Source organism: Streptomyces sp. NPDC052107, from assembly GCF_040680215.1.
Lineage (GTDB): Bacteria > Actinomycetota > Actinomycetes > Streptomycetales > Streptomycetaceae > Streptomyces.
The window spans coordinates 1-57671 of record NZ_JBFAWG010000018.1 but is presented as its reverse complement, the minus strand read 5'-3'; the positions used below and the strand labels follow the sequence as shown (position 1 = coordinate 57671).

Below are 57671 nucleotides of genomic sequence, written 5' to 3'. Positions count from 1 at the left end.
TGCCCGCCACCGCCGTCCTGGAACCGGCCAGCCTCTGGGCGCTCAGCGAGGAGGCCGCCGAGGAACGCCTGCTCAGCCGGCTCGGCCTTGACCGCCGGCGCACCCCGCGCACCCTGCCCGGCGGCAGGGTCCGCTACCCGGAGACCCGCTGCGAGATCTGGGGCGAGATCCCGCGCCGCAACCCCCGCTTCACCGGTCGCGACGACCTGCTGAACGAGATCCACCAGCGGCTGTCCGACGCCGAGCGCGGCGCCTCCGCCTGCACCCTGCTGGGCATGTCCGGCATCGGCAAGACCCAGCTGGCCGCCGAGTTCGCGCACCGCTTCAGCACCGACTACGACATGGTCTGGTGGGTCAACTCCGACGACCGCAACATCCAGCGCGACCGCTTCGGCGAACTCGCCGTGGAACTCGGCCTGCCCATCGGCGGCGAGCCCGGCGAACGCATCCGCGCCGTCCGGGAGGCGCTGCGCCGGGGCGAGCCGTACGCCAACTGGCTGATCGTCTTCGACGGCTGGGACGACCCCGAGGGCATCAACGCGCTCCTCCCGCAGGGCCCCGGCCACGTCCTCGTCACCTCCCGCAACCGGGCCTGGTCCGAGCACACCGACGTGCTGGAGGTGCCGGGCTTCCTGCGGCCCGAGTCCACCGGCTATCTGATGCGCCGCGCCCCGCACATCACCGCGGCCGAGGCGGACGAGGTCGCCGCCGAGTTCGGCGACGTACCGCTGCCGCTGGTGCAGGCCGCCTCCTGGCTCGGCGAGTCCGGCATGGAGGTGCCCGAGTACCTGCGGATGGTGCGCGAGCGCCGGCTGTCCACCGTCGACGAGCCCGCCACCGGCGAGGGCTTCCCACAGTCCTCCATGACCTCCTGGTCGATACTGCTCAACCGGCTGCGCCGCTCCCAGCCCCAGACCATCGACGTCCTCGGCCTGTGCACGTCCTTCGCGCCGGGCCGCATCCCGCTCGGCCTGATCCGCGCCTACCCGCAGACGGACCTGCCCGAGGAACTGCGCTGGATGGCCACCGACCTGCCCGCCTGGACCCGGGCCCTGGACACCCTGGTCAACTACTCGGTCCTCACCCGGGAGTCCCGAGGCCCCCTCGGCGCGGACATGGGCCCGCACCAGGAGTCCGTCCACATGCACCGGCTGGTCCACGACATCGTTTCCAAGCTGACCAGCGAGGAGAACCGGGCCACCCACCGCCGGGCCGTGCGCACCCTGCTCGCCGAGGCCGACCCCGGCAACCCCGTGGACAGCCGCAACTGGCCCCGCTACGCCGAACTGCTGCCGCACCTGGAGCCCTCCGGCGCGCTGAGCAGCGGCCAGCCCCGGGTCCGGGCCACCGTCCTGAACTGCCTGGAGTACTGCCTGCGCAGCGGCGAGTACAACAGCGGTATCGAACTGGCCCGGAAGATCCGCGACCGGTGGTCGACGACCATGGAGCCGCTGGACTCGCACATCTTCGACCTGACCCGGCAGGAGAGCTTCATCCTGCGGGCCAGCGGACGCTTCCGCGAGGCCTACGACCTGGACCGCCGCTTCCTGGAGCAGGTGCGGTCCACCCCCGGGCGCGACGAACTCGTGGAGCTGATCACCCAGGGCTCCGTCGCCGGCGACCTGCGCTTCCTCGGCCGGTACGAGGAGGCGTACGAGCTCCAGCGGGAGGTCCTGGCAGGCCACGAGCGGCTCCTCGGACCCGACGAGGCCGCCACGCTGGTCGCCCGGCACAACACGGGCGTCGGCCTGCGGCTGCTCGGCCGGTACGCCGAGGCCTACGAACTCGACCTGGAGACCCGGGCCCGGCGCGAGAACGTGCTGCGCGCCCGGCACATCAGCACCCTCAACTCCGGCAGCGCGGTCGCCCACGACCTCAGACTGCTCGGCCGCTACCGGGACGCGCTGGCCCGCCAGGAGCCGCTGGTCCGGCTGCATGTGCAGGTGCTCGGCCCGCAGCACCCGCAGACCCTGGAGGCCCGCGTCCAGCTGGCCCTGTGCCGGCGCCGCGAGGGCGGTCACAGCCAGGACATGACCACCTCGATGGCCGCCCTCCTCGACCAGCTCGCCCAGCTGCACGGCCGGGAGCATTACCGCACCCTGTCGTTCATCACCAACTACGGCAACTACCTGCGCGAACACGGCGATCTCAGCCAGGCCCGGGAGCTGATCGACGAGGCCGAGGCCGGTTACCGGGCGCTGCTCGGTCCCGCCCACCCGGTGGCCACGGGCATGCTCTCCAACACGGCGCTCGTCATGCAGGTGGCCGGCGACCGCGCCGACGCGCTGGCGATGTCGGAGGCCGCGCTGGCCGGGCTCACCTCCACGCTCACCGCCGACCACCCCTGGGTCCTGGGCTGCGCGTTGAACACGGCCGCCGCACGCAACTTCAACGGCCGCATCACCGAGGCCGTCGAGCTGAGCCGCGACACCCTCCGCCGCGCCCGGCACACCCTCGGCCACGAGCACCCGCTCACCCTGTCCTGCCAGGTGGCCCTGGCCGCGGATCTCCGGGCGGCGCGCGAGCAGGAGGAGGCCGGAAAGCTGGAGGATGACGCCCTCCTCACCCTCACCCGCACCCAGGGCGCCCAGCACCCGCACACCATCTCGGCCCGCCAACGAGTGCGTCCGTACTGGGACTTCGAGGCGTACCTGGGCTGAAGCGCCCGGCGCGGCGGACTGCGCGAGCAGCCAGCCTGCACAGGCGAAGGGCCCGGTACCGAGTGAGAACTCGACACCGGGCCCTTGTTTCCGAGGCCTACGCCTCAAAAACCTCTCGCACCAGCTGCTCCTGCTCGGCCTGGTGACGCTTGGCGGAGCCGACGGCCGGGGACGAGGAGTGCGGACGCGAGATGCGCCGCAGCCGCTCGCCGTGCGGGACGTCCGCGCCGACCGCGAGGTCCAGGTGGTCGATCAGGTTGAGGGCGATGAACGGCCAGGCACCCTGGTTCGCCGGCTCCTCCTGCGCCCACAGGTACTTCTCGGCGTTCGGGTACTTCTTGATCTCCGCCTGGAGCTCGGCACCCGGCAGCGGGTACAGCCGCTCGATGCGGATGATCGCGGTGTCCGTGACGCCGCGCTTGACCCGCTCGGCCTCCAGGTCGTAGTACAGCTTGCCGGCCACGAAGACGACCTTGCGGACCGCGGCCGGGTCTACCGTCGCGTCGCCGATGACGGGTCGGAACTGACCCGACGTGAACTCCTCCGTCTTCGACGCGGCGGCCTTCAGGCGCAGCATCGACTTCGGGGTGAACACCACCAGCGGCTTGTGGTGCGGGTTGTGCACCTGCCACCGCAGGAGGTGGAAGTAGTTCGACGGGAGGGTCGGCATGGCGACCGTCATGTTGTTCTGGGCGCAGAGCTGGAGGAAGCGCTCGACGCGGGCCGAGGAGTGGTCCGGGCCCTGGCCCTCGTAGCCGTGGGGGAGCAGGAGCGTCACGCCGCTCATCTGGCCCCACTTCTGCTCGGCCGCCGAGATGTACTCGTCGACCACCGTCTGCGCGCCGTTGACGAAGTCGCCGAACTGCGCCTCCCACATCACGAGCGCGTCGGGGCGGGCCAGCGAGTAGCCGTACTCGAAGCCCATGACCGCGTACTCGGACAGCAGGGAGTTGTAGACGTTGTAGCGAGCCTGGTCCTCGGAGAGGTACTGGAGGGGGGTGCGCTCCTCGCCCGTCTCACGGTCGATCAGCACCGCGTGGCGCTGGCCGAAGGTCCCCCGCTGGGAGTCCTGCCCGGACAGGCGGACCGGGGTGCCCTCCAGCAGGAGGGAGCCGACCGCGAGGGTCTCGCCCATGCCCCAGTCGATCGTGCCGTCCTCGACCATCGCCGCCCGGCGCTGCAACTGCGGCAGCAGACGCGGGTGCACGTGGAAGGAGTCGGGGATGTTGACCTGGGACTCGGCGATCCGCTTGACGACCTCCGTGGAGATCGCGGTCGGGACCGCGACCGGGAAGCCGTCCTGCGGCGCCTGGGCGGCGACGACGGCCGGCTGGGACGTAGCCTCGCGGACCTCCGTGAAGACCTTCTCCAGCTGGCCCTGGTAGTCCTGCAGGGCCTGCTCGGCCTCTTCCAGCGTGATGTCGCCGCGACCGATCAGGGACTCGGTGTAGAGCTTGCGCACCGAGCGCTTCTTGTCGATCAGGTCGTACATCAGCGGCTGGGTGAAGGCCGGGTTGTCCGACTCGTTGTGACCGCGGCGGCGGTAGCAGATGAGGTCGATCACCACGTCCTTGTTGAACGCCTGGCGGAACTCGAAGGCCAGACGGGCGACGCGGACGACCGCCTCGGGGTCGTCGCCGTTCACGTGGAAGATCGGGGCCTCGATCATGCGGGCCACGTCCGTCGCGTACATGGAGGAACGCGAGGACTCGGGGGCCGCGGTGAAGCCGACCTGGTTGTTGATGACGATGTGGACCGTGCCGCCGGTGCGGTAGCCGCGCAGCTGCGACATGTTCAGGGTCTCGGCCACCACGCCCTGGCCCGCGAAGGCCGCGTCGCCGTGGATCGCCACCGGCAGGACCGTGAAGTCCGTACCGCCCTTGTTGATGATGTCCTGCTTGGCGCGGGTGATGCCCTCGATGACCGGGTCGACCGTCTCCAGGTGGGACGGGTTCGCGGCCAGCGAGACCTTGATCTGCTCGCCGTCCAGGCCGGTGAAGGTGCCCTGGGCGCCCAGGTGGTACTTCACGTCGCCGGAGCCGTGCATCGACTTCGGGTCGAGGTTGCCCTCGAACTCGCGGAAGATCTGCGCGTACGACTTGCCGACGATGTTCGCCAGGACGTTCAGGCGGCCGCGGTGGGCCATGCCGATGACGACCTCGTCCAGGCGGGACTCGGCGGCGGAGTCGATCACCGCGTCGAGCAGCGGGATGACGGACTCGCCGCCCTCCAGCGAGAAGCGCTTCTGGCCGACGTACTTCGTCTGCAGGAAGGTCTCGAAGGCCTCCGCCGCGTTCAGGCGGCGCAGGATGCGCAGCTGCTCCTCGCGCTCCGGCTTGGAGTGGCCGCGCTCGACCCGGTCCTGGATCCACTTGCGCTGCTTGGGGTCCTGGATGTGCATGAACTCGATGCCGGTGGTGCGGCAGTACGAGTCGCGCAGCACGCCGAGGATGTCGCGCAGCTTCATCATCGACTTGCCGGCGAAGCCGCCGACGGCGAACTCGCGCTCCAGGTCCCACAGGGTGAGGCCGTGCTCGACGATGTCCAGGTCGGGGTGCTTGCGCTGGCGGTACTCCAGCGGGTCGGTGTCGGCCATGACGTGGCCGCGGACCCGGTAGGAGTGGATCAGCTCGAAGACGCGGGCGGCCTTGGTGACGTCGTCGTCGTGCGAGGCGTCGATGTCGCGCAGCCAGCGGACCGGCTCGTACGGGATCCGCAGCGACTCGAAGATGTCGTCGTAGAAGCCGTTCTCGCCGAGCAGCAGGTTCGCGACCTGGCGCAGGAACTCGCCGGAGGCGGCGCCCTGGATCACCCGGTGGTCGTAGGTCGACGTGAGCGTCATGACCTTCGAGACGCCGAGCCTGTTCAGGGTGTCCTGGGAGGTGCCCTGGAACTCCGCCGGGTAGTCCATGGAGCCGACGCCCATGATCACGGACTGGCCGGGCATCAGGCGCGGCACGGAGTGCACGGTGCCGAGGCCGCCGGGGTTGGTCAGGGAGACCGTGACGCCGGTGAAGTCGTCCATCGTCAGCTTGCCGTCACGGGCGCGGCGGACGATGTCCTCGTAGGCCTGCCAGAACTCGAAGAAGTTCAGCGTCTCGGCCTTCTTGATGGCGGCCACGACGAGCTGGCGGTCGCCGTTGGGCTTCACCAGGTCGATGGCCAGGCCGAGGTTGACGTGCGCCGGCTTGACGAGGGTCGGCTTGCCGTCCTTCTCGCCGAAGGACCAGTTCATCGACGGCATGGCCTTGATGGCCTGCACCATCGCGTACCCGATGAGGTGCGTGAAGGAGATCTTCCCGCCGCGGGCGCGCTTGAGGTGGTTGTTGATGACGATCCGGTTGTCGAACAGCAGCTTCACCGGGACCGCGCGCACCGACGTGGCGGTCGGCAGCTCCAGCGAGGCGTTCATGTTCTTCGCGACCGCGGCGGCCGGGCCGCGCAGCGTGATCAGCTCCGGGCCCTCGGGGGCCTCGGCGGCGGGAGCGGCCGTGGGCTTCGGCTGAGCGGGCGCCTGTGCGGGCTGCGCCGGCTTGGCCGGGGCCGGGGCCGCGGCCTTCGCCGCGGGGGCTGCGGGAGCCGGTGCCGGAGCGGCGGCGGGCTTCGGGGCCGCCGGGGCTGCGGGAGCCGGCGCGGGCGCGGCCTGGGCCTGAGGGGCCGTGGTGGTCCCTGCGGCCCCCGCGGCCGCAGTACCCGCCGCAGCCGGGGTGGCAGGAGCACCCGGCTTGTAATCGGCGAAGAAGTCCCACCAGGCTCGGTCTACCGAGTTCGGGTCCTGGAGGTACTGCTGATAGATCTCGTCGACGAGCCACTCGTTCGGACCGAACGCGGCAGCGGGGTTCTTCCCGGCTTGGTCGTCGGTCGAGACGCTCGGGTTACTGGGGGACTGTGGCGACACGGCGGCAACCGCCCTCTTCCGCTTCACAAGGTGATGGACAGCGGAAATAAAGGCTACGCCCCCGCGGCCGGGAAGGTCAGGTCGAGCAAGGTCATCGTCGCGTAAGTCACATCAGAAATCTTGTTTCAGGGCTTGATATGGCGGGAAACAAGCGTGGTTCCGCATGTGAGAGGGTGCACCGGCACCGGCCCTGCGCGGCTTCGTTCGACCTCTCGCGCGGGCCCGCTCCTGATCACACGTGTCCAGCTGCGCGGCAAGGGCGCGGACGCTCGTGGATCTTGTGCCTCCGGTTCGAACTTTACGTCAATTTGAGACGGAAGACGGTCCCGGAAGGGTGACGATGATCCGGCAGCCCCGCTCGGATTCGGCCACACCGATCCGGCCGCCGTGCAGATCCACCGCCCAGCGGGCGATCGCCAGACCGAGCCCGGTGCCGCCGTCGCTGCCCGGTCCGTGCGGCCGGGTGACCGCACCCCGGTTGAACCGCTCGAACACCCGGTGCCACTCCGACCGGGGGATTCCGGGGCCCTCGTCCAGGACCTCCAGCTCCAGCGACTCCGGCTGCGGCCCGCGCCGCGCCTTCACCGTCACCCGGCCGTGCGGCGGGCTGTGCTTGACCGCGTTGTCGATCAGGTTGGCCATGACCTGGTGGATGCGCTCGGGATCCGCGTGCGCGGTCAGCTCCGGCGGGGAGACGTCCAGGTGCAGATGGACGTCGGTGCGGGTGTGGCTGCCGGAGCCGGAGGCGATGCCCGCGCGCGCCGAGGCCACCATGTTGGCCTCCTTCAGCACGCCCGAGAGATACGGCCACACCTCGAAGCGCCGCTTCTTCAGCGGTACGACGCCGTTGTCGAGCCGGGACAGGTCCAGCAGGGTCTCCACGAGCCGGCCGAGCCGCTCGGTCTGCTTCAGGGCCGTCCGCATGGTCTCGGGGTCGGCCTCGGTGACCCCGTCCACGATGTTCTCCAGCACCGCGCGCAGACCCGCGATGGGGGTGCGCAGCTCGTGGGAGACATTCGCGACCAGTTCTTTGCGCTGGCGGTCCTGGGCCTCCAGCTCGTCCGCCATGACGTTGATCGTCTGGGCCAGGTCGCCCAGCTCGTCCCGGCGGCCGTCGCTCACCCGGCGGGTGTAGTCACCCTCGGAGATCGACCGCGCCACCGCGTTCATCTCGTCCAGCGGCATGGTGAGCGAATGCGCCACGAACTGCGTGATGAGCAGTGTGGCGATCATCGAGAAGACCGTGATGAAGCGCAGCTCGGTCTTGGTGTGCACCGCGATCACCGACAGTCCGGTGGTGATCAGCACCGAGATGACGACGAGCGCGCCCAGCTTGGTCTTGATCGAGAACGGGCGTACGCCGCCCCAGGGATCCTCCCCGGGGCTCCTCCGCGCGGCCTGCCGCCCGTCGACGGTCATGGGGTGGGCGTCTCCAGCGCGTACCCGACGCCGTGCACCGTACGGATCCGCTCGGCGCCGATCTTCCGGCGCAGCGCCTTGATGTGGCTGTCGACCGTACGGGTGCCGGAGGCGTCCGCCCAGTCCCAGACCTCGGCCAGCAGCTGCTCCCGGGAGAGCACCGCGCGCGGGGTGTTCGCCAGGCACACCAGCAGGTCGAACTCGGTGGGCGTGAGGTGGACGTCCTCGGACTTCACCCGCACCCGGCGCTGTGCGTGGTCGATCTCCAGCTCACCGAGCCGCAGGATGCCGGAGCGCGGGGTGGCGGCTGCGATTGCCGCCCGCTCCACCCGGCGCAGCAGCACATGCACCCGCGCGGCCAGCTCCCGCATCGAGAACGGCTTGGTCATGTAGTCGTCCGCGCCGACCCCGAGACCGACCAGCATGTCCGTCTCGTCGTCCCGCGCGGTCAGCATCAGCACCGGCACCGGGCGCTGCGCCTGCACCCGCCGGCAGACCTCCAGGCCGTCGAAGCCCGGCAGCATGATGTCGAGGATCAGCAGGTCGGGCTGCCAGGCCTCGGCCGTGTCGACGGCGGCCGGGCCGTCCGACGCGGTCTGTACGAGAAATCCCTCGGCGCGGAGCCGGGCCGCGATGGCGTCGACGATCGTGGGATCGTCCTCGACGACCAGCACCCGGCGCTGTGCGCCCTGGGTGGTCGTCGCCGCGCCGCTCTGGGAGGTGTGTGTCTGCTCCATCGCCCGCCCCTGCTTGTTGCTTTCCGGAACCCGTGGGGTGATCCCATGACTGCGATTGACGCTTGAATGATCCGCGTCAGGGCAGCACATTACGGGGATCCACCATGCTGTCGCTATCCAGGGCGGAGGGCGAGGTGCACGGCGTCCGGAACGCCCCGGGCAACGGGCACCTCTTCGGTACGCACCTGCTGGAACCCGGCATTCCGCAAACTTCCTTCAAATTCCGGAGAGGGTTCGGCGGACCATACCGCGAGCACCCCGCCGGGGCTCAACACCCTTGAGCAGGCGGCCAGTCCGGCCGGTGAGTAGAGAGTGTGGTTGTCGTCCGTGACGGTCCAGCCCGGGCCGTTGTCGATGTCCAGACAGAGCGCGTCGAACGTGTCGGATGTCTCATTGACGAACGCCACGAGATCGTCCTGCACGATCTCGGTGCGCGGATCGCCGAGCGCTCCGGCGGACACTTCCGCCAGCGGCCCGCCCCGGTGCCAGTCGATGACGGCGGGCTCCCGCTCGACGACGGTGATCCGCCCCCACCGGGGATCCGCCGCGGCATGTGCGAGTGAGAATCCCACGCCCAGCCCGCCGATCAGCACCTTCGGCCCCGGCCGCCCGTCCAGCGCCCGGTGCGCGGCGTCGACCAGCAGCCGCTCCGAGCGCCCGTCGGAGGTGTCCATCAGAAAGCAGCCGTTGGCGATGATCTGCAACAGCTCTCCGTGCCGGCGCAGCACCACCTCGCCGTACGGGCCGTCGCGCCGGTCGAGGACCACGGGGGAGTCGTACACGGCAGTCATGACCCCATCCTGCTTGAACGGGCCTTGACCTGCACGGGAATTAGGGATGTCGCACGGATGTGCGGCCCGTCCGGGCCGGACGCGGACGCGAGCGAAACGTAGGAGGTTGCTGTGAATCGGGTCTCGCGTGGCGTCGGTCATAGACAGCGGCCCCCGAAACACGAAGGGTTGGGCAGGACGGAAGGAGTGCCGCATCGTGGAACGGACCGCGACGGGCCCTGCGGCGGCCGCGTCCCCGCCCCTGTCGGGCGCGCCCCTCCCGGACGGCACCGCCGTCGTCCCGGTCCCCGCGATCGCGGACCTGCTGGACGGCATGCCGCGTCAGCGGCACGCCACGGCCCCCGCTCCGGCTCCCGAATCCGCCTTGGCCGGCCCCCGCCCGACCGCACCAGTCCCGTTCCTCCCGTTTCCGCTCCCGCGGCTGTGGCGCCTGCTGCCCACTCCCGCCGGCACCCCGTTCACCTTCTCCTACGCGGCCGTCCTGGCCGTCACCTCCGTGTTCGCGGCCCTGGCCGACCCGGCCCTGGTGCACACCCTCTACCAGGACTCCAGCACGGACGTGGCCCACCTGGTGCGCACGCCTGGGGTGGTGCTGCTCGCGAGCGCGCTGTGGATCGCGGGCGGTCTCCTCTCGCCGTACGCGCTGGCGTTCGTGCTGGTGCTCACCGCGCTGGAGCGGCGGATCGGCGGCGCGCGTGCGGCCTGCGTCTTCCTCGCCGGGCACGTCCTGGCCACGCTCGCCACCGAGGTCCCCGTGGGCCTGGCCGTCCTCTTCGGTCACCTCCCGGCCACCTCACTGCACCGCCTCGACTACGGCATCAGCTTCGGCGTCGCCGCCGGCATCGGTTCTCTGGCAGGGCTCCTGCGCCCCTGGCTCCGCTGGCCCCTCCTGACCCTGACGGCCGGCACCCTCCTCGACGACCTGATCGCCTTTCAGGACCCGATGACGAACTGGGGCCACCTGATCGCGCTGACGATAGGTGTGACGAGCTGGCCTCTGGTGCGCCGGTGGGTGCAACCCGCCTAGGGGCGCGGAGAACTGCGAACTGATCGCTCACAGCGAACAGGTGAAGGGAACACCAGCCCATCCCCGGCGGTTGAGTCGGCATAGCTCAACTTGACTGCCGAAGGGGAGATCATGGCTACTGAGTCACCGGCGTTCACGCTCGTCCTACCCGTGCTGCCGCTCGACGACGAGGTCGTGCTGCCCGGCATGGTGGTCCCGCTGGACCTGAGCGACGCCGAGGTACGGGCCGCGGTGGAGGCCGCGCAGGCCGCCGCCCGGTCGGAACCTGGCAAGCCCAGGGTGCTGCTGGTGCCCCGCATCGACGGCACGTACGCGAAGACCGGTGTGCTGGGCACCGTCGAGCAGGTCGGCCGGCTGGCCGACGGCGACCCGGGGGCTCTGATCCGCGGCCGGAGCCGCGTGCGCATCGGCGCCGGCACCACCGGCCCCGGCGCGGCCCTGTGGGTCGAGGGCGCCCGCATCGACGAGAGCGTGCCCGACCCGCTGCCGGGCCAGGTCGCCGACCTCGTCAAGGAGTACAAGGCGCTTGCCACCACCTGGCTGAAGAAGCGCGGTGCCTGGCAGGTGGTGGACCGCGTCCAGGCCATCGACGACGTCTCCGCGCTCGCCGACAACTCCGGCTACTCGCCGTTCCTCACCATCGAACAGAAGGTCGAACTGCTGGAGACCGCCGACCCGGTGGCCCGGCTCAAGCTCGCCACGCAGACGCTCCGCGACCACCTCGCCGAGCAGGACGTGGCCGAGACCATCGCCAAGGACGTCCAGGAGGGCGTCGACAAGCAGCAGCGCGAGTTCCTGCTGCGCCGTCAGCTGGAGGCCGTCCGCAAGGAACTGCGCGAGCTGAACGGCGAGCAGGACGGCGAGGAGTCCGACGACTACCGCGCCCGCGTCGAGGCCGCCGACCTGCCGGAGAAGGTCCGCGAGGCCGCGCTCCAGGAGGTCGACAAGCTGGAGCGGTCCAGCGACCAGTCCCCGGAGGGCTCCTGGATCCGCACCTGGCTGGACACCGTCCTGGAGATGCCCTGGAACGAGCGAACCGATGACAGTGCTTCCGCGTACGACATCCAGGGCGCCAAGGCGATCCTGGACGCCGAGCACGCCGGTCTGGAGGACGTGAAGGAACGCATCACCGAGTACCTCGCGGTGCGCAAGCGCCGCAACGACCGCGGGCTGGGTGTCATCGGCGGCCGGCGCGGCGGTGCCGTACTGGCCCTGGTGGGCCCGCCCGGCGTCGGCAAGACCAGCCTCGGCGAGTCGGTCGCGCACGCCATGGGGCGGAAGTTCGTCCGCGTCGCCCTCGGCGGCGTCCGCGACGAGGCCGAGATCCGCGGCCACCGCCGTACCTACGTCGGCGCGCTGCCCGGCCGGATCGTCCGGGCGATCAAGGAGGCCGGGTCGATGAACCCGGTGGTGCTGCTGGACGAGATCGACAAGGTGGGCTCCGACTTCCGCGGCGACCCGGCCGCGGCCCTGCTCGAAGTCCTGGACCCGGCGCAGAACCACACCTTCCGGGACCACTACCTGGAGGTCGAACTCGACCTGTCGGACGTGGTCTTCCTGGCCACGGCCAACGTCCTGGAGGCCATCCCGGAGGCGCTCGCCGACCGGATGGAGATCGTCCGCCTGGACGGCTACACCGAGGACGAGAAGGTCGTCATCGCCCGCGACCACCTGCTCCCGCGTCAGCTGGAGCGGGCCGGACTGGGCAAGGACGAGGTCGCTCTGGAGGAGGGTGCCCTGCGCAAGCTGGCCGGCGAGTACACCCGCGAGGCGGGCGTGCGCACCCTGGAGCGCTCGATCGCCCGTCTGCTCCGCAAGGTCGCGGCGCAGCACGAACTCGGCGAGCGGGAGCTGCCGTTCACCGTCCGCGAGGAGGACCTGCGCGGTCTGATCGGGCGTCCGCACCACGTGCCCGAGTCGGCCCAGGACCCGGCCGAGCGCCGTACGTCCGTCCCCGGCGTGGCGACCGGTCTCGCGGTCACCGGCGCCGGTGGTGACGTGCTCTTCGTGGAGGCGTCCCTGGCCGACCCGGAGACGGGCGCGGCGGGCCTGACCCTGACCGGTCAGCTCGGTGACGTGATGAAGGAGTCGGCGCAGATCGCGCTGAGCTTCCTGCGCAGCCGCGGCGCCGAACTGGAGCTGCCGGTGGCCGACTTGAAGGACCGGGGCGTGCACATCCACTTCCCGGCGGGCGCGGTCCCGAAGGACGGCCCGAGCGCGGGCGTCACGATGACCACGGCGCTCGCCTCACTGCTCTCCGGCCGTCTGGTCCGCACGGACGTCGCCATGACCGGCGAGGTCTCGCTGACCGGCCGGGTGCTGCCCATCGGCGGCGTCAAGCAGAAGCTGCTCGCCGCCCACCGCGCCGGCGTGACCACCGTGATCATCCCCAAGCGCAACGAGGCCGACCTGGACGACGTCCCGGCCGAGGTGCTGGACAAGCTCGACGTCCACACCGTGACCGACGTCCGCCAGGTCCTGGAACTGGCGCTCGCGCCCGCGACGAGCGGCGCGACGCCGGAGGTTCCCGTGGCGGCGTGACGGACGCCGTGGGAAAGGCGAGGCCCGGGTCCCGTGAAGGAGGCCCGGGCCTTCGCCATGAGCTCGTAGAGGGATCACAGGGGGCGAAGGGGGAGGCTCCGCACCGTGCCCATACCGGGATGGGTCGATAGAATTCAGGCGTGAGTTGGCCCCCCAAGACCCCCTCCGGTCTGATCGGGGCCGAGATCGCGGGCTACAAGGTCGAGCGCGAACTCGGTCGCGGTGGGATGGCCGTCGTCTACCGCGCCAGGGACCTGCGCCTCGGCCGGACGGTCGCCCTCAAGCTGCTCGCCCCCGAGTACACCAGGAACGACGCCTTCCGCCGCCGCTTCGCCCAGGAGTCGCGGGTGGCCGCCGCCATCGACCATCCCAACATCGTCCCCGTCTTCGAGGCCGGCGAGTTCGACGGGGTCCTGTACATCGCCATGTGCTACGTCTCCGGGCAGGACCTGCGCGCCCTGATCGACGGGGAGGGCCCCCTGGCGGTGCCGGTCGCGCTGCGCATCGCGGCCCAGCTGGCCTCCGCCCTGGACGCGGCCCACGCGCGCGACCTGGTGCACCGGGACGTCAAACCCGGCAACGTCCTGATCGCCAAGGTCCTCGACAGCGACCACCCCGAGCACGTCTACCTCACCGACTTCGGCCTGGCGAAGAAGTCGCTGTCGCTCACCGGGTTCACCACAGCGGGCGAGTTCGTCGGCACCCTCGACTACGTCGCGCCCGAGCGCATCGCCGGGCGCCCGGTGGACGGCCGGGCCGACCTGTACAGCCTGGCCTGTGTGGTCCACGAGATGCTCGCGGGCGCCCCGCCCTTCCAGCGGGAGGACCACCTGGAACTGCTGTGGGCCCACCAGTACGACCCGCTGCCCGTGCTCAGCAAGGAGCGGCCGGACATCCCGGTCGCCGCCGACGACGTGCTGAAGAAGGCCCTGGCGAAGGCCCCGGACGACCGTTACGACACCTGTCTGGAGTTCGTCGCGGACCTGCGGGCGGCCGTCGCCGACCGCGTGCCCCGCCGTCGTACGCCGACCCTGGTGGACCGCGTTTCGCCGCCGGAGCCACCTGCCTGGGCCCGGCCGTTCCTCATCTGATCGGTGCCGCTTACGCGGGCTTTACCCGGCGCCTGTGAGTGCGTCAAGTCCCGAGTCCTCGGAACATGACCCCGATATCCCGTTCGGGCCTACTTGAAGCACGGCCTCACCGGAACGGAAATGAGGCGGTCCGAGGGAAACGGAAATCCCCCGGTAATCCCCCCTCGGGAAATCCGCACAGTAATTGGGAGAATGCACATGACTCGTAACGTTCACACCCACGCCGACGCCCGTCCGAAGCGCCGCGGTCTTCGTTTTGCGACCCTCGCCGCCTCCGCCGCGCTGGTCACCGGAGGTGTTCTCCTCCCCGTGTCCAGCGCGATGGCGGCCCCGATGCCCACGTCGACCGTGGCCTTCGTCCAGGGCGGTGGCGCCGGTGGCGCCGGTGGCGACGGCGGTGGCGGCCTGGTCGGCGGCGGAGGCGGCGCCGGTGGATCCGGGGGCGGCAGCGTCCTGGGCACCGGCGGTGACGGCGGCAAGGGCGGCAAGGGCGGCGACGGCGTCCTGGCCGGTGGCGGTGGCGGTGGCGGCGGTGGCGGCGGCGAAGGCGTCATCGGCGGTAAGGGCGGCGACGGCGGCGAGGGCGGCTTCGGCATCCTCTCCGGCGGTGGCGGCGGCAGCGCCGGCGGCGGTGGCGACGGCACCCTCATCGGCGGCAAGGGCGGTAACGGCGGCAAGGGCGGCGACAGCGTCTTCCAGGGCGGTAACGGCGGGAAGGGCGGCAAGGGCGGCCTGGGCGGCCTCTTCGGCGGCGCCGGTGGGACCGGCGGGGCCGGTGGCGCCAGCCTCTTCTGACCGTCTCCAGTCACCGTCAACGGGGTGGAGGCCGTCCGGGCCTCCACCCCGTTCCGGGCCACAGCGCCCGTACATGAAACGCCTCACCACACCCCTGATCGAAAAAGGAGACCCCTGATGTCCATGAACTCCTGGCGGCGTCCCTTCACCCTCGCGGCGGCCTCCGTGGCTCTCGCCGCCGCCACCGCGTGCGCCGCCCAAGCGGCCACTCACACGGCCCCGGTACCCAGCGGCTACGCGGCTGCGCCGGCTCTTCGGTCCTCGCACTGCGGAGAGGGCGGCGAAGGCGGCAAGGGCGGCTCCCCCGGCAAGCCGGGGGAGCCGGGCAAGCCGGGCAAGCCGGGCTGCTCCGCGTTCGACCTCCACGACCTGCCCGACAAGCCGAAGTCGGATCTCTCGCAGCTGGACAAGGCGCGCATCGCGCTGGCCGTGCTGACCGGCCGGGTGACCCAGGCCGACGCGGCCAAGAAGTACAAGATCTCGGAGCAAGAAATCAGCAACTGGGAGCGGCAGCTCCTGAACGGCGACTGGCTCGCATTTCTGCAGTCGGACTGAAGCTCAGAGAAAGGGAAATCCCATGCGTAGCCACTCCTGGAAATTCGGTATCGGCCTCGCGGTCTCGACCGTGGTGATCACCGGGGGAGCGATGGCCCCGGCCGCGATGGCCGACACCGGCCCCGTCGGCGGCGGATCCGGCAGCAGCTCTCCCAGCCTGAGCAGCGTCCATGTGGGCAACGGCAGCGTCCGCATCGGCGACTCGATCTGCGCGGGAAACTGCAACGGCACCGTCAACGGCACCAACGGCGGCAACGGCGGCATCTGCGCAGGGCTCTGCAGCGGCAGCGCCAACGGCGGCGCCGGCATCGACGGCGCACCGGGCCGCAACGGCGGCAAGGGCGGAAACGGCGGGATCTGCGTCGGCGTCTGCTCGGGCAGCGTCAACGGCGGCAACGGCGGGAACGGTGGCGACGCGGTGGGCGCGGGCGACGGCGGGAGCGGCGGGCGGGGCGGGAACGGCGGGATCTGCCTCGGCGTCGGCTGCGAGACCAGCGGTCAGGGCGGCCGTGGCGGCGACGGCGGCGACGGCTGACTCAGCCGGCGGCCTCGGAGACCGACTGCTCCGCCCACACCGTCTTGCCGACCCGGTCGTGCCGGGTGCCCCAGCGTTCGGCGAGCTGGGCGACCAGCAGCAGGCCACGGCCGCCCTCGTCGAAGATGCGGGCGCGCCGCATGTGCGGGGTGGTGCCGCTGGAGTCGTACACCTCGCAGATCAGGGTCGAGTCCTGGTGGATGAGCCGGAGCTGGATGGGCGGGCGGCCGTAGCGGATGGCGTTGGTGACCAGCTCGCTGACCATCAGCTCGGTGGGGAAGCAGACCTCGTCCAGGCCCCAGGCGGACAGCTGGTCGCAGGCGAGACGGCGGGCGCGGGCGACGTCCTCGGGGTCGCTCTCCAGCTCCCAGGCCACGACCCGGTCCTCGTGCAGGACCCGGGTGCGGGCGATGAGCAGGGCGATGTCGTCGTCGGGGCGATGCGTCAGCAGCGCGGTGAGCACGTGGTCGCAGACCGAGTCCAGTGACCGCGCGGGCCGGCCGAGCGCGGCGAACATCTTGTCCAGCGCCTCGTCGATGTCGTGCTCGCGGGCCTCGAGCAGCCCGTCGGTGTACAGGGCGAGCAGACTGCCCTCGGGCAGTTCGATCTCGATGGCCTCGAAGGGCAGCCCGCCGAGCCCGAGCGGCGGCCCCGCGGGCACGTCCAGGAAGCGCACGGTGCCGTCCGGCGTGACCACGGCGGGCGGTGGATGGCCGGCCCGGGCCAGGGTGCACCGGCGGGAGACCGGATCGTAGACCGCGTACAGACAGGTGGTGCCGATGCCGCCGGCAGTATCGGCGGTCGGGTCCGTGCTGCCCTCGTCGGCGGCGAGCCGCAGCACCAGGTCGTCGAGGTGGGTGAGGAGTTCGTCGGCCGGCAGATCGACGTCGGCCAGGGTGCGCACGGCGGTGCGCAGCCGGCCCATGGTGGCCGAGGCGCGGATCCCGTGGCCCACCACGTCGCCCACGACGAGCGCCACCCGCGCCCCGGACAGCGGGATCACGTCGAACCAGTCGCCGCCCACCCCGGCCCGGGTCGCGGCGGGCAGATAGCGGGTGGCGATCTCCAGGGCCGCCTGGTCGGGCAGCGTGTGCGGGAGCAGGCTCTGCTGGAGGGCCATGGTGGTGGTGCGGGCCCGTACGTAGGAGCGGGCCTGCCGGATGCCGGTGGCCGCCTTCTCCGTGAACTCCTGGGCCAGCCGCAGATCCTCCGGGCCGAACGGCTCCCGGCCGGGGCGCCGGCCGAACAGCGCCACCCCGAGCGCGCTGCCCTGGACGAGCAGCGGCACCGCCAGCAGCGAGCGCGCCCCGGACGCGCGCAGCCAGGCCGCACCCGGGTCCACCGCCGCCCACTCGGCGACGAGCGGGTCCGCCGTGTCGTACAGCAGTGGCCGGCCCTCAGTCAGACACCGGGCCGGAGGCGAGTCCGGCGGGCAGACGACCGCCTCGCCGACGCCGCTGCCGTAGGCCGGTCCGACGCCGTCGGGTACGGCGCGCAGCGCGGCGCGGCGCAGGACGACCGGGCCGGGGTGCGGGGTGGCTTCCTCGTCCGCGGCGCGGGGCGAGTCGAGCAGGTCGACCGCCAGGACGTCGGCGAGCCGGGGCACGGTGACCTCGCCGAGCTCCTGTGCCGCGCGGGCCTGGTCGGCGGCCGTGCCGACGAGCGAGCCGCTGTCGGCCGACGGGCGTGGCCGGACGGCGGACTCCTGGGCCGGGGTCTGCGTGGACAGGCAGACGGCGCGCACCCGGCTGTCGGCGTCCTTCAGCGGGGTGAGCACGGCGCTGCGGCCCAGTTCCGCGCCGAGCCGGGCCCGGGCCTCCTGCGGGCGGCCGGACTCCAGCGCGAGCCGCATCGACCGGTCGGCCTCCTCGCTCGCGGAGCCGGGCACGATGTGCGGCAGCCGCAGTCCGCGCATCGCGGCTTCGGGCAGGGCGAGGGCGTGCTCCATCCGGCGGTTGGCGCGCACGAGCCGCAGTCCGGCGTCGAAAATCGCCAGCGGGAAGGGGGACTGCAGGAACGTCCACTCCTCCAGCGGTTCGCCCCGGGGCGGCTGCGCGCGGCGGGCCGTCACGGCGCTCACCACGAGCCAGTCGGTGACCCCGGTCCCCGAGGTCCGGCGGTGCGCGAGCACGCCCAGTTCCAGCAGCCGGCCGTCGCGGTGCCGCAGCGGCACGGTGCCGTTCCAGCGGTCCCGGCCGGCGACGATCCGCCGTGCCGCCGAGGCGTCGGTGGCGAGGAGCGCGGAGGCGGGCCGTCCGACGACGGCCGTTGAGTCGTAGCCGAGCAACCGCTGTGCGCCTTCACTCCACGCGGTGAGGATGCCCTGCTCATCGATGGTGGCCGTGGCCGTGTACGTCGACTGTCGCTCCATCGCCGCTCATCTCGCCCTTGCTCGGCAGGCTCTACTGACCAGCATGATCCCGGGCGGCGCGGAGCACCAACGCAGGCCCGCGGCAAGAAATCCGCGGCCGTCCGCAACCGGTCGGAGGCTTCCGGGCGTGAAGGAGACAAATGCCCTTATTCCGGCAATACCCATCCTGCTGGGGGGTGACAACAGGGAGGACTCGATGACTGGCATCACGGCCCGGCCGCTGACCGACCGCGAACGGGAGACGCTCCGACATATCGCGGCGGGCCGCACCTATCTCCAGACGGCCCGCGCCATGGGAGTGTCCCGGCACACCGTGGACACCTATATGCGCCGCATCCGCGCCAAGCTCGGCCACACGAGCATGGCCGAGCTGACGCGGATCGCGATTTCCCTGGGTCTGTGAGGGCTCAGCCGTTGGCCAGGGCCTGCACCCGGTCGAGCGCCCCGTTGAACTTGTCGTGGTCGCCCACGGTCGGGCCGGAGGAGGTGTACTGCCACATCGTGTAGTACGACCAGCCGGCCGGCAGCGTCCCCGGGTCCGAGGCGTAGCGGGCGATCCACAGCGGGTTGTTCACCGCGAAGCCGCCGTAGTTGCCGGTGCACTGGGTCCACCAGCTGGTCGCCGTGTAGATCACGGGGTAGCGGCTGGTGAGCGAGTGATAGGTGTTGATGAAGTCGGCGATCCAGCTGACCATCTGGCTCGCGGTCTTGCCGTAGCAGGCGGCGCCGTACGGGTTCCACTCGATGTCGAGCGCGCCGGGCAGGGTCTTGCCGTCCCCGGACCAGCCGCCGCCGTGGCTGACGAAGTAGCTCGCCTGGGTGGCGCCGCTGGTGGTGTCCGGGGTGGCGAAGTGGTAGGCGCCGCGGATCATGCCGATGTTGTACGAGCCGTTGTACTGCTGGGCGAAGTACGGGTTCGTGTAGTACGTGCCTTCCGTCGCCTTCGTGTACGCCCAGCGCACCCCGCTGTTCCACAGGGTCGACCAGGCGACGTTGCCCTGGTAGCCGGAGACGTCCACGCCCTCGGTCTGGGTGACGTCACCGGAGGTCGGGCTGCCATGCTGGCCGTCGTGCGCGAGGACGCCCATGCCCATGTAGGCGGAGCCGCGGCTGGGCGTGGTCGCGGCGTGGGCCGAGGTGAGGGGCAGGGTGAGGGAGAGCGCCGCGAGCAGGGCCGTGATCAGGACGGCGAGGGGGCGCGGGCGCGGGGAGCGGTCGGAGCCGGGTCTGTGCACGGGCATGACGTGCCTCCGGAGAGTGGGGTGGGGGGAACGTGGCTGTGACCGTGTACCGGATGCCGCACTGGCGTGGGCATGCCATTCATTGCCTGGTAAAGAAGCTACGCACGTAGATGACGGCGTGGGAAGGGGGTCCGGGCGCCGCCGTTGGTCTAGCCCTGCGAAATACTTACAGAGCTGCGGCAATGACGACTTTTGGCAGAAACTTTCAGGACCGCGAAACCGGGCAGGGGTGCTGACGTGCACGAGGACGGAAACGGCGACGCACATCGCGGCGCCCAGGAGATGACACCCAGTGGTGCGGACCAGGAATTCCTGGCGCTGGAACGGGAGTTGACCGTGCTGCTCAGGCGGGCCCGGGCCAATCAGGGGGAGATGGCCCGCGAGGTCCATCCCGACCTGGAGTCCTCCGCGTACGGCCTGCTCATCCGCCTGGACGAGTGCGGCGGCCAGCGGGCCACGGAACTCGCCGGCTACATCGGCGTCGGCAAGGCCACCATGTCCCGCCAGCTGCGCGCCCTGGAGGAGCTGGGCCTGATCGCCCGCGAACCCGACCCCGCCGACGGCCGCGCCTGGCTCGTCACCCTGACCGAGGAGGGCCGCGGCCGGGTCGGCAAGGTCCGCGAGGCGCGCCGCGCCCGCTACGTCCGGCAGCTCGCCCACTGGGACCGCCGCGAGGTCGCCGAACTCGCCCGGCTCCTGCACCAGTTGAACGGCGTCATGGAGAGGTAGCGCGAGCCGGCGGGCGCTCACAGCTCCGCGTATACCACCGTCGCGTCGTCGTGGGTCTTGCTCCGCCCGAGCAACGCCCGCTCCTCGCGGTCCGCCGTCTCCAGCTCCCGCACCTGGTCCACCAGCGACCGGGCGCCCTCCTTGGCGACCAGCTCGAACAGGGCCTGCCAGTCGCCCTCGTGGAACTTCTCCGTCCAGCGGGTCGCGCCGTCCGTCAGCGCGGCCAGGGCGCGGACCTCTGCCCGAGCCGCCGTGCCGGCGACCGAGCGGGCCGCCACCGAGGGATCGGCGGCGGCGGTGAAGAAACCGCCCTCCTTGTTGCGCAGGGTGGCGTCCACCAGGGCGTCCGTGGTGAGCGCGGAGCGCGGGAGCCGGGCCAGCCGGTCGTCGAGAACCGGGGTGACCGCCCCGTCGGTGCCCTGCAGCAGCAGCGAGGAGTCGGACAGCACCAGGTACTCGACGGTCTCGGCGGACCAGCGGGCCAGGGCGACGGTTGCCTGGGGGGTGCGCGGGTGAGAAAGCTCACAGGTTCGGGCGTGGGCCTCGGCGGTGCGGCCGATCGCCCGCGACAGAATCTCCGGGAGCGTCAGATCTCCGCGCGAAACGGTCAGTTCGGTCAGCGCGCCGCCCAGCCGGCCGGTGAACCAGGGGACGGAATGCAGACACCCCGTCTCACCCCGTGGCGGAGTCACACCGTCCAGGACGATCACACAACCGCCCTGTCCGGAGGCGGGTAGTCCGACACCGGCGAAGTCCTCGTTGGGTCGGTTCGCGTCGCCGGGTTCCGAAACGAGATCAGTTCGCATTCAGCCAGTCTGCACGAGCTCTTCACAGGATTCGCCAAAGGCTGGCAAGTGCCGTTGAATTGACATGACCCCGCAGGTCAGGCGCCTGGTTTGGGGTGGAATGATCCACTCCGGGAAGGCGTGGTGGCGAATACTGCCAAAGCCTGCCCCGCTCGTCCAACCGGCATGCCGCACAGGGGCCCCGCACGCGCCACGGGAACTTGCCCGCCAACTCCCCTCCGATGTTCACTCCTTCGGGTGGCGGGTCAGGTGATGCGCAACCCCTGCCCACCGGCGCTGGGAGGGTCGGGAACCGTACGAACCGGGTGTACGCACCACTTGGCACCGAGATGACGAAGTGCCACCCGGGTCCTTGGCTAGTCGAGTTCAGGAATGCGAGCACCGGTGCAGATGAAGCGGCCTCGGCGCACAGGCAGGCAGACGGCCCCCACGGGGACCGAACCGCAGATCCCCGTGGGCACCGGCCGCGCCACCCATGTGCGCACCCGGCTGATCGTCGCGGTCGCCGTGGTGGCCGCCGCCGTCGCGGGAGCCGGCGCGCCCTCCCTGCTCACCGCGTCCCAGGACGTCGGCGACTCCCAGGACCTGGTGACGCTGGCCGCCCGCACCCAGGACGCCCTCGCCCTCGCGAACTCCCTCGCCGACGAGCGCGACGACGTCACCTCCTACATCGCCGCCGGGCTCCCCCGGGCGAAAGCCCCATCCGAGGACCGCAGCGCCCGCGTCGACCGGCAGGTCGAGGACCTGCGCGCCGAGGAGGACACCCCGGCGAGCCTGCGCGGCGACCTCGACGGCATCGCCGCCGTCCGCCGGGCCGCCCTCACCGGCAAGAGCACGGCCCTCCAGACCCACCAGGCGTACTCGGCCGCCATCGGCGAACTGCACCGGCTCGCCGAGCAGCTGGCCGACCGGACGCCCCCGCGGGCCGGCTCCGGCGCCCACGCGCTCGCCGAGCTGGACACCGCCGTCCAGCAGTCCGCCGCCGCCCGCGGCCTGCTGCTCGCCGCGCTGAACGTGCCGTCCTCCACCCGGACGGTGATCAGCCCCGTCACCGGCCTGCCCACCACGACCTCCACCACCTCCGAGGCCGACCGGAAACAGCGCGACCAACTGACCGCCGCCGCCCAGCAGGCGCGGCTGCGCGCCGACGCCGCCCTCGCCGACTTCCGCGCGACCGCCCCCAAGACGGCCGTCGACTCCTACGACTCCACGGTCACCGGCCCCGAGGTCAACTCGGCGGAGAAGTACCTCGCCACGCTCACCGACCAGCCGACGCTGGCCGACAGCGAGCTGACCACCAGCACCAAGAAGCTGGACGCGGCCCTGTCCGCCCGCGTCGACCTGATGCGCGGCGCGGAATCGGCCCTCTACGACCACCGCACCAAGAACCTGGCGAAGCTCCGCGACGACGACGTCACGGCACTGGAGATCCGCATCGCCGTGCTGGGCGCGCTGATGCTGGTGGCCGTGGGCCTCGCCACGGCCATGGCCCGCACCCTGACCCGCCCGCTGTCGGTGCTGCGCCGCGGCTCGGCCCGCCTGGTTCAGTCCGCGGACCCGGCGACCCAGGAGCCGATCGCCTTCACCGGCCGCAACGACGAGTTCGCCCAGGTCGTCCGCTCGGTCAACGCCCTGCACGCGCACGCGGCAGCCCTGCACGAGCGCGTGGCCACGCTGGAGACGGACCGCAGGCACCTGGTCGGCCAGCGCCAGAAGATGGCCGACGCCCGCGAGGAACTCCGCGCCGAGCTCGCCGAGTCCGCCGGCCAGCTGCAGCGGCTGCGCACCAGCATCGGCGGCACGTTCGTCAACCTGGCCCTGCGCACCCTCGGCCTGGTCGAACGCCAGCTCGCGGTCATCGAGGGCCTGGAGGAACGCGAACAGGACCCGGACCGCCTCGCCACGCTCTTCAAGCTGGACCACTTCGCCACGGTCATGCGCCGCCACAGCGAGAACCTCCTGGTGCTGGCCGGCGCCGAGCACGTCCAGCAGCACCACGGCCCGGTGCCGCTGGTCGACGTGGTCCGGGCGGGCGTCAGCGAGATCGAGCGCTACGAGCGGGTCCGGATCGCGGCGCTGCCCCCGCACGCGCACGTGGCGGGCTACGCGGCGGACGACCTCTCCCACCTGCTGGCCGAGCTGATGGAGAACGCCACGTCGTTCTCCCCGCCGGACCTGCCCGTCGAGGTCTCCGGCTGGCTGCTGGAGAGCGGCGAGGTCATGCTCTCCGTCCAGGACGAGGGCATCGGCATGGCGGCCGACCGCCTAGTCCGCCTCAACACCCGCCTGGCCGACTTCGACCCCGAGGGCCACTACGACAACGAGGGCGACGCCGGCCTCGGCCTCGGCCTGTACGTCGTCGCCCGCCTCGCCCACCGCCACGGTGTCCGTGTGCAGCTGCGCGAGCAGAAGCAGGGCGGCATCGCGGCGGTCGTCGTCCTGCCGGCCGCCCTCCTCACCGAGGCCCCGCCCACCGCACTGCCCCCGCAGACCTCGCCCCTGAGCACCACGGGCACCTTCTCCCTCCCCGGCGCCGACGCCGAGGTCAACTCCAACGTCCTCCACGGCCGCGCCAAGGACACCGACCCACTGGTCGCCCTGGCGGAACAGGCGGTCCGAGGGGCGTTGACCTCCAACGCTCCGGCCGACGGGCCCGGCACTCCACCGGAGCCGCCGCTTCCGACCACTGCGAAGGCCCCCGCAGGGGAGACCACGACCGCCTTCGGCACCTTCGCCGAGGAGACCGCCTCCACCGGACCGGGCACTGAGAGGGAGAGCGCCTTCGGTGGCCCGGCCGGGGACGCGGTACGGGAGGCCTTCGGCGGTTCGGCCGACGGGGCGGTGCGGGACGCCTTTGGCGGTTCGGCCGAGGAGGCCGTGCCGGGCGCCTTCGGTGGCCCGGCCGGGGACACGGTACGGGAGGCCTTCGGCGGTTCGGCCGACGGGGCGGTGCGGGACGCCTTTGGCGGTTCGGCCGAGGAGGCCGTGCCGGGCGCCTTCGGTGGCCCGGCCGGGGACACGGTTCGGGGTGCCTTCGGTGGTCCGGCCGGGGAGGCCGGGCGGGATGCCTTCGGCGGTTCAGCCCAGGACGCCGTGCGGGAGGCCTTCGGGGCCGAGCGGGGCGCGGCCGGTGACCGGGTGGAGTATGCGGTTCACGAGCAGGCCGCCCCGGCCGTCCAGAACGCGGAGGCCCGCCCGAAGGCTCCGGCGGAGACGTTCGCCGAGTCGACGATGGAGCTGCTGCTCCCGGACCTCACGGCGGACCCCATGGACCCGGCGGCCGCCGATGGTGGGCGCGCCCCACAGGGGCCACCCGCACCCGAAGACGAAGCCGGCACCGGTGGTGCGGGTGGGCACGCATCCGCCGAAGCCGAAGGCGAGGCGGAGGAACGGCTCACCACCAAGGGCCTCCCCAAGCGCACACCCAAGATCACCGCACCCGCCGCCCCACCTCGCCAGCGCACCGCAAGCGTCGACGCCGAAGCCCTCCGCAGAAGGCTCGGCGGCTTCCGCCAGGGCGCCCAGGCCGGCTACCGCGACGTAGCGGCAGAGCTCGCGACACGTACCGAAACAGCCACGGGGGGCACAGCCGAGGAGGCAAGCAGTTGACCGCGCCCAGTACCTACGGACTGAGCAGTGAAGCCCGCAACCTGCACTGGCTGCTGACCAACCTGGTGGAGGAAGTCCCCGGCATCGAGTCGGTCGCCGTGGTCTCCTCGGACGGTCTGCTGCTCCTCTCGTCCGACCCCGGCCACACCGAGCAGTCCCGTCGGACCCGCCCGGCGAAGGGGCCCCGCGGCTCCTCCGCCGACCTGGCCACCATCGTCTCCGGCATCGGCAGCCTCACCGTCGGCGCCGCGAAGCTGATGGACTTCGGCGGCGTCAAGCACACGATGATCGCGATGGAGGAGGGCAGCCTGTTCGTGATGTCGATCAGCGACGGCTCGCTGCTCGGCGTGCACGGTTCCGCCGAGTGCGACATGAGCGTGGTGTCATACCACATGGCGCTGTTCGTCGGCCGCGCTGGCCACGTGCTCACCCCGGAACTGCGCAGCGAGTTGCGCAAGTCCCTGGAGTCCGAGTCGGCGGGGAGCGCCCGATGAGCGGTGGTCCGAAGAAACTCCCCGTGCGTGGCGGGGAACGCAAACCCGCCCGCGTCCGCCCCTACTCGCTCACCGGCGGCCGTACCCGCTTCGGCCACGTCCTCCTCGTGGAGACGTTCGTGGCGGCGCTGGAGGCCCCGGAGGAGCGCAAGGAACTGACGAATGGTTCCCTCACCACCCGGGTCATGCCGGAGATGCGGGCCATCGTCGAACTGTGCCGCCGTATGCGCACGGTGGCCGAGATAGCCGCGCTGCTGAAGATGCCGCTCGGCGTGGTCCGCGTGCTCCTGAGCGACCTCGCGGACCAGGGAAAGATCCGTGTGTACGGCACCGGGACCGGTCACGGCGCCGGCCGTCCGGACCGCGCTCTGCTGGAAAGGGTGCTGAGTGGACTCCGTCGTCTCTGACGCCGCCGCCTCCGCCGTCGGAGGCGCTCCCCTCGTCGCCGGATTCACCGAGCCCGACGAGGACCTGAGGTCCTGGCAGACGGACCGCAGCCGGGCCCCCGTCGCCACGAAGATAGTCGTGGCGGGAGGCTTCGGTGTCGGCAAGACCACCCTGGTCACCGCCGTCTCGGAGATCACGCCCCTGCAGACCGAGGCGCTGATGACCGAGGCGAGCGAGGACACCGACGACCTCACCGCCACCCCGGGCAAGCTCACCACCACCGTGGCCATGGACTTCGGCCGCATCACGCTCGACGACGACCTGGTGCTCTACCTGTTCGGCACGCCGGGCCAGCAGCGGTTCTGGTTCATGTGGGACGACCTGGTGCGCGGCGCGATCGGCGCGGTCGTCATGGCCGACACGCGCCGGTTGAAGGACTGTTTCCCGGCGCTGGACTACTTCGAGAGCTGCGGGCTGCCGTACGTCGTCGCGGTCAACCACTTCGACGGCAGCGAGCTGTTCGAGCCGGAGGACGTACGGGAGGCGCTGACGATCCCCCCGCACGTCCCTGTCATGATCATGGATGCGCGGCGTCGCATCTCGGTCATCGAGACACTGCTGTCCCTGGTCGGCCACGCGCTGGACGAAACCCCCGAGTAGTCCCCGAGCAGTACCCGTTAGGAGTCCCCACCCGCATGCGGAAGATACTCGTCGTCGGAGCCGGCCAGTCCGGTCTCCAGCTTGCCCTCGGCCTGCAGTCGCACGGCTACGAGGTCACCCTGATGTCGAACCGGACCGCGGACGAGATCCGCACCGGCCGGGTCATGTCGACGCAGTGCATGTTCCACACGGCACTGCAGCACGAGCGCGATCTCCAGCTGAACTTCTGGGAGTCCCAGGCCCCGAGGATCGAAGGACTCGGCGTCTCGGTCGCGGCCCCCGGCTCGCACGACCCGGGCCCCACGCAGCGGGCGATCGACTGGGTGGGCAAGCTCGACGGGTACGCGCAGTCGGTCGACCAGCGGGTGAAGATGGCCGGCTGGATGGAGACCTTCGCCCAGCGCGGCGGCCAGCTGGTCATCCACGGCGCGGCGGTCGGCGACCTCGACTACTTCTCCCGCACGTACGACCTCGTCCTGGTCGCGGCCGGCAAGGGCGAGCTGGTGTCGATGTTCGCCCGCGACCCGGAGTGCTCCCCGTACAGCGAGCCGCAGCGCGCGCTGGCGGTGGCGTACGTCCACGGCATGGGCCCGCGCCCGGAGCACCCGGAGTTCGACGCGGTGCGCTGCAACCTGGTCCCCGGGGTCGGCGAACTGTTCATCATGCCGACGTTCACCACCTCCGGCCGCGCCGACATCCTGTTCTGGGAGGGCATACCCGGCGGCCCGCTCGACGTCTTCAACGGCGTCAAGGACCCGGCGGAGCACCTCTCCCTGACCCTGGAACTCATGGAGAAGTTCACGCCCTGGGAGTACGCGAGGGCGACCAAGGTCGAACTGACCGACGCCGGCGGCACGCTGTCCGGCCGCTACGCCCCGACGGTCCGCAACCCCATCGGCCGGCTGCCCGGCGGCGGTCTGGTCCTGGGCGTCGCGGACGTCGTCGTGGCCAACGACCCGATCACCGGCCAGGGCTCCAACTCGGCCGCCAAGTGCGCGGCCGCGTACCTCGCGTCGATCCTGGAGCAGGGTGACAAGCCGTTCGACGAGGAGTGGATGCAGGCCACGTTCGACCGGTACTGGAACACCGCGCAGCACGTCACCAAGTGGACGAACGCGATGCTCATGCCGCCGCCGGAGCACATCCTGAACCTCATCGGCGCGGCCGGCCAGCTCCAGCCGGTGGCCGACCGCTTCGCCAACGGGTTCAACGACCCGTCCGACTTCGAGAACTTCTTCTACGAGCCGGACAAGACTGCGGCCTACCTGGCCTCGGTGACCGGGGCCTGATCCGGACGTACGGCACCGAGGACCGGGTTCGACGCCAGAGGTGACACCTCGATGCCGGCTCCCGGTCTCGGTGCCTGCACGACGTTGCCGTTCCCCACGTACATCGCCACGTGGGTCGCGTCCGGGAAGTACACCACCAGGTCTCCCGGCCGCAGCTCGCTCAGCGGGATCCTCGTCAACCGCTGCCACTGCTCCTGGCTCGTCCGTGGGATGGATCTGCCCGCGTGTCCCCAGGCCTGGGAAGTGAGGCCCGAGCAGTCGTAGGCGTCGGGGCCCTGCGCGCCCCACTGGTACGGCTTGCCGAGCTGGTCCATGGCGTAGCGGACCGCGAGGGCGCCCTCGGGGGAGGCGAGGCGGCCTGCGGGGAGGGAGCCCGAGGTGGCGAGCTTCTGCTGGGCCGCGGTGACACCCCGCTGTTCCAGCGCGGCCACCGCGGCCAACTGGGCGGGGGTGAGGGAGGCCAGCAGGCGTTCCACGTCGGCCAGCTTCTTCTGCACGGCGTCGCGCTGCTTTCGCTGCTGGTCGGCGAGGGTGAGCCGGGAGTCCAGGGCCTTGCGGGCCAACCGGGCCAGGGTGTCCCGCCGCTTCTCCGTGTCGGTCAGCCGGGTCACCGTACGGGCCTGTGTTCGGGCCAGCTCGCCGATGACATGGCCCTCGTCCAGCGCGTGCTGCGGATCGGGCGCGAGGAGCAGGCGGACGTACGGGCCCAGGCTGTCGCTGCTCTGGTACTGCCGTCGGGCCAGCCGGCCGACGTCGCTCCGGCTGTCCTGCAGGGCGAGGCGGGCGCGGGCCAGTTCGCCGTCGAGGCGGGCCACCGCGGCGCGCTGCCGCTTCAGTTTCTCGGCGGTGGCGTTGTAGGTCTCGGTGGCCTTTTCGGCCTGGCGGTACAGCTGCTGAAGACCCGTCAGCAGCTGGGAAACGGTCCGCTGCTGCGGGCCCGCACCGGGCCGCTGCGGGTCCGGTGCGGCCGCGGCGGGTGCGGGCACCAGGACGGCCTGAGCCGCCAGCGCGGTCGTACAGGCCAGACGCAGAACCATTCCTGACACGTCATCACCTCGGGTGCGGGGAGGGATTCCCGGCGGGCGGGCTGGTCGCCCCCTATCGCACCGCGATAATCAGATGTATCCGGCCGGGGCGCGCTCCTGACGTGAGCGGTTCGGCGCACGCCTGTCACCCGTTCGTGTCGTCCGGCTCACCGGGCGGCCTTGCAGCGGGCTTCGACCAGGGCCACCTGAGCCTTCCGCCGGAGGTGTCGTCCGGGTCGTACTGGTACTTCCACCCCTGGATCAGGCCCAGCCGCCTGCTGTGTCCGCGCGGCACACGGCGGTAGACCAGCACCGCGGGCGGGCCGCCGTCCGGGTCCGGGACGGGGATGCGGTACGTCTTCGGGGGGTGCCCGGTGGGCCCGACCATGACCGGCAGCACGCGCCCGTCCATGGGGCCGCCCTCGAAGGGGGTGTTCTGGCTCTTCACGGCTTCAGTCTCGGCCATCCTCGCCGAGAGCGCCGACGACGGCGGCCGTCTGCGGGTCCCGGGCCGCGGTGACCGCGAGTACGGCCATGAACTGCTCCACCAGCCAGGCGCGCAGCTCCTCCACCGGGGGCTGCTTGTCCTCGTCGAGCCAGATCAGGGAGGCCGCCTCCACGGCCGTGATCCACGTCCGGACGGTCATGCGCAGCCGGGGGCCGGGCTCGGCGACGCCGAGGTGGCTGTAGATGTGCTCGGCGGCGGCCCGGCGGACCCCGTCGACGATGGCGGTCGTCCGGGACGTCTCCACCACGCTGCCGCCCTGGAGCAGCGCGCTGAAGCCCGTGTCGTGCTCGTCGACGAAGCTCAGATAGCGGTCCAGGGCGCGGGACAGACGGGGCAGCAGAGGGCCCTCGCGGGGCTCGTCGAAGCACAGCTGGAGCTCTTCGGCGGCCGAGCGCAGCGCGGCCTCGTACAGCTGTTGCTTGCCGCCCGGGAAGTACCGGTACACCAGGGGTCGCGACACTCCGGCGGCCTCCGCCACGTCGTCCAGCGACACGTCCTCGGGGGCGCGGTGAGCGAAGAGGTTCAGGGCGGCGGCGAGCAGCTGGCTTCGCCGCTCCTCGACGCTGAGGCGGCGGTAGGCGGGGGTGGCGGCGGACGGGGTCATGGCCGTCAGCCTAATCGCCGTGGGGGGCGCGAGGGCGTCGGCGGCCGCGGGTCCGTGGTGGCCGCTCGCGCCCACGCGGCGGAGCCGCATATCGAGACGGCCCCACGCCTAGGCGGGCATCCCCGTCCTACGCCAAGAGGCCGGACGACCTCCACAGTCGCCGCCCAGCCCCCCGCAGCACCCCGATGTCGTCCAGGAAGTCCGTCAACCGCTTCGCACCCGTCTGCATGACCTCGCGCCGATGCCCGCTCGCCTTCACCTGGGCCGTCGCCTCCCGCTTGTCCAGGCCCACGTTCGTGTAGACGTCGGGGTTCACGAAGGCGACCGAGAAGACGCGGGCGAACTCGCCCGAGGTGATCCGGGTGAACTCCTGGGACCACTTCGGCGCCGTCACCATCTGGCGCCGCAGCTCCTCGCGGGCGTACCGGACGTGCCGGGCCTCCTCGACCACGTGGATGCGGGTGACGCCACGGATGAGGGGCTGGACCCGCTCGTCCGGGAACGTCAGCCGCTGCATCCAGTCCAGGACCTCCTCGCCGAGCAGCGTGGCGGTGAAGGAACCGGGCGTCGTGGAGATGGTCTTGAACAGGCGGCCGAGGTTCTGGTGGGCCTTGCTGACCGGGTACCAGGGCGTGCCGCCGTGCGAGATCAGGCGCGCGAACATCTTGGAGTGCCGGCACTCGTCCTCGATCTCGGTCAGCGCGTAGCGCACGTGCGCGCTCGTCGCCGCCTTGTCGTAGATGTGCCGGACCAGCAGCTGCATCAGGATGATCTCGAACCAGATGCCGAGCGAGGCCAGCGCCGCCGCCTCGTGCTGGGAGAGCAGGATCCGCTGCTCCTCGCTCATCCGCTTCCACATCGGCGTGTCGTAGAGCGAGACCAGCTCCGGCGGCCAGAACCACTTGCCCTCCTCGAAGGGCGCCTCCCAGTCCAGCTCCTTGTCCGGGTCGAAGGAGTGCTTGGCGGAGGAGACGAGCAGCCGTTCGGCCACCTGCTCCCGGTCCTTGAGCAGGCCGAGCGCATCGCGCAGACCGTCCAGCGCGTCCGCTTCCGTCAGGGTCGTCATGGCTCCCTCACCTCGTTACCGGGGGGTACGTCGTCCTGCCTCTTATGAGACTGCCTGTCAGCAAGGCCGTCAATCCCTTGCACGTGACTTGTTGACTTCGCGTCTACGTGTGAGCCTGCGGGGTATGCCGACCCATGACCTGTACGCCAACGACCCAGGTGACTCCCTCTGGCAGGTGCCCGCGAGCGGTGCCGCCCGGTTCAGCTGGGAGTACGACGACGGCCGCGAACGCCTGCTCGCCCTGTACCAGAAGGGCAAGGACAAGCAGTGGGACGGGCAGCAGCGCATCGACTGGGACCTGGAGGTGGACCCGTACGACGCGCTCGGCACGCCCGAGGAGGCCATGTCCCTGTACGGCACCAAGTACTGGGACAAGATGACGGAAAAGGACAAGGGCGAGCTGCGGCGGCACTACGCCTCCTGGCAGTTCAGCCAGTTCCTGCACGGCGAGCAGGGCGCGATGATCTGCGCGGCGCGGATCGTGGAATCGGTGCCCGACCTGGACGCCAAGTTCTACTCCGCGACCCAGACCATGGACGAGGCCCGGCACGCCGAGATCTACGGCCGGTTCCTGCACGAGAAGATGGGGCTCGTCTACCCGATCAACGACAATCTGCAGTCGCTGCTCGGCGACACGCTCCGGGACAGCCGCTGGGACATGCCCTATCTGGGCATGCAGGTGCTCATCGAGGGTCTGGCGCTGGCCGCCTTCGGGATGATCCGGGACACCACCGACAAGCCGCTGCCCAAGCAGATCCTGACCTACGTCATGCAGGACGAGGCCCGGCACGTGGCCTTCGGCCGGCTGGCACTCAGGGACTACTACAAGCAGCTCACCGACGCCGAACTGCGCGAGCGCGAGGAGTTCGTCATCGAGGGCTGCTATCTGATGCGCGACCGGCTCCGGGGCGTGGAGGTCCTGGAGAACTTCGGCATCCCCAAGGCCGAGGCGGAGGAGCTGAGCGAGCACTCCGAGTTCCTCCATCTGTTCCGCAAGCTGCTGTTCAGCCGCATCGTGCCCTGCGTCAAGGACATCGGGCTGTGGGGCAAGCGGCTCCAGCAGGCCTATGTGGACATGGGCGTGCTGGAGATGGGGGACGCCAGCCTGGATCTGCTGATGGCCCAGGACGAGGAACTGGCCGAGCAGCTGGACGCGCAGCGCTTCGCCGCCGAGGAGCGGGAGCGGATCGCGGAGGTCCGGGAGGCGATCGAGTCGGGCGCGGCGGAGGACTGAGGCGGTTCAGGGCCGAGGCGGCGGAGCCCCGGGCGGCCGCCGGAGTGTTCACTCGCGTGCAGTAGCGTGCGCGCGTGTCCATGCCTCCGCCACCGCAGCAGCCGTACCCGAACGGCCAACCGTACTCCAACGGCCCCCAGCAGCCGCCGAACCCGTACGCCCCGCCCCCGCAGGCCGCCCCCGGCCCGTACGGCCCCCCGTATCCGCCGCCGCAGCAGCCGTACCCGCCGCAGCAGCCCTACGCCCAGCAGCCGTACCCGGGCTGGGGCGCGCCGCCCATGGCCCCGCTGCCGAAGAAGCGGCGGATCGGGCTGATCCTCGGGATCGTGGGCGGCGTCGTCGTGGCGATCGTCGTGGTGCTCGCCCTGATCGGGATGGCGGTCGAGAGCGGCTTCCCCCAGGCGAAGAACAAGCTCACCCTGCCCCAGACGCTGCTCGACGGGAAGTACCGGCTCGCCCAGGACCTCTCCGACTCCGAGGGCAAGAAGATCGAGGACGAGGCCCACGGGGCCTGGGACGCCAAGGACCTCCACGGCGTGGTCGGCACCTACAACGTGGGCGGCGACGCGGCCAAGGGCACCCTGGTCGTCTCGGGCATGTACGGCCGGTTCAAGAACACCGACGCGGCCCGCAAGAACATGATGAAGGGCGCCGCCCAGGGCGCCAACGCCAAGGTGGCCGTCCCCGCGAAGGACTTCGCCCTCAGCGGCGTGACCATCAGCTGCGAGGTGGTGACGCAGGAGCAGATGGGCACGAAGTTCACGGTGCCCATGTGCGCCTGGGCGGACGGCAACACGGGCGCCACGGTCGCCACCGTGAACACGCCGCTCGCCTCGCAGAGCCCGTCGGCCATCGACCTGGAGGCGGCCGCGAGGAACACCCTCAAGATCCGCTCCGAGGCGGTCAAGCCGATCGGCTGACCGCCGGGCACCCCTCAGGAAGTGATGCGGCCGGTGCTCACCGGCCGAGGACCGCCCGCATCACGTCCCGCGCGATCGGTGCCGCGTCCCCGCCGCCGCTGATCTCGCCCCGGTTCGCCGACGCGTCCTCCACCACCACCGCGACCGCCACCTGCGGGTCCAGGGAGTTGTCGGCCTGCGCCCAGGAGACGAACCAGGCGTACGGCACACCGGAGTTGCCGACCCCGTGCTGCGCGGTGCCGGTCTTGCCGCCGACCAGGGCGCCGGGGATGGCCGCCCGGGTGCCGGTGCCCTCCCGGACCACATCGGCCATCAGCTCCTTCAGCCGCTCGGCCGTCGAGGGGTTGATCACCTGCCGCACCGGGTGCGCCCCGCTCCCGGTGAGCGCCTCGCCGCTGCGCAGGGTCGTCCGCTCCACCAGGTACGGGGTCCGCAGCTGCCCGCGGTCCGCGACGGCCGCCGCGACCATCGCCATCTGCAGGGGTGTGGCCCGGGTGTTGTACTGCCCGATCGAGGAAAGCGCCAGCTGCGCCTGGTCCACATGCGGGTCGAAGGTGCTGGGCGCCACGGAGAAGGGGATGCGCAGCCCGCTGTCGTTGAACCCGAACGCCCGTGCCGTGGCCACCATGTTCTGCACCCCGACGTCCACGCCCAGCTTGGCGAACACCGTGTTGCAGGACCACTCGAAGGCCGACCGCAGCGAGGCGTCCCGGCAGTCGTCGGCCTCGTTGGTCAGCCGGTTCGTGGCGCCGGGCAGCCGGTAGGGGTCCGGGGAGTCGGTGCGCGCGTCCAGGTCGGTGACCAGGCCCGCGTCCAGCGCCGCCGCCGCGGTGACCACCTTGAACGTCGACCCCGGCGGATAGGTCTGCCGTACCGCCCGGTTGAGCATCGGCTTCTCCGGGTCGTGGTTGAGCCGCGACCACGCCGAGGCCACCGCCTCTCCGTTGCCGGAGAGCACCCCGGGGTCGTACGACGGACTCGACACCAGCGCCAGGACGCGGCCCGTGGCCGGCTCGATCGCGGCCACCGCGCCCTTGCGCCCGGCCAGCGCCCGGTACGCCGCCTCCTGCGCGACCCGGTTCAGCGTGGTGACGACGTTCCCGGCCGGAGCGAGCCGGCGCGTCACGTCGTTCCACAGCGGCAGCGGCGCCAGCACCGGATCCGTGCCGGAGAGCACCCCGTCCCCGGCGTGCTCCAGGAACGTGGTGCCGTACGACTGCGAGGCGAAGCCGGTGACCGGCGCGTACAACGGCCCGTCCTTGTAGGTGCGTTCGTAGCGCAGCTGCTCGCCGGTGTCCACGGAGCCGGTGACCGGCTCAGCGCCGACCAGGATGTCACCGCGCGGCCGGCCGTAACGGGCGATCTCGGCGCGCCGGTTGGCCGGGTTTCCGTCGTAGACCTGGGACTGCACCACCTGCACCCGGGCCGCGTTGACCAGCAGCGCCGCCAGCAGCAGCGCGCAGAACGCGCAGGCGTGCCGGATGCAGCGTCCCATCGGCCGCCCGTCGCCGTAGTCGCTCACGCCGCCTCCCGGCCGTCGTACTGGCTGCGCGCCGAGTCGCTCACCCGGATCAGCAGCGCCACGATCACCCAGTTGGTGACCACCGAGGAGCCGCCCTGGGCGAGGAACGGCATCGCCATGCCGGTCAGCGGGATCAGCCCGGTGACCCCGCCCGCGATCACGAACACCTGCAGCGCGAGGATCGAGGCGAGCCCGACCGCGAGCAGCCGGCCGAAGGGCTCGCGCAGGGCGAGGCCCGCCCGGTAGCCGCGTTCCACCAGCAGCGCGTACAGCAGGAAGATCGCCGCGAGCCCCGCGAGGCCCAACTCCTCGCCCGCCGTGGCCAGGATGAAGTCCGACTTGGCGGCGAACCCGATGAGGACGGAGTGCCCGAGCCCGAGCCCGGTGCCGAGCATTCCGCCGGCGGCGAAGGCGAACAGCGACTGGGAGAGCTGGTTCGGTCCCAGCCCGGCCTCGATGGTGGCGAAGGGATGCAGCCAGTCCTCGATCCGCTGGTTCACATGCGGCTCCATCCGCCCGACGGCCACCGCGCCGAGGACGGCGAGCAGCAGGCCGACCGCGATCCAGCCCGTCCGCCCCGTGGCGACGTACAGCAGCACCACGAACAGCCCGAAGAACAGCAGCGAGGTGCCCAGGTCCCGCTCCAGGACCAGCACTCCGACGCTCAGCAGCCAGATCGTCACGATCGGCCCGAGCACCCGGCCGGTCGGGAACTGCAGCCGCCACAGCCGGCGGCCCGTGTACGCGAGCGCGTTGCGGTTGGCGGCCAGATAGGCGGCGTAGAACACCGCGAGCAGCACCTTCGCGAACTCGCCCGGCTGGATGGAGAATCCGGCGATCCGGATCCAGATCCGGGCGCCGTTGAGCGCCGGGAACAGGATCGGCAGCGCGAGCAGCCCGAGCGCGGCGGCCACGCACACGTACGCGTACCGCTGCAGCGACCGGTGGTCGCGCAGCACCAGCACCACGGTGATGAACAGCCCGACCCCGAGCGTGGACCACACGAGCTGGGCGGGAGCCGCCTGGGCGTGCGGGGTCTCCAGGTCGAGCCGGTAGATCAGGATCAGCCCGAGCCCGTTGAGCAGCACGGCGATCGGCAGGAACAGCGGGTCGGCGTACGGCGCCCGGATGCGCACCGCGAGATGCGCCAACAGCGCGAGCCCACCGAGCCCGGCGCCGTAACCGACGGCGCCGGGCGGCACGGTACCGGTCCGTGCCACACCCACCGCGCAGTATCCGTACACGGACAGCAGCACGGCCAGCACGATCAGGGCGAGTTCGATGCCACGGCGCCGGGGGAGGCGTACGACGGGTGCGGGAGCCTTCGCCGCCGCCACGGTGGTTCCGGCCTTGGTCATGCCCGGAACCTACCCAAACGGGACGTCTTGTGTGCTATGCCCGCCGGCACCAGCGTGGCGTGAAGGGCGCTTCACCGCCCCTCGACCGCAGGCAAGATCAACGTGGCGACGCCCCCGCCACCCACCGCGTTCGCGAAGAACAACCGCGCCCCCAGGACCTCCGCCTGCCCCACGGCGATGGTCAACCCCAGCCCATGCCCGGTAGCCCCACCCTCCGTACGGAACCGCTGCGGCCCATGCGCCACCAGATACTCCGGAAATCCGCCGCCATGGTCCCGTACGGTCACCACAGCCCCGTTCACCGTCACAACCACCGGCGGCGCCCCGTGCTTGTGCGCGTTCGCCACCAGATTCCCCAGCACCCGCTCCAGCCGCCGCCGATCGGTCTCCACCCGCGCGTCCGCCAGGACGCGCACCTCCGTGTCGGTGCCCGAGGCGCGCACCACCCGCCGGGCCAGCGCCCCCAGCTCCTCGGTGTCCACCGCCGGCTTCTCCCGCCCGGTGTCCAGCCGGGAGATCTCCAGCAGGTCCTCGGTGAGGGTGCGCAGGGCCGCCACCCGGTCCCGCACCAGCTCCGTCGGCCGGCCCGGCGGCAGCAGCTCCGCCGCCGCGTGCAGGCCGGTCAGCGGGGTGCGCAGCTCGTGCGCCACGTCCGCGGTGAACCGCTGCTCGCTCAGCAGCTTGCTCTGCAGGCTCGACGCCATGGAGTCCAGCGCCGCCGCCACCGCGGCCACCTCGTCCTGCGGGCGGGACGGATCCTTCGTACGGGGGTCGTCGACACGCGCGTCCAGATCGCCCGCGCTGATCCGCCGGGCCACCCGGGCCGTGCCGTGCAGCCGCCGGGTCACCCGGGTCACCGCGAACACACCGACCAGCACCGTCGCCCCGATCGCGAGCGCCGACGACCAGAGGATGGACCGGTCGAGTCCGGCGATGGTGCGGGACTGCTGTGCGTAGTCGACCGCCACGGCGAGCGCCCGGTGCCCGGCCACCGGGCCCGCCGCCCACATGGTGGGGTGGCCGTCGTGCTGGGAGACCATGGTGCCGCGCTCGCCGGAGGCCGCGAGCGCCCGCAGCGGCGCGGGCAGTCCCGCGGGGTCCACCCCGGCGTTCGGCAGCAGCGAGTCCCCGGCCTCGTACGCCTCGGTGGCGTCCGCGAGGCGGGACAGGGCCGTGCTGCGGGCCTGTCCGACGGTCTGGTTGGTCACCGAGACGTGTACCAGGACGCCGAGCAGCGCGGCCAGCGCACAGCACATCACCGTGATGAACGCGGCCGCCTTCACGGCGAGCGGCCCCGCCCAGCGCGGGAGTGCGAGCCTCATCGCGCACTCGCGGAGGCGGCAGCGGGGGGCATGGCGGCGGGGGAGGCGGACGGCGAGGGAGAGGACGGGGGCGCGGGCTTCTTGGCGTGCCGGCCCTCACCGGTGTGCAGGTACTCGTCGCGGGAGAACACCATCGCGCGCTGCCCCGGATCCCACACCCAGGTCGTGCGGTACTCGTAGCCGGAGATGTCGGCCGGTGAGCGCTCGATCAGTGCCCGCCCGGCCAGCTCCACGCCGATGATCGCGTCGTTGTCGGACAGCACCTGTACCAGCTTGTGCTTCTCGACGGTGTAGACCCGTACGCCCGTCTGATTGGTCGGGTAGAGCCGGAAGCCGAGGGTCATGTCGTCCCGGCCGTCGCCGGTGAGGTCCCGGTAGTACGGCTTCAGCAGCGGGCAGCGGGCCCGTTCGCCGCCGGCCCGGCAGTCCTTCAGCCGGTCCACGGTCGCGTGGTACGCGCCCTTCGACCCGTAGTCATCCGGATGCGCCTTGACCTCGGCCTCGACCACGTCCACCGGGTCCACCTCGCGGATGTCGTCGCCGGGGACGGTGATGCCCTTGACGACCTCCCTGGTCGCCACGTCGTAGGGGTACGCGGGGCTGGACGCCGGGCGCAGGTCCGGCCAGAGCTTGGCGGGGCTGACGGCGGTCGGGGTGGCACCCGCGCCCCGCAGCCCTCCGGTGTCCCCACAGGCCACCGCCGTCGCCGACAGCAGGGCGACGGCGGCCGCGGTGAGGGCGGTGCGCGCGGGACGGCGGGCTGGCACGGTGCTCCTGGGGCGTCGGGGTCGGTCGTGGCCCCGTACACCTTATTCGTAGGCGAGAAAAATTCTTATGTAAGTCGTATGTAAGTCCTTTTTGCCCCCGTGGGGGCGGGGCGCTGGGAGAGAGGCTACTCGGCCAGCTCCTCCAGCAGCCGCACCGTCGACAGGCCCGCGCGCAGGTACTCCACGAACAGTTTGTTGTGCAGCGCCCACGCCGAGCGCCGGGCCCGGATCAGCTGGATCACCTCGTCCGGCGCGGCATGCCCCCGCTGGACGAGTGCGTGCGCGACGACCAGGCCCGAGCGGTTGTACCCGTGGTAACAGCGCACGAGCACCCGGCGCCCGGCGTCCAGCGCCTCGTTCGCGGCCCGGGCCAGCCGGATCACGCCGGCGAGCTGTGTCCCGTCCAGCGGGCCGTCCGGTATCGGCCACACATGGTGCTCGACCCCCGGATCGGGGCCGTACCCCGGCAGCCGCAGCAGCGTCTGCACCACATCGAACTCGTCATGGACGACGGCGAGCTCCGGCCGTCCCGAGCGGCCCAGGAACTCGTGCCCGCCCATCCACAGGCCGGGCACGATCTCGTCCCAGGGGCTCTCCGGAGCCGGTACGTCGGGCTGCTTTCCGCGGATCCGCAACGGCGCCTCCCCAACTCCCCCTCGCGGGGCCGCCTCCACGGTAACCGGTCTTGCCCCGGGAGCACCCCGCCTGTTCCCATGGTCGAGGGGTGATGGCGCATGAGCGCACTGCGCGTGGTGCCGGCCTATCGGCACGGCCGGGAACGGCTGTACGTCTGCCGCCCGGACGGAAGCAACGCCGCCTGGTACGACCGTGAGACGGGCCGGGTCAACCTGCTCGGCGAGGGCAGCAGGGACGACGTACTGGAAGCCCTGAAACCGTTCCTGACCGGCCCGGTGACCGTGGGCCCGCCACCGGTGCCCACCCCCGCGGAACTCGCCCGGCTGACCCTGCACCCCGACGACGATCTGGCGCCCAACCGCCCCGGCGAGGCCCTGCTCGTCGCCCTCGACCGCGACCCCGGCCCCGCCCGCCGGCTGCGCCCCGACCCGCGCCGCCGCGCCCTGGCCGCCGAGGAGGCCGTCGGCACGGTCCTGGACGGCCTGGAGGGGGCCGGCTGGCACACCCTGCACTCCATCGCCCTGCCCGGCGGCGACCGCATCCACCATCTGCTCCTCGGCCCCGGCGGCCTGTTCGCCGTACACGCCCTGTACGCCCGCAAGTCCCGGGTCCTGATCGCCGACCCCATGGTCACCGTCGGCCGCCGCGAGGCCGAGCCGCTGCTGCGCCGGCTGCGTTCCGTCGCCGACCGGGCCTCCTACGCCCTGACCGCCGAGGTCCGCCCGGTCCTGGCCCTGGCGGGCCCGGCCGAGCTGACGGTGACCGTCCCGCCGCGCTCGGTACGCGTCCTGCAGGACACCGAGCTGGCGGGCCTGGCCCGGTTCGGCGGGGTGCTCAAGCCGGCGGACGTGGAGGCGCTGCACGGAATGGCACGGGACCGGAACACATGGGGGAGGGTGTAGATCAGGGGAGCGGGGCCGCCGTTTCCGGGTCCAGCATGGGTGCCATCAGGTCCCCGAGGTCCTGCAGCCGCGGCGCGATGTCCTGCGCCCGGAACTCCAGCTGAGCCGGGTCGCGGCAGTCGGCGACCTCCGCCCAGGTCACCGGAGCGGAGACGAGCGGTGCTGGGCGGGCGCGCAGCGTGTACGGGGCGGCCGTGGTCTTGCGGGCCGCGTTCTGGCTCCAGTCGACGAACACCTTCCCCGGTCTGAGGCTCTTCGTCATCCGGTGCACCACCAGCCGCGGCATCGCCCGCTCGGCCTCCACGGCGAGCGCCTTCGCGTACTCGCTCGTCCGCTCGGAGGACGATCCCCGGACCGACGCCAGCAGGTGCAGCCCCTTCGACCCGGCCGTCTTCGGGTACGCCTCGATGCCGTCCGCCGCGAGCCGCTCACGCAGCCACAGGGCCACCTCGCAGCAGTGGACGACGGTCGCGGGCGTGCCCGGGTCGAGGTCGAAGACCAGCCGGTCGGCCTCGTCCGGGGTCTGCACCAGCCACTGATGGGTGTGGAACTCGGCGACGAGATTCGCCGCCCAGACCAGGCTCGCCAGATCCTGCAGGACGACCATCCGGGCCGGACTGTCCGCCGAGGACCGCGGCACCTCGGCGGTGGTGACCCACTCGGGCGTACCAGGCGGAACGTTCTTCGTGAAGAACAGCTGCCCCTCCGGTCCGTCCGGATAGCGCAGGAAGGACACGGCCCGGTCGCGCAGATGCGGCAGCAGCACATCGGCGCTGGTCGCGTAGTAGTGGACCACCTCCGCCTTGGTGAAGCCGGTCTCCGGATACAGCACCTTCTCCAGGTTGCTGAGCGCGAGCCGCCGCCCCTCCACCTCTGTGATAGGCGTCATACGATGACAATCTCAGACAAACAGGGGTAAGTGGTGTACCGGCGGATTGGGCAGATCCAGCAGATCCGGCAGAGGAAGGTTGCGGCACGTGCGATCCATCTGGAACGGGGCCATCTCCTTCGGGCTCGTCAGCATCCCGATCAAGCTGGTGAACGCCACGGAGAGCCGTTCGATCTCCTTCCGCCAGATCCACACCGAGGACAACGGCCGCATCCGCTACCGCAAGGTATGCGAGCTGGAGGACCGCGAGGTCAGCCAGGCCGAGATCGGCAAGGCGTACGAGGACGCGGACGGCACGATCATCCCGATCACCGACGACGACCTCTCCCACCTGCCGATCCCGACCGCCCGCACGATCGAGATCGTGGCCTTCGTACCGGCCGACCGGATCGACCCGCTCCAGATGGGCGCGGCGTACTACCTGGCCGCCGGCGGGGCCCCCGCGGCCAAGCCGTACACCCTGCTCCGCGAGGCCCTGAAACGCAGCAACAAGGTGGCCATCGCAAAGTACGCCCTGCGCGGCCGCGAACGCCTCGGCATGCTCCGGGTGGTCGGCGAGGCCATCGCCATGCACGGCCTGCTCTGGCCCGACGAGGTCCGCGCCCCCGAGGGCGTCGCCCCCGACGCCCACGTCACCATCCGCGACAAGGAACTCGACCTCGCCGACGCCCTTATGGACACCCTCGGCGAGGTCGACCTGGAAGACCTCCACGACGAGTACCGGGAGGCCCTGGAGGAGGTCATCGCCGCGAAGGCCTCCGGCGAGGCCCCACCGGAGGCCCCGGCCCCGGCCGCCGCCGGCAAGGTGCTGGACCTGATGGCCGCGCTGGAGAACAGCGTGCGGGCGGCCCGGGAGTCGCGCGGCGAGGCGCCCGCCGCCGAGGCCGAGGTCAGACCCCTGCCGCGCAGGGCCGCGCCCAAGGCGGCCGGGGGCAAGAAGTCGACGTCCACGGCCAAGAAGACGACGACTGCGAAGAAGGCGGAGCCGGCCCGGAAGTCGACGTCGAAGGCTGCCTCCAAGACGGCGTCCAAGGCGGCTCAGGGGGCGAAGAAGACGACGGCGACGAAGACTACGGCGAAGAAGACGACGGCGAAGAAGACTGCGTCGCGCAAGCGGACGGCGTGAGGGTGCGCCTTCGGCACCGCGAAGGACGGGCGGCTGCTCACGAACGAGCGCGGGGGAGTGGTCGGCTTGAACGGGATCGTGCCCGGCGCCGAGGACGTCCGCACGGTGCTGCCCCATGCCCGCACCCTTTACGAGTATCAGGACTTCGTTTTACGTCTCCCGGCTGTTCGGCGAGCACTTTGCTGGGACGCGCTACGCCGCGTACTTCGCTGCCCCGTCGGCCGACGCCGAGCGCGACTGAAGGAGAGATCTCATGTCCACGCCACAATCCATGAGCGCGCTCGTAGCCCAAGAGGTTGGCGAACCGAGCGATGTCCTACGGCTGGAAACCCGGCCTGTTCCCACGCCCGGATCCGGCCAGGCGCTGATCCGCGTGAAGGCGACTCCGATTCACGCCAGCGATCTGCACGTGCTGCGCGGCCGCTACGGTTTCTCCCCCGAGTTTCCCACTGTCGGGGGTCACATGGAATGCGTGGGCCGTATTGAGGCCCTGGGCCCGGATACCGAGGGACTGAGGATCGGCGAGCGCGTGGTGGCCATCGCTGTCCCTGCGGTACCAGGGCCGCGTGGGGCCGGCACTTGGCAGGAATACCTTGTTGCCGATACACAGAGGCTCCTGCCGGTCCCCGATCGTCTGAGCGACTCCAGTGCCTGTCAACTCGCTGTCAACCCGTTGACCGCGCTGCTCCTGGTGACTCGCGAACTCGACGTACAGCCCGGTGAATGGTTGTTGCAGACGGCCGCGGGCTCCACCGTCGGCCGGCTCGTCATTCAGCTGGCCAGGCATCTGGGTATTCGCACGATCAATGTGGTGCGGCGGCGCGATGCCGTTGAGGAGATCAAGGCGCTGGGTGGCGACGAGGTCATTTGCACTGAGGACGAGGACCTGGTGCAGCGTGTGGCTGAGACTGGAGGACGGGCTGGTGTCCACAAAGGCATCGACTGTGTCGCGGGCCATGTGGGTGCCCAGGTGTCCCAGGCATTGGCTCCGGGAGGAGAGGTCGTCGTCTACGGCGCGCTCTCCACCCATCGGCAGACCGACCCGGCAGCGCTGACGATCCCGCTGCAGGCACGCTCGGTCATCTACGGGACCAGAGCAGTCCGTGGCTTCTGGCTGAACCGCTGGTTCGGCACCGCCTCACCTGCGGATGCGCTGGACGCGCTGTCCGAGGTTCGCACTCTCGTCGCTGATGGAGTGCTGACCATCCCCCAGGGCCAGCCGTTCCCGCTCGAACGCTTCACCGAAGCCATCTCGCTCGCCGAAACGCCCGCACACGACGGCAAGCCACTCTTCGTCTTCGAAGATGGCCGAGACAAAGCCGACGGGTAGGACGCGGTAGTTGGTGGAGTTCCTGTAGTTCTTGGACTGTTCGGCCACCGTGTGATCGCGGGTGGGGACCAGGTGCCGTCCGCAATGAGCACGTTGTCCCGCCGAAATCGGCGCCTCGGTTGCAGTGCCGGGCGGGGGACCCATGTCGGCGACCACACGGTCGGCTGCCGACTTCGAAGTCCCGAACAGCAACGCGAGCTGGCGCAAAGTGAGGTGCGTACGCCAGTAGGCCGTTACCAGCGGCACCCGGTCAGCCAGGTGGGCCCGCGAAGCGGGGCGTCCGGCCCGCTGGGTGGCCGCCGACGGGGTCTACGGCGGGCTTGAACCACGCACGCGGATACGCGAGCTGGGCTCCACCCGTCCTGGGTGACTTGCCCCTCTTCGGACGATGTGCGATACGTGGAGAGGGCCCCTTCAGCGCTCGCCGAGGAACCCCTGCTGGCCGTCCTGGAAGAAGAGTGCCATGACAGGAGCGCAAGAGGCCGCCGGGCGCGTGATCACCGGACGTTACCGGCTTCTGCGTCGGCTCGGCACCGGCGGCATGGGACGTGTGTGGCTGGCGTACGACCAGGAACTGGCCTGCGAGGTCGCGCTCAAGGAGATCATTCTGCCGCCGGACGTCCCCGAATGCGAGGTGGGCTCCCGGATCGCGAGGGCCCGCGGCGAGGCCCGGCACGCCGCCCGACTGCGCAACCATCCGCATGTCGTCACCGTGCACGACATCGTGGAAGAGGACGGCCTGCCGTGGATCGTCATGGAATACGTCCCTGACGCCATGGACCTGGAGGCGGTGGTGCGCGAGCGGGGGCCGCTGCCGCCCCGCGACGTCGCCCGGATCGGTCTCGCGGTCCTCGACGCCCTGCTGGAGGGACACCGGCTCGGTGTTCTGCACCGGGACGTCAAACCGGCCAACATCCTGCTGACCAATCCGGGGCCCCAGCCCCCCTACCCGACAGAGGGCGGCGGCCGGGTGATGCTCACCGACTACGGCATCGCGCTGGAGCCGAGCTCCGGGGAGGACCGCCTGACCGCCCCCCTGGAGATCCTCGGGACGCCGCGCTTCATGGCCCCGGAGCGGGCCAACAGTCAGCCGCCCACCCCCGCCGCCGACCTGTTCTCACTCGGGGCCACCCTGTACTACGCCCTCGAGGGGGCCGGCCCCTTCGACCGCGACACCGCCCTCACCTCGCTGAGTGCCCTGCTGTTCGAGTCCCCGAGCCCGCCGCGCCGGGCGACGGAGCTGACCCCGGTCCTCGTCGGGCTGCTGGCCAAGGACCCCGCGGAAAGGATGGACGGTGAGGAGGCCGCCCGGCGGCTCGCCGCCATCGCCGACCAGCCCTACCCCTCCCCTTTGCAGCAACCGGCTCCCTCACCGGAGGTGCCGCCGCCCGAGCGGCCCCCCGTCTCGAAGCCGCCGCACCCCAAGGAATCGGCCCCGCCGACCGAGATCCTGTCGCTTGCCGAGCCGGAGGAACCGACCGGCCCGCCCCCGGAACCGCTGCCGCACAAAGGGGATGAGGCCCAGATGCGGCCCCGCCCCCCGCGGCCCAGAAACCGACGGGCCAGGCTCATTGCGGGGGTGGCGCTGGTGGCGCTTGCCGCGGCGGGCGGCGGCATCTACCTGGCACAGTCCCGTTCCTCGGGTCCTGAAGCCACCGCACCGTCCGTGTCCTCGGTCCAGGTCGGCAACTCCCCGGGCGGGGTGGCGGTGTCGCCAGACGGGCGCCGGGCCTACGCGACCAACTACTTCGACCCGGCTTCGGTGTCGGTGATCGACACCGCCACCGACCGCACCGTGGGCAACCCCATTCCCGTCGGCAACAAGCCGCAGGGGGTGGCGGTCTCCCCAGACGGGCGCCGGGCCTACGTGGCCAACTCCGGATCGGCTTCGGTGTCGGTGATCGACACCGCCACCAACCGCACCGTGGGCAACCCCATCGGTGTCGGCAAGAGCCCAATCGGGGTGGCGGTCTCCCCAGACGGGCGCCGGGCCTACGCGGCCAATGCCGGATCGGATTCGGTGTCGGTGATCGACACCGCCACCAACCGCACCGTGGGCAACCCCATTCCCGTCGGCGACAACCCGCAGGGGGTGGCGGTCTCCCCAGACGGGCGCCGGGCCTACGCGGCCAATGCCGGATCGGCTTCGGTGTCGGTGATCGACACCGCCACCAACCGCACCGTGGGCAACCCCATCGGTGTCGGCAAGAGCCCGGTCGGGGTGGCGGTCTCCCAGGACGGGCGCCGGGCCTACGCGGCCAATGCCGGATCGGATTCGGTGTCGGTGATCGACACCGCCACCGACCGCACCGTGGGCAACCCCATCGGTGTCGGCAGGAACCCGGTCGGGGTGGCGGTCTCCCAGGACGGGCGCCGGGCCTACGCGGCCAATGCCGGATCGGATTCGGTGTCGGTGATCGACACCGCCACCGACCGCACCGTGGGCAACCCCATCAATGTCGACGCGTACCCGGTGTGGGTGGCGGTCTCCCAGGACGGGCGCCGGGCCTACGCGGCCAATGCCGGCTCGGCCTCGGTGTCGGTGATCAAGTTCTAGCCCCCCTTTTCGCTTGGGGCGCGGAGTCGAGTTGGTCGCGGTGGGCCGGTGGTTTTCGGCTGTTGGCCGCCGGGCGGGCATGTCCGCGGCCCGACGCTGGGGTCGGGTTCTCCAAGGATCCTCGGGTCGTAGGCGGGCAGGGACAAGTACCGCAGGTCAGGTGGTAGGCCGTGGCAGGCGGCGAGGTGGGCGAACGCGCTGACAAGTCCGTGCCGCCATGGCCAGGTGGCGGCGATCCGTAGGCGGAGGTGGCGTCCGCCGCGGCTGATGCGGGCGGCTGCGGTGCCGGAGCACCAGCGCTGGACACGGGCGGAGGTGGTGCCCTTCTTCACGAAACCGGTGTCATCGACGACCAGTACGCCGTCCGGCTCGGCGACGTATGCCGACGCATGCTTCGAGGTCGTCGCGGACCTCGTCCGCATCCCAGTGGCCGCGGGACGGCAGGTGCTGCAGCCCGTCGGGGGTGGCGTGGCCGGGCGTACTCGGCGATCTGCCGACCATTGGGGCACACGATAGAGGGACGGCTCCGCAAAGACCGATCCACTACCGCCCCGGCCCCACTGCAGTCCCCACCTCCAGGCCGTTGACCAGCGAAGACACAGTGGTCTGGCGGTAGCGCCAAGCTGTGGTACTAAACTGACAAAAACGAGTAATCCATCACATCAAGCCAAGGGAGATGATCATGGCGACAAGCGCCCGGAAGCGCATCCGATACCTCGTCGGTGCGTTTTGCGCTGCTGCGCTGCTCGCCGGAACGGTGGGCGTGACGAGTGCTGAGGCAATGCCTCAGACAGCGAAGGCCACGGCGGAGTCGCCAAGCGCGGCATCAGACGTGCCCTGCGACGGCCCCCAGAACCCGCCGGGCTGTACCCCTTAGTGAGGCAACCGTCACTGACACGGCAGCTGTAGATCGTGATCTTGTAGTTGATAGTCATGTGGTTGCTGCTGCGGTGACCTCGTTCCAGCAGCGGTGACAGGCGGTAGCGCGATGCTGGTGCCGGCGTCGCCAGGCCGACCAGCGCGCGCAGGACGTGCGAAGTCGCGGCATGGCGTGGGCGGGACCCTGGCCCGGAGCAGAACGAGCAGTTCGGGCCGGGTGAATGGGAACAGCTCCAGCGCGGGTGACGCTCCGGTGGCACGGCTGCGGGCGAGGGTCGCGGCCAGGAGGGCGGCGGTGATCAGGCTCCAGCCCATCCATGAGTACCAGCGGGTCACCCAGGCCGTTTCTGATGGCTCTTGTCCGAGAGTTCATGTCGTCGCACCGCGAGACGCGCTTGCCCGGACCAAGCACTGATCCATCCACTCAGCAAGAGCCATCAGAAACGGCCTAAGGCATGGGGAGCCTTCCCCGGGTGTTGCGAGAACACGGTCATGTTTGTGCCCCGCCGACATGGAACCAGCCAGGAGCGGCTTCCCGAGTGGAACGAGCTGTACACGCCAACCATCAGAGGGTTGGTGGTTGCTTGGTGTCGTTGGCGGGGCGGTTCGATAAAGGCGCTCAATCGGGCAATAAGAGGGCCTTCTTGGACAGGCGTTGGTTGGCAACGTCACGATGCTGGGCGTGATCCCCGTCTTCCCGGACGACGAGCCGCAGTGGACCGAAAGCGGGGATGGTTCCGAGGAGTTCCCGTGCTGATTCAGAGCGCCCGGCAGGTTTGCGCCTCGCCCGGCAGTCCAGCGACCGCTTCGCCTCCTGTCCGCCTGACCCGGATGCATGTTGCGGGGCGGCTGGGCCGCTCTGCGACCATCAATCTCCCGTCGGGACAAGAATGCCGCATTCATGGCACATGACGCGCCCGGGACACCAGAAGCCGTGGATGCCCCAACCCGCCTGGCGAAGCGCCCTCCGATTCGCCGGAGGACACCCGAAGAGGCGCGGCACCCCCCGCGCACGGTCGCGGCGGCGGCCATCACCACGTCGGTCGGATTGGCCATGTTGGTGGCCGTCGGGGCGCTCATGCACCAGACGGTGCTTGTACCGCCGCTCGCGGCCACGATGGCGATCGTCACCGCGACCCCCGGCTCGCCTCTCGCGCAGCCCCGCCACATCATCGGCGGCCACATGCTGTCCTGCCTCGTCTGCTTCGCAGTGCTTACTTTCGGCTGGCACGGCCCTTGGGCCGCTGTCGTGGCCTGCGGCATCGCCTGCGGACTTGTGCTTGTGCTCAAGGCCGCCCATCCGCCAGCCATGGCGACCGCCGTCATGATCATGCTCACCGACCCGCCTGCCACCCGCTTCGTACCCCTGCTGGCCGCTGGCGCAGTGCTGCTCGTCGTGGTGCAGATGGTCTCCGCCCGTCTGCAGCGAGAGATCTATCCCACCTCCTGGTGGTGAGCTGGCACGGTCGTGAAACCGGCGAGGAGGTGACCGGCGTGCGCCTCTGAGGCACCCCCGGCAGGTCAGCCGGCACGCCCGGGATGAATTGCGGGACGGCCGCTATATAACTAGGTGATCTGCGAGTGCCCCAGGCAGGATTCGAACCTGCGCACACGGCTCCGGAGAGCAAGCAGAAGCCGCTGTTTCACGAGAGCACACCATGCGGGCATCAGGTCGCACCGAAATGTGGGGCTGACGGGCTGACCGAGCCTGGTAGGTACGATCGGACACTTCGTCCCGGTTCTCCTTCGCTGGATGTCCCCATGCTCGGTCGGGAGGACAAGAGAGAGTATCTGTCCAGCGTGAGGGCCGGCTCGCTTTCTGCGTGCGTCTGCTCGGACAGATGGTCCTCATGGAGGACCAGCGGCAACAGGATGATGTTCCCGCCGTGTGATGCCCTCATGAGCCCCGCCGGTTATCCCGGCTGCTCTTCGGGTCGGACGCTGGGGTGCAGCTTCCGACACCCGCTCGGGAGAGGTTCTTTTCCGAGGACGCCGTGACACTGGAGTCCGAACCCCATCAGGCGTTCGCCGATCGACGCGTCGACTTCGTCAACGAGCGACGCGAGTTCTTCTTCGCCACACCGTCCGAGATTCGAGCACTATTGGCAGACAGGGAAGGCGGCCTGCTTGAGTTCACGGAGGAACCCGCGGCTCTCGAGTACTTCCAGCGCCGTAGCCGCTGGCCGCACCAGAGCTGAATATGGTTGGAGGCGTCGGGGACAGCGGTAGCGGGTTGCTGTCGAACGCAGAGCCGGCCGGGCCGTCCGCGGCGCGACCTTGCACCTGCCCTCGGCTGCCGCGTCAACCGTCACCCTGCTCGATGTCCAGATGGATCGGACCCCGAAGAACGGGGCTGGGCCGGTACGGCGGCGGGTCGGCGACCAGCCTGGGGCGGTCGAGCCGGCGTACCAGCTCGGTCAGCGCGATCTGGGTTTCCCGCCGGGCCAGCGGGCCGCCGAAACACAGGTGGATGCCGCTGCCGAACCCCAGGTGCTGGTTGTCACGCCGATCCGGGTCGAAGCGGTCCGGATCGTGGAAGCGCTTCGGATCGCGGCTGCCTGAGGCCAGCATGAGCATGATCTGCGAGCCCTGGGGGATGACGGTGTCGGCGACGGTGATGTCGCTGTACGCCGCCCGCCAGGGAATGATGTGCACGGGGGGCTCGTAGCGCAGCAGTTCCTCGACCAGCGGCACGACGAGGTCCGGTTCGTCGCGCAGTCGCTGCAGCACCTGCGGGTGGCGCAGCAGCGTCAGCATGCCGTTGGTGATGAGGTTGACGATGGTCTCATGGCCGGCGATGAGGAGCAGTTTGGCGGTGGCGACGATGTCGGCGTCGGCCATCCGACCGTCGGGCCCGTCGTCGTTGGCCAGCCGTGACAGCAGGTCGTCTCCCGGCCGGCCGTGGCGCTGTTCCACCAGCTCGCCGAGGCACTGGCGCAAGTCCTTGCGGGCCTGTACGCCCTTGTCCAGTTTCTCCTTCGGGTCGGTCTTGGGGTTGTAGTCGATCGAGTTCATGATGTCGTTCACCCAGAGGTGGAACCTCGGCTCGTCCTCGCGTGGCACCCCGAGCAAGTGACAGATGACGGTTACGGGGAGCGGGAAGGCGAAATCGTCGACGACGTCGATCTGCTCCTTGCCCGCCAAATCGTCGATCAGGCTGCCGACGGTGGCGGTCAGGAAGCCTTCAAGTCCGGTCACCAGCCCAGGGGTGTGCGGGGGGCCGAAGTGACGCATCGCCATACGCCGCAGGCGATCGTGCTCGGGCGAGTCCATGTGGATGAACGACGACGTGGCCCCTCCCTCGGCTGAGGGCATCGGACGCGACAGATTGCGCACGTCGGAACTCAGATGCGGGTCATTCAGTACGTCCGTGATCTCGCGATGGGTGCTGATGACGTAGCTGCCGTCCTCCTGCAGAGCCACCGGCGTCTCGCGCAACTCGGCATACAGCGGGTAAGGGTCGGCCCGGGCGGAGTAGTCGAAGATCCGTCGCAGCGTGCCGGGCGTCCCGGTCGTGGTCGTCCGGCCTTCCTCCTGCCCATGCTGGTGCACGGCCGTGACGCGGCGCTCACCCGGGGCATGGCCTGTGACGACCACCGTGGCGCCCTGCGCGAGCAGGGCGGGGCCGGGGGAGTCGACGGGCACCGGTTTCATGCCGGCCGGCCGGTCCGGAGTGGGGCAGGGGGGCGGGAAAGGTGCGGCCGTCTCGATCAACCGTCGGTAGTGGTCCAGCCACTTGCCGTTGTTGAAGCTCACGGCAGCCGTGACGCGGCCCCGATAGCCATATGCGGTGACGAAACGGTGGTCGTCCAGCGATCCCTGGGTGACGACCACCTCGTCGGCGAAGGTCGGCACGCCGACGGACTTGATGTTGACGCCGAACTGGATCGACCAGAACAGCGGGATGGACAGGTGGGGCCAGCGGTCCGTCTGGGCGCTGACCATGTTGTGTGCCGCGACCTCTGCCTGCTCCACGGCGTTGGCCCAGTGCTCCATTGAGATGAGCCGGTCTCCGTAGAGGGGGTTCGGGCAACGTGCCACGTCTCCCGCGGCGAAGACGTCGTCGGTGACGCGGCCATTGTTGTCGAGGGCGCGGCAGCCCGTGTCACAGGTGATTCCCCACACGCCCGCCGCCAGTCCCGACCCCCGCAGCCACTCGGTGTTGCGGATGCTCCCGAGTGCCACCACCGCCACATCGGCCTCGACCGTACTGCCGTCGTCGAAGTGAGCACGGCGAAACCGTCCCTGCGCGTCGCCCTCCAGCCGGGCGACCTTGACACCGCACCGCAGGTCGACACCATGAGCGCGCTGCATGTCGGCCGCAACCTCGCCGATCATGGCGCCGAGCGCCCCGACCAGCGGGGCCGGCGCGAGTTCGGCGACGGTCACCGGGATGTCCCGTTCGCGGCAGATGGAGGCGATCTCGGAGCCGGTGAATCCCGCACCGATGACCAGCACACGGGAGGGCCCGGCGGCGAGGGCCCGCTGCAGGCTCTCGGCATGCTCGCGCGTACGTACGACGAACACTCCGTCCAGGGCCGCCTCGGACTCGACGAACCACGGCCGGGCCCGTACCCCGGTAGAGATCAGCACCCGGTCGAAGGGAACCTCGCGTCCGTCGGCGAGACGCACGTGGTTCGTCGCGAGGTCCAGCCCGCTGGCGGGCACGCCCAGCAGCCACTCCGCATCGATGCCACGACGGCGGGGCAAAGTGGTGCCCCCGGCCGGCACCCACCCGGTCAGTACTTGCTTGGACAGGGGAGGCCGGTCGTAGGGCTCGCCCAACTCGTCACCGATCATGGTCAACGATCCGGTGAAACCCTCGTCTCGCAGAGCCTCCGCGGCCCGCAGCCCCGCCAGCGAAGCCCCGACGACCACGATGCGGCCATCACGCTTGAACGCACGCAGGTTGTCGGCGCTGGTCATGACGGCGACGCTTCCGCCGGTGCGTGCCGCACCTCCAGCTGGTCGACCAGGATCGCCTGGACCGGGCAGGCCGCCGCAGCGCGTAGCACCTGGTCGCGCAGGGAGTCGTCGGGGTTCGGGTCGTACATGAGCGCTTCCTCACCGTGCATCCGGAACGCCTCCGGAGCCAGGAACGCGCACTGCGCGTACCCCTCACATCGGGAAAGATCAACGACAACTTTCACCCCGACCTCCACAGGGAGTGGGAGCTGCAGACCCTCAAGCCGGCGCCACTCCGGCGCGCAACGAGGGAGGATCCGGCCGCTGCCCACCCCTGCGAAGTGCGAGGGGGTGCACCGCGCTCGTCGGGTCTCCATGGGAAGAATTGATCATCGCGGCTACGGCGATCGGCGCCTGACCAGGGACGTATCCCTGGTTGCGGCTGCATTTTGGTTACGTAAGCGGCGCTCTTGTGGATTGCCGTTTCGACGGCAACCGTGTGGCACGGTGCGCCGGAATACCGTCAGAAAATCAGCGTAACAGCGGCACCGATACCGGCGAGTCCAGCGTTGATCGATCAGATAGCCGCAGGACAGAGACCCGGCCCTTCACTTCTTCGGCTGCCGGGGACACTCGCCTAGGATCTGTAGCAATCAAGCGCTGGCCAGGGCGGATGCCGACAGAAGAGGGCGGGAGTCGGTCTCGCTGACTCCCGCCCTCTCTCATTGTCTCTCGGTGTCCGCGACACACCTCCGACAGAGTCGGACTTGCGCCCGCTGCGCGACCCCGCTGCTCCCGACGAGGACGACGATCAGCGGTGAGACAGAGCATGGCGGGCAACACCTGCCTCGGTGTGCCTCTCCGCCTCGCGCGCACAGCAGCGTGATCAAATAGGGCATGGCATCGTCCTGGACTGGTAATCGGGTACGCCTACGCGCTATCGAGCCCGACGACTGGACAGCGTTCATGCGCTTCGCCGACGATGACGGGCGGCGAGGGAGCCGGCTGGATCTGCCGCGGTCCGCCGAGAGCTACCGTGCCTGGGCGAAGGAGCAAGCCGTTGCCAAGTGCGATGACGACCGCTTCCGGTTGGCAGTCGAAGCGACGGCCACGGGAGAGCTGGTTGGCACAGTCGGCTCGCATCGCACCGGCCCTCGTTCAGGCTGGTTCGAGCTTGATGTCACGATCGGCGCTGACCATCGGCGCAAGGGCTACGCGGCAGAAGCCGTAGTGCTGCTGCTGCGCTTCATGTTTGCCGAGCGGCGCTATCACAAATGCCTAGCAGCGATCTTCGCCCACAACGAGGCATCGCTGGCACTCTTTCGTCGGCTCGGTTTCACCGAGGAGGGGCGCTTGCGGGAACACGTTTTCTTCGCCGGCCGGCACCACGACCTCGTCATGATGGGCATGCTCGCCAACGAGTTCGACCAGCGACACACGATGAGCGAACCATGAGCTGGTCATCCAGACGTGTGCGGAAGGGCACTCGAACTTCGTCAACGTTCGCTGTTCGCTGGTGGATCCGGCCTGCTACCGAAAGCAGGACTGCCCTCAGCCGCGCAACGTGGCGCGCAGACGCAAGCCGACAGTTGCGAGACCTTCGAGGGTGGTGACCTGGTAGCTGGGTTCCGGCCCGGGCGGCTCGCTCAAGTGGTAGCAGCGGGCGGTCTGCGCAGTCAGGAGCGTCAGCATCGCCATGGCCAGAGCGGCTCCCTCGCAGCCATGCGGCCCGGTGCCGAAAGAGAGGAAGACCCCGGGTTTCGCCGGCGAGCCCGAATCATCGAGCCAGCGCTCGGGCTGGAACTGGTCCGGCTCGGAATATTCCCGTGCGTCGCGGTGGGCGGTGTAAGGGCAGACGAGAACGGTGGACCCGGCGTCGATGGTGTAGTCGGCGAGCTGAGTCTGTCGCGGGGCGCGCCGGGTCAGTAGCCAGCTCGGGGGGTACAGCCGGAGCACCTCACTCACCAGTGCCTGGGTGTATTGCAGGCTGCCGAGGTGGGTGCTGGTCGTCGCGGCCGGGTCCGCGGGCAGCGAGGCGGCTTCGGCCGCGACGCGGCCCGCTGCCTGGGGGTGCCGGGCCAGGTGGAGCAGGATCCATCCGGCTGCCCGGGAAGGGGTCTCGAAGGTGGCGACGGTGATTCCGGGGAGAGTGTCGAGGATGGCCTCTTCCGGCAGTAGGCCGTAGTGGGGGGAGGGCCGGAGCATCTGTCCCAGCATGTCGTCACCGAGCCGGCCCGATGAACGACGCCGACGGACGATGGGCCGCAAGGCGTCGGTGAAGGCGACTTGCTGCCGTGTGCGGAACCGCCGTGCCGGTGTGGGGATCCAGCGCGGCCATACCCAACGCGAGGGGCGTACGAGCACCTCCCGGGCCAGGAAGAGCTGTGAGGCATAGGGCAGCAGGGTGGGAGCGTCTTCGGAGAAGAGGTACCTCACGCCGATCTCTGCCAGGGCGTGCCGGACCGGGGGCAGAATCTCGACGTCCTGGCCCGTGGGCCACTGGTCGGCAAATCGAGCGGTCTGGGGCGCAATCTCACCGATCCGGGCTGCAACCGCCTGCGCACGTAGTCCGCGCATGCGCGCGGCGTGAGCGTGCGCACGCTCCTCGGGTGTTGGTGCTCCGCTCGACCGCTTCAACGGTGGGAAGAGAGGCGAGGATGCCTTGGGGAAGTCCTGCGCGCGGCGCAGGACTGCTTCACACGGCCCGGCCGCAGCGGCTACGTAGACACCCGGCTCCAGCTGCCAGACGTCCCCACACTCCTCAGCGCCACGGCGCGCCAATGCCAGCCGGTCGCGGCTCCAGGCCGCGAAGCTGCCTTCGGGCAACCGCGGCGGCTCATTCCTTCGGCCCATGAGATCGTCCCTGGCTCTCGTACCTGTCCAGGCCGATGCCGTCGGCAGCGTGGCTGGGAACTGGCGGGCGCCCAGGGGCGCCCGCCGACAGTGCGGTCAGTCCTAGTCGTCGCCGGCGTACGCATCCCATTCGTGGGCCCCGTACGCACCGTAGTGGCGGGTGAAGGACAGCTTGCCGAGCAGCTTGGCGATCATGATGCACTCCTCTCGCCTGTCTTCAGCACCAAAAGCCACGCATGACATATTCTCACACACAGCATATCTGCGATAAAGGGAATATTCCGGTCATCGCTCGCGCGCATTCACTACTGATCACCGCATTCGGGAACCGCGGTAGCGCCGCCGCAGAGGGCAGCAAGGGCAGCCGCGGATATGTCGTCGTTGTCGCCGGCCAGCAGCTGCGTCAACAGATGCCGTTCGTGGTCACCCCCGCCGAGATCCTGCGGTACAGCGAACTACCGCAGCCACCGCAACCCCTCACGGTCAGTAGCGTCCTTGTACGGCCCGGCAGTGGCCGGTCTGCCCCTCTGCGGCCGCTACGGATCAGAAGCTTCCCGCGTCACACCCGTGCAGATCTAGCGAGGAGCCACGAGGAAGCGTGGCGGCCGGCGGTTGCGTGGCCCACACGCTCCTCACACGTGATTGGTGCGCAACAACGAGAAAGAGCGGGAGACAGTGAGACTGTCTCCCACTCTTTCGTGTCGACATCCACCCTGGTCAGCGCTTGATCTCTGCGGATCCTGGGTGAGTGCCCCCGACAGGATTCGAACCTGCGCACACGGCTTCCGGAGGGCCTTCGGTCTCCGGCGTGTGCGCAGGTCATAGGCCGGCTTCCAACCGGCTGGCGTGATGCGGCTTGTCCACGAATAGTCCCCGGGCCGCCTTCTGATCCGTATCTCCACAGAGATCGGTCAGCGGGGGTTATAGAGGTCATCGTTCGGCCCCTGGGAGTGGCTGTCGGTCATGGTCGGTTGCTGGGGTTGCCGTACTTCGTTGCTGTACCGCTGGATCAGGTGCGTCGGACGACCACCACGGCGAGGTCATCGAGCTGGTCCAACGCGATTGCGGCGCCGAGGACTCGGTCAGCGATCTCCTCGGCGCTCAGCCCGTCGTGGAGGGCTTGGGCGGCCAGTGCTCCGGTTTGCTCCAGTCCGGCGTCGAGAGTGAGGTCTGGGCCTTCGACCACGCCGTCGGTAACCATGACGAGGGCGGTGGCCTTGTCCAGCGTGAAGGTGCCCTGCGGGTACTCGGCGTCCGGCAGGACTCCCAGGAGCGGACCGCCGGGTAGCCGGTAGATGTCGTGGCTGCCGTCCTCGTGGGCACACAGCAGGGGCACGTGGCCGGCGCTGGCGCCGGTGACCTGTCCGGTGCGGGGATCAATGTGCAGCATGGTGCGGCTGGCGAACCGTGGTGCGTCCATCGCGACGAGCAGCTGATTGGTGTGCATCAGCACGATTCCGGGGTCCGGCTCGCGGTTGGCGATTGCGCGTATGGCGCCGCGCACCTGCCCCCATGTAGGCAGCCGCATCCACGTCGTGCCCTTGGGCGTCGCCGATCTGCAGATGCACCGAACCGGCGGGCATGAGGAAGGCGTCGTACCAGTCTCCGCCGATGTCCAGCCCGGCGCGGCAGGGCTGGTAGCGGGCGGCGACCTCCAGGCCGGACGGGCGCTCGGGCAGCGTCGGGAGCATGCTCCGCTGGACCGCCGTGGCCAGCTCGATCCGGGCCTGCTGCAATCTGATGCGCCCCAGCGCCTGGCCTGCGAGCTCGGCCAGTGTGAGGTCATCATGCACATTCAGCGAGTGCACCCACACCAGCTGTTCGCCCCCGGCCGCAGGCGTCGACCGCGCCTCTACGAGGGTGACCAGAGACACCTGCCGGGCCTGGGAAGCTCCAGCACCCGCATCGCCAGCTGCTGCTTGTTCGCGTAGGCCACGATGCGCTTGACCACGGAGCTCTGACGTGCGGGCACCAGCTCCCATATGTAGCTGCCCACACTCTGTGCGGCCGGCCGGTCGAGCGCCTTGGCCATCGCGTCGTTCAGGGAGCGGATGATGCCGTCGGGGTAATGCAGAGCTGACGGCTCGGCCCGTCGAAGGAGATCGTCCGAAAAGTCCACCCGTCGCTCCCTCGCGATCGTCGAGCGAGCATCCTCACGGCTCCAAGAATTGCATTACGGCTATTTCCACACAATGTGGATCCATTACGCTGAACCATCTCTGAGCTGCTCTTTTCGCCACGACTACCGAGCCCACTCGTCTTCTGAAAGCAATCGATGCGAGGCGCAGCCATCAGCGAGGTCGGCGGAGCGGGTTTGGTCGGGAGCCGCTTTGGCGCGAGTGATCATGGCCCCGTAAGCTTCCGGCGCGTCGGGCAGTGTGTGGACCTGCCCGGTAAAGCACGACGTTGGGGCCATGATCTTCGAGGCTCGTGCCAAAGCGGCTGGCTTTAGTACGGCCGCTTTGCTGTGACCGTCAGCAATAGATGGCCAGTCGTGGTGAGAACGCCGCAGGTGAGCGGACGATTGTCAACTACGGTTGGCCATTTTGAGCAGTGCAAGCTGGCAAACGTGGACCGCTTTACCTCGTTCGGCCCACAGCGGTCGCTGCGGCGGATGAGTCGCGGTGTCATGACACTGCGCCCCGCGCTCAGAGCGGATGCGCGGCGGGTCTCGCGCTTCAGACGGGCGAACCCGTGCAAGTCAGCTTCGGAAGGTGGAGACAGTGACGCAGTTCAACAAGGGCGATCGTGTGGAGTACCAGGGGCAGGACAACCAGAAGCACACCGGAGAGATCCGGCGTATCCAGGGTGAGTCGCCCCAGGCGAGGTACACCGTCCGCGACGAGAGGACCAAAGCGGAAGAGCAGGTCGAGGAGCGGAAGATCGAGCGGTCGCTGTAACCACAGCATCGTGATGAGTCGCCCCCCTGCGAGGGTGGGCGACTCATCGGCGTGAGGGACTTGCTGTCCGGCAGCCGGCGTATCGAGGATCTGCTTCGCGAGTACGAATGAAACGCAGGCTGCCCGTGTCCGAGGCTCCCGGCATCCTGCCCACGGGCCCGGTCGTTTCCCGGTCTCATCACTGCGTGGTGGCCTGTCGGGTCGGCAGGGTGATCACGAGTTGCGTGGGGCCGCCTAGAGCGCCCGCCAGGCAACGCCCTGATGGTGGCCACTCTTCCGGTGTGGCCGATGAGAAGGACAGCGATGGCGGTTCGATCCAGCGCCGGCCGTGGGACCTGATGGTGTCCACTGTCGTGCGGGAGCTCTCCGGCCTTGCTGTCTGCGGGGTTGTCGCCCTGGTGTTCTGGCCGTTCGGAGGGCCGCCTGACTCCCCTTTTTTCCTCGCCATCCCTGCCCGGCGGGGCCCGTGGGCGAGCTGTACCGCACGGGGCCGCCGCGTCGCCTCGCCGCTGCAGTCGCCCTCCTTGCGACGATGACGGTGATCACGCTTTTCGGCGCAGCAGCGGGCTGGGTCTTTCGACCGCTGGCTGACCACAAACTCGGTCTCTTGGCAGGCTTCTTTGTCGGTGCACCTGTCGCCGGAGTTCCGCAGCAGCGGTAGTGGCATAGTCGCCGAAAACCCGGTTTGAGCTGCGGAAATGCCGCATGGCCCAGTGGCGGGGTGTGTCACTAG

At 70.5% G+C, this 57671-nt stretch carries 48 protein-coding genes, 1 tRNA gene and 3 pseudogenes (1 of these 52 running past the window's edge); 25 read left to right on the top strand and 27 right to left on the bottom strand.

Annotated features, from left to right (window positions below; all coding sequences use genetic code 11):
• Positions 1-2660, top strand: partial view of an FxSxx-COOH system tetratricopeptide repeat protein gene (gene fxsT / locus AB0M27_RS21295; protein ID WP_365723415.1) — the 3' portion only. Its footprint begins 340 nt before the window's first position; 2660 of the gene's 3000 nt are visible here — the last part of the coding sequence; the start codon falls outside the window, past its left edge; its stop codon occupies positions 2658-2660.
• 97 nt (positions 2661-2757) lie between these two features.
• Here fxsT and AB0M27_RS21290 read toward each other — a convergent pair whose 3' ends face one another.
• The 4 genes from AB0M27_RS21290 to AB0M27_RS21275 form a co-directional block, all read right to left on the bottom strand.
• Entirely contained in the window at positions 2758-6558 is a 3801-nt protein-coding gene (locus AB0M27_RS21290; protein ID WP_365723414.1) for a multifunctional oxoglutarate decarboxylase/oxoglutarate dehydrogenase thiamine pyrophosphate-binding subunit/dihydrolipoyllysine-residue succinyltransferase subunit, read from the bottom strand.
• Between the two features lie 303 nt (positions 6559-6861).
• Entirely contained in the window at positions 6862-7977 is a 1116-nt protein-coding gene (locus AB0M27_RS21285) for an ATP-binding protein (protein WP_365723413.1), read from the bottom strand.
• Positions 7974-8714 (bottom strand): response regulator transcription factor, encoded by a 741-nt coding sequence (locus tag AB0M27_RS21280; RefSeq protein ID WP_365723412.1) that lies wholly within the window; start codon positions 8712-8714, stop codon positions 7974-7976. The genes AB0M27_RS21285 and AB0M27_RS21280 overlap by 4 nt, the downstream gene beginning before the upstream one ends.
• A 113-nt stretch (positions 8715-8827) precedes the next feature.
• Positions 8828-9505, bottom strand: a complete 678-nt coding sequence (locus AB0M27_RS21275) for a spermidine synthase (RefSeq protein ID WP_365723411.1) — start codon at positions 9503-9505, stop codon at positions 8828-8830.
• Positions 9506-9701: 196 nt separating this feature from the next.
• Here AB0M27_RS21275 and AB0M27_RS21270 point away from each other — a divergent pair, with 196 nt between their 5' ends.
• From AB0M27_RS21270 to AB0M27_RS21245, 6 genes are all read left to right on the top strand, one after another.
• Positions 9702-10532 (top strand): rhomboid-like protein, encoded by an 831-nt coding sequence (locus AB0M27_RS21270; protein ID WP_365723410.1) that lies wholly within the window; start codon positions 9702-9704, stop codon positions 10530-10532.
• Between the two features lie 111 nt (positions 10533-10643).
• On the top strand, positions 10644-13073 hold the full coding sequence (gene lon / locus AB0M27_RS21265; protein WP_365723409.1) for an endopeptidase La: 2430 nt from the start codon (positions 10644-10646) through the stop codon (positions 13071-13073).
• 140 nt (positions 13074-13213) lie between these two features.
• On the top strand, positions 13214-14164 hold the full coding sequence (locus tag AB0M27_RS21260) for a serine/threonine-protein kinase (RefSeq protein ID WP_365723408.1): 951 nt from the start codon (positions 13214-13216) through the stop codon (positions 14162-14164).
• Between the two features lie 198 nt (positions 14165-14362).
• A complete protein-coding gene (locus AB0M27_RS21255; RefSeq protein WP_365723407.1) occupies positions 14363-14959 on the top strand; it encodes a hypothetical protein in 597 nt (198 codons plus the stop codon).
• Between the two features lie 117 nt (positions 14960-15076).
• Positions 15077-15514 carry a helix-turn-helix domain-containing protein gene (locus tag AB0M27_RS21250; RefSeq protein ID WP_365723406.1) on the top strand — a complete coding sequence of 146 codons (438 nt, stop codon included), beginning with the start codon at positions 15077-15079 and terminating at the stop codon, positions 15512-15514.
• A 22-nt stretch (positions 15515-15536) separates the two neighbouring features.
• A complete protein-coding gene (locus tag AB0M27_RS21245) occupies positions 15537-16049 on the top strand; it encodes a hypothetical protein (RefSeq protein WP_365723405.1) in 513 nt (170 codons plus the stop codon).
• 1 nt (position 16050) lies between these two features.
• On the opposite strand, the gene AB0M27_RS21240 is transcribed toward AB0M27_RS21245, so the two are convergent.
• Positions 16051-18420, bottom strand: a complete 2370-nt coding sequence (locus AB0M27_RS21240) for a SpoIIE family protein phosphatase (RefSeq protein ID WP_365723404.1) — start codon at positions 18418-18420, stop codon at positions 16051-16053.
• A 196-nt stretch (positions 18421-18616) separates the two neighbouring features.
• On the opposite strand from AB0M27_RS21240, the gene AB0M27_RS21235 reads away from it, so the two are divergent.
• A complete protein-coding gene (locus tag AB0M27_RS21235; protein WP_365723403.1) occupies positions 18617-18823 on the top strand; it encodes a helix-turn-helix transcriptional regulator in 207 nt (68 codons plus the stop codon).
• Between the two features lie 4 nt (positions 18824-18827).
• Here AB0M27_RS21235 and AB0M27_RS21230 read toward each other — a convergent pair whose 3' ends face one another.
• Positions 18828-19661 (bottom strand): lysozyme, encoded by an 834-nt coding sequence (locus AB0M27_RS21230; protein ID WP_365723402.1) that lies wholly within the window; start codon positions 19659-19661, stop codon positions 18828-18830.
• Between the two features lie 282 nt (positions 19662-19943).
• Here AB0M27_RS21230 and AB0M27_RS21225 point away from each other — a divergent pair, with 282 nt between their 5' ends.
• Positions 19944-20390, top strand: coding sequence for a MarR family transcriptional regulator (locus AB0M27_RS21225; protein ID WP_365723502.1), 447 nt, complete (start codon positions 19944-19946; stop codon positions 20388-20390).
• A gap of 17 nt (positions 20391-20407) precedes the next feature.
• Here the strand turns inward: AB0M27_RS21225 and AB0M27_RS21220 are convergent, their stop codons facing one another.
• Complete coding sequence (locus AB0M27_RS21220; protein ID WP_365723401.1) at positions 20408-21196, bottom strand: protein phosphatase 2C domain-containing protein; 789 nt, start codon at positions 21194-21196, stop codon at positions 20408-20410.
• A 384-nt stretch (positions 21197-21580) separates the two neighbouring features.
• Here AB0M27_RS21220 and AB0M27_RS21215 point away from each other — a divergent pair, with 384 nt between their 5' ends.
• From AB0M27_RS21215 to AB0M27_RS21195, 5 genes are read left to right on the top strand one after another with little or no spacing between them, the layout of a single operon-like run.
• Positions 21581-24805 (top strand): nitrate- and nitrite sensing domain-containing protein, encoded by a 3225-nt coding sequence (locus tag AB0M27_RS21215; protein ID WP_365723501.1) that lies wholly within the window; start codon positions 21581-21583, stop codon positions 24803-24805.
• Positions 24802-25299: a roadblock/LC7 domain-containing protein gene (locus AB0M27_RS21210; protein ID WP_365723400.1), complete on the top strand. Its 498-nt coding sequence runs from the start codon at positions 24802-24804 to the stop codon at positions 25297-25299. Before AB0M27_RS21215 ends, AB0M27_RS21210 begins: the two co-directional genes overlap by 4 nt.
• Positions 25296-25706, top strand: coding sequence for a DUF742 domain-containing protein (locus tag AB0M27_RS21205; protein WP_365723399.1), 411 nt, complete (start codon positions 25296-25298; stop codon positions 25704-25706). Before AB0M27_RS21210 ends, AB0M27_RS21205 begins: the two co-directional genes overlap by 4 nt.
• A complete protein-coding gene (locus AB0M27_RS21200; protein ID WP_365723398.1) occupies positions 25687-26346 on the top strand; it encodes an ATP/GTP-binding protein in 660 nt (219 codons plus the stop codon). The genes AB0M27_RS21205 and AB0M27_RS21200 overlap by 20 nt, the downstream gene beginning before the upstream one ends.
• Before the next feature lie 35 nt (positions 26347-26381).
• On the top strand, positions 26382-27635 hold the full coding sequence (locus tag AB0M27_RS21195; RefSeq protein ID WP_365723397.1) for a styrene monooxygenase/indole monooxygenase family protein: 1254 nt from the start codon (positions 26382-26384) through the stop codon (positions 27633-27635).
• On the opposite strand, the gene AB0M27_RS21190 is transcribed toward AB0M27_RS21195, so the two are convergent.
• The 4 genes from AB0M27_RS21190 to AB0M27_RS21175 form a co-directional block, all read right to left on the bottom strand.
• On the bottom strand, positions 27608-28681 hold the full coding sequence (locus AB0M27_RS21190; RefSeq protein ID WP_365723396.1) for an NlpC/P60 family protein: 1074 nt from the start codon (positions 28679-28681) through the stop codon (positions 27608-27610). The genes AB0M27_RS21195 and AB0M27_RS21190 overlap by 28 nt on opposite strands.
• A gap of 124 nt (positions 28682-28805) precedes the next feature.
• Entirely contained in the window at positions 28806-29108 is a 303-nt protein-coding gene (locus AB0M27_RS21185) for a hypothetical protein (protein WP_365723395.1), read from the bottom strand.
• A 4-nt stretch (positions 29109-29112) separates the two neighbouring features.
• Complete coding sequence (locus tag AB0M27_RS21180) at positions 29113-29772, bottom strand: TetR/AcrR family transcriptional regulator (protein WP_365723394.1); 660 nt, start codon at positions 29770-29772, stop codon at positions 29113-29115.
• A 127-nt stretch (positions 29773-29899) separates the two neighbouring features.
• The gene (locus AB0M27_RS21175) at positions 29900-30838 is read right to left on the bottom strand and encodes a diiron oxygenase (protein WP_365723393.1); all 939 of its coding nucleotides are present in this window, start codon (positions 30836-30838) and stop codon (positions 29900-29902) included.
• A gap of 124 nt (positions 30839-30962) precedes the next feature.
• Between AB0M27_RS21175 and AB0M27_RS21170 the strand changes: the two genes are divergently transcribed.
• A complete protein-coding gene (locus tag AB0M27_RS21170) occupies positions 30963-32072 on the top strand; it encodes a ferritin-like domain-containing protein (RefSeq protein WP_365723392.1) in 1110 nt (369 codons plus the stop codon).
• Positions 32073-32152: 80 nt separating this feature from the next.
• Positions 32153-32992 (top strand): hypothetical protein, encoded by an 840-nt coding sequence (locus AB0M27_RS21165; protein WP_365723500.1) that lies wholly within the window; start codon positions 32153-32155, stop codon positions 32990-32992.
• 37 nt (positions 32993-33029) lie between these two features.
• Here AB0M27_RS21165 and AB0M27_RS21160 read toward each other — a convergent pair whose 3' ends face one another.
• The 5 genes from AB0M27_RS21160 to AB0M27_RS21140 form a co-directional block, all read right to left on the bottom strand.
• Positions 33030-34487 carry a penicillin-binding transpeptidase domain-containing protein gene (locus AB0M27_RS21160; protein ID WP_365723499.1) on the bottom strand — a complete coding sequence of 486 codons (1458 nt, stop codon included), beginning with the start codon at positions 34485-34487 and terminating at the stop codon, positions 33030-33032.
• 23 nt (positions 34488-34510) lie between these two features.
• Positions 34511-35872 carry an FtsW/RodA/SpoVE family cell cycle protein gene (locus AB0M27_RS21155; protein ID WP_365723391.1) on the bottom strand — a complete coding sequence of 454 codons (1362 nt, stop codon included), beginning with the start codon at positions 35870-35872 and terminating at the stop codon, positions 34511-34513.
• 71 nt (positions 35873-35943) lie between these two features.
• Complete coding sequence (locus AB0M27_RS21150) at positions 35944-37194, bottom strand: HAMP domain-containing sensor histidine kinase (RefSeq protein WP_365723390.1); 1251 nt, start codon at positions 37192-37194, stop codon at positions 35944-35946.
• Positions 37191-37961: a hypothetical protein gene (locus AB0M27_RS21145; protein WP_365723389.1), complete on the bottom strand. Its 771-nt coding sequence runs from the start codon at positions 37959-37961 to the stop codon at positions 37191-37193. The genes AB0M27_RS21150 and AB0M27_RS21145 overlap by 4 nt, the downstream gene beginning before the upstream one ends.
• 125 nt (positions 37962-38086) lie before the next feature.
• Positions 38087-38596: a protein phosphatase gene (locus AB0M27_RS21140; RefSeq protein WP_365723388.1), complete on the bottom strand. Its 510-nt coding sequence runs from the start codon at positions 38594-38596 to the stop codon at positions 38087-38089.
• A 99-nt stretch (positions 38597-38695) separates the two neighbouring features.
• On the opposite strand from AB0M27_RS21140, the gene AB0M27_RS21135 reads away from it, so the two are divergent.
• On the top strand, positions 38696-39499 hold the full coding sequence (locus AB0M27_RS21135) for an NERD domain-containing protein (protein ID WP_365723387.1): 804 nt from the start codon (positions 38696-38698) through the stop codon (positions 39497-39499).
• Between the two features lies 1 nt (position 39500).
• On the opposite strand, the gene ligD is transcribed toward AB0M27_RS21135, so the two are convergent.
• Positions 39501-40388: a non-homologous end-joining DNA ligase gene (gene ligD, locus AB0M27_RS21130; protein WP_365723386.1), complete on the bottom strand. Its 888-nt coding sequence runs from the start codon at positions 40386-40388 to the stop codon at positions 39501-39503.
• A gap of 88 nt (positions 40389-40476) precedes the next feature.
• Here ligD and AB0M27_RS21125 point away from each other — a divergent pair, with 88 nt between their 5' ends.
• The 3 genes from AB0M27_RS21125 (at position 40477) to AB0M27_RS21115 (ending at position 42844) form a co-directional block, all read left to right on the top strand.
• Entirely contained in the window at positions 40477-41514 is a 1038-nt protein-coding gene (locus AB0M27_RS21125; protein WP_365723385.1) for a Ku protein, read from the top strand.
• A 115-nt stretch (positions 41515-41629) separates the two neighbouring features.
• The gene (locus AB0M27_RS21120) at positions 41630-41755 is read left to right on the top strand and encodes a hypothetical protein (protein WP_365723384.1); all 126 of its coding nucleotides are present in this window, start codon (positions 41630-41632) and stop codon (positions 41753-41755) included.
• Positions 41756-41767: 12 nt separating this feature from the next.
• A complete protein-coding gene (locus tag AB0M27_RS21115; RefSeq protein WP_365723383.1) occupies positions 41768-42844 on the top strand; it encodes a zinc-dependent alcohol dehydrogenase family protein in 1077 nt (358 codons plus the stop codon).
• Here AB0M27_RS21115 and AB0M27_RS21110 read toward each other — a convergent pair.
• Positions 42845-43132, bottom strand: a pseudogene (locus AB0M27_RS21110) (transposase family protein); the annotation flags it as partial.
• A 175-nt stretch (positions 43133-43307) separates the two neighbouring features.
• Between AB0M27_RS21110 and AB0M27_RS21105 the strand changes: the two are divergent.
• Entirely contained in the window at positions 43308-45401 is a 2094-nt protein-coding gene (locus AB0M27_RS21105; RefSeq protein WP_365723382.1) for a serine/threonine-protein kinase, read from the top strand.
• A gap of 278 nt (positions 45402-45679) precedes the next feature.
• Here AB0M27_RS21105 and AB0M27_RS21100 read toward each other — a convergent pair.
• Positions 45680-45827, bottom strand: a pseudogene (locus AB0M27_RS21100) (transposase); the annotation flags it as partial.
• Positions 45828-47181: 1354 nt separating this feature from the next.
• Between AB0M27_RS21100 and AB0M27_RS21095 the strand changes: the two are divergent.
• Positions 47182-47736, top strand: coding sequence for an HPP family protein (locus AB0M27_RS21095; RefSeq protein WP_365723381.1), 555 nt, complete (start codon positions 47182-47184; stop codon positions 47734-47736).
• Between the two features lie 490 nt (positions 47737-48226).
• A complete protein-coding gene (locus AB0M27_RS21090; RefSeq protein WP_365723380.1) occupies positions 48227-48478 on the top strand; it encodes a GIY-YIG nuclease family protein in 252 nt (83 codons plus the stop codon).
• Between the two features lie 103 nt (positions 48479-48581).
• On the opposite strand, the gene AB0M27_RS21085 is transcribed toward AB0M27_RS21090, so the two are convergent.
• The 3 genes and pseudogenes from AB0M27_RS21085 to AB0M27_RS21075 all read right to left on the bottom strand — a co-directional run bounded on the left by AB0M27_RS21085 (position 48582) and on the right by AB0M27_RS21075 (position 51430).
• Positions 48582-49703, bottom strand: a complete 1122-nt coding sequence (locus AB0M27_RS21085; protein ID WP_365723498.1) for a cytochrome P450 — start codon at positions 49701-49703, stop codon at positions 48582-48584.
• A gap of 132 nt (positions 49704-49835) precedes the next feature.
• Positions 49836-51206 (bottom strand): annotated as a pseudogene (locus AB0M27_RS21080) (FAD/NAD(P)-binding oxidoreductase); the annotation flags it as partial.
• Positions 51203-51430: a ferredoxin gene (locus tag AB0M27_RS21075; RefSeq protein WP_365723379.1), complete on the bottom strand. Its 228-nt coding sequence runs from the start codon at positions 51428-51430 to the stop codon at positions 51203-51205. The gene AB0M27_RS21075 and the pseudogene AB0M27_RS21080, both read right to left, overlap by 4 nt.
• 652 nt (positions 51431-52082) lie before the next feature.
• Here AB0M27_RS21075 and AB0M27_RS21070 point away from each other — a divergent pair.
• Positions 52083-52640: a GNAT family protein gene (locus AB0M27_RS21070; protein WP_365723378.1), complete on the top strand. Its 558-nt coding sequence runs from the start codon at positions 52083-52085 to the stop codon at positions 52638-52640.
• A gap of 96 nt (positions 52641-52736) precedes the next feature.
• Here the strand turns inward: AB0M27_RS21070 and AB0M27_RS21065 are convergent, their stop codons facing one another.
• The 5 genes from AB0M27_RS21065 to AB0M27_RS21045 all read right to left on the bottom strand — a co-directional run bounded on the left by AB0M27_RS21065 (position 52737) and on the right by AB0M27_RS21045 (position 56157).
• Positions 52737-54011, bottom strand: a complete 1275-nt coding sequence (locus tag AB0M27_RS21065; protein ID WP_365723377.1) for a cytochrome P450 — start codon at positions 54009-54011, stop codon at positions 52737-52739.
• 776 nt (positions 54012-54787) lie between these two features.
• Positions 54788-54884, bottom strand: a tRNA-Ser gene (locus AB0M27_RS21060).
• A gap of 163 nt (positions 54885-55047) precedes the next feature.
• Positions 55048-55491, bottom strand: a complete 444-nt coding sequence (locus tag AB0M27_RS21055) for a PP2C family protein-serine/threonine phosphatase (protein WP_365723497.1) — start codon at positions 55489-55491, stop codon at positions 55048-55050.
• Positions 55415-55912 (bottom strand): hypothetical protein, encoded by a 498-nt coding sequence (locus AB0M27_RS21050; protein WP_365723511.1) that lies wholly within the window; start codon positions 55910-55912, stop codon positions 55415-55417. The genes AB0M27_RS21055 and AB0M27_RS21050 overlap by 77 nt, the downstream gene beginning before the upstream one ends.
• Complete coding sequence (locus tag AB0M27_RS21045) at positions 55891-56157, bottom strand: hypothetical protein (RefSeq protein WP_365723376.1); 267 nt, start codon at positions 56155-56157, stop codon at positions 55891-55893. Before AB0M27_RS21045 ends, AB0M27_RS21050 begins: the two co-directional genes overlap by 22 nt.
• Positions 56158-56761: 604 nt before the next feature.
• Between AB0M27_RS21045 and AB0M27_RS21040 the strand changes: the two genes are divergently transcribed.
• Positions 56762-56938 carry a hypothetical protein gene (locus tag AB0M27_RS21040; RefSeq protein WP_365723375.1) on the top strand — a complete coding sequence of 59 codons (177 nt, stop codon included), beginning with the start codon at positions 56762-56764 and terminating at the stop codon, positions 56936-56938.
• The last annotated feature ends 733 nt before the right edge of the window (positions 56939-57671 follow it).

Coding starts and splice junctions, on each gene's coding strand:
- AB0M27_RS21205 (WP_365723399.1), top strand. CDS start 25,296: ATGAGCGGTGGTCCGAAGAAACTCCCCGTGCGTGGCGGGGAACGCAAA.
- AB0M27_RS21285 (WP_365723413.1), bottom strand. CDS start 7,977: ATGACCGTCGACGGGCGGCAGGCCGCGCGGAGGAGCCCCGGGGAGGAT.
- AB0M27_RS21255 (WP_365723407.1), top strand. CDS start 14,363: ATGACTCGTAACGTTCACACCCACGCCGACGCCCGTCCGAAGCGCCGC.
- AB0M27_RS21240 (WP_365723404.1), bottom strand. CDS start 18,420: ATGGAGCGACAGTCGACGTACACGGCCACGGCCACCATCGATGAGCAG.
- AB0M27_RS21235 (WP_365723403.1), top strand. CDS start 18,617: ATGACTGGCATCACGGCCCGGCCGCTGACCGACCGCGAACGGGAGACG.
- AB0M27_RS21175 (WP_365723393.1), bottom strand. CDS start 30,838: ATGACGACCCTGACGGAAGCGGACGCGCTGGACGGTCTGCGCGATGCG.
- ligD (WP_365723386.1), bottom strand. CDS start 40,388: ATGACGCCTATCACAGAGGTGGAGGGGCGGCGGCTCGCGCTCAGCAAC.
- AB0M27_RS21070 (WP_365723378.1), top strand. CDS start 52,083: ATGGCATCGTCCTGGACTGGTAATCGGGTACGCCTACGCGCTATCGAG.
- AB0M27_RS21150 (WP_365723390.1), bottom strand. CDS start 37,194: ATGAGGCTCGCACTCCCGCGCTGGGCGGGGCCGCTCGCCGTGAAGGCG.
- AB0M27_RS21250 (WP_365723406.1), top strand. CDS start 15,077: ATGTCCATGAACTCCTGGCGGCGTCCCTTCACCCTCGCGGCGGCCTCC.
- AB0M27_RS21195 (WP_365723397.1), top strand. CDS start 26,382: ATGCGGAAGATACTCGTCGTCGGAGCCGGCCAGTCCGGTCTCCAGCTT.
- AB0M27_RS21135 (WP_365723387.1), top strand. CDS start 38,696: ATGAGCGCACTGCGCGTGGTGCCGGCCTATCGGCACGGCCGGGAACGG.
- AB0M27_RS21115 (WP_365723383.1), top strand. CDS start 41,768: ATGTCCACGCCACAATCCATGAGCGCGCTCGTAGCCCAAGAGGTTGGC.
- AB0M27_RS21245 (WP_365723405.1), top strand. CDS start 15,537: ATGCGTAGCCACTCCTGGAAATTCGGTATCGGCCTCGCGGTCTCGACC.
- AB0M27_RS21160 (WP_365723499.1), bottom strand. CDS start 34,487: ATGGGACGCTGCATCCGGCACGCCTGCGCGTTCTGCGCGCTGCTGCTG.
- AB0M27_RS21180 (WP_365723394.1), bottom strand. CDS start 29,772: ATGACCCCGTCCGCCGCCACCCCCGCCTACCGCCGCCTCAGCGTCGAG.
- lon (WP_365723409.1), top strand. CDS start 10,644: ATGGCTACTGAGTCACCGGCGTTCACGCTCGTCCTACCCGTGCTGCCG.
- AB0M27_RS21170 (WP_365723392.1), top strand. CDS start 30,963: ATGCCGACCCATGACCTGTACGCCAACGACCCAGGTGACTCCCTCTGG.
- AB0M27_RS21165 (WP_365723500.1), top strand. CDS start 32,153: ATGCCTCCGCCACCGCAGCAGCCGTACCCGAACGGCCAACCGTACTCC.
- AB0M27_RS21120 (WP_365723384.1), top strand. CDS start 41,630: ATGCCCGCACCCTTTACGAGTATCAGGACTTCGTTTTACGTCTCCCGG.
- AB0M27_RS21220 (WP_365723401.1), bottom strand. CDS start 21,196: ATGCGAACTGATCTCGTTTCGGAACCCGGCGACGCGAACCGACCCAAC.
- AB0M27_RS21275 (WP_365723411.1), bottom strand. CDS start 9,505: ATGACTGCCGTGTACGACTCCCCCGTGGTCCTCGACCGGCGCGACGGC.
- AB0M27_RS21225 (WP_365723502.1), top strand. CDS start 19,944: ATGACACCCAGTGGTGCGGACCAGGAATTCCTGGCGCTGGAACGGGAG.
- AB0M27_RS21155 (WP_365723391.1), bottom strand. CDS start 35,872: ATGACCAAGGCCGGAACCACCGTGGCGGCGGCGAAGGCTCCCGCACCC.
- AB0M27_RS21095 (WP_365723381.1), top strand. CDS start 47,182: ATGGCACATGACGCGCCCGGGACACCAGAAGCCGTGGATGCCCCAACC.
- AB0M27_RS21230 (WP_365723402.1), bottom strand. CDS start 19,661: ATGCCCGTGCACAGACCCGGCTCCGACCGCTCCCCGCGCCCGCGCCCC.
- AB0M27_RS21105 (WP_365723382.1), top strand. CDS start 43,308: ATGACAGGAGCGCAAGAGGCCGCCGGGCGCGTGATCACCGGACGTTAC.
- AB0M27_RS21280 (WP_365723412.1), bottom strand. CDS start 8,714: ATGGAGCAGACACACACCTCCCAGAGCGGCGCGGCGACGACCACCCAG.